General features: G+C 41.9%; 38 protein-coding genes. 35 read left to right on the top strand and 3 right to left on the bottom strand.

The features are described 5' to 3' along the window. Positions 1-64: 64 nt before the first annotated feature. From ACH2DQ_RS09985 to ACH2DQ_RS09900, 18 genes are all read left to right on the top strand, one after another. The gene (locus ACH2DQ_RS09985) at positions 65-1,126 is read left to right on the top strand and encodes a Gfo/Idh/MocA family protein (RefSeq protein WP_394910876.1); all 1,062 of its coding nucleotides are present in this window, start codon (positions 65-67) and stop codon (positions 1,124-1,126) included. 410 nt (positions 1,127-1,536) lie between these two features. Then, a complete protein-coding gene (locus tag ACH2DQ_RS09980) occupies positions 1,537-1,761 on the top strand; it encodes an HPr family phosphocarrier protein (protein WP_394910877.1) in 225 nt (74 codons plus the stop codon). Positions 1,762-2,042: 281 nt separating this feature from the next. Next, entirely contained in the window at positions 2,043-7,145 is a 5,103-nt protein-coding gene (locus tag ACH2DQ_RS09975) for a beta-L-arabinofuranosidase domain-containing protein (protein WP_394910878.1), read from the top strand. A gap of 247 nt (positions 7,146-7,392) precedes the next feature. Beyond that, a complete protein-coding gene (locus tag ACH2DQ_RS09970; protein ID WP_394910879.1) occupies positions 7,393-10,101 on the top strand; it encodes a family 78 glycoside hydrolase catalytic domain in 2,709 nt (902 codons plus the stop codon). 161 nt (positions 10,102-10,262) lie between these two features. Beyond that, complete coding sequence (locus tag ACH2DQ_RS09965; RefSeq protein WP_394910880.1) at positions 10,263-11,663, top strand: ABC transporter substrate-binding protein; 1,401 nt, start codon at positions 10,263-10,265, stop codon at positions 11,661-11,663. A gap of 87 nt (positions 11,664-11,750) precedes the next feature. Then, positions 11,751-12,623, top strand: coding sequence for a carbohydrate ABC transporter permease (locus ACH2DQ_RS09960; RefSeq protein WP_394910881.1), 873 nt, complete (start codon positions 11,751-11,753; stop codon positions 12,621-12,623). Next, positions 12,623-13,444 carry a carbohydrate ABC transporter permease gene (locus ACH2DQ_RS09955; RefSeq protein ID WP_394910882.1) on the top strand — a complete coding sequence of 274 codons (822 nt, stop codon included), beginning with the start codon at positions 12,623-12,625 and terminating at the stop codon, positions 13,442-13,444. Before ACH2DQ_RS09960 ends, ACH2DQ_RS09955 begins: the two co-directional genes overlap by 1 nt. Before the next feature lie 24 nt (positions 13,445-13,468). Further along, positions 13,469-15,217, top strand: coding sequence for a sensor histidine kinase (locus ACH2DQ_RS09950; protein ID WP_394910883.1), 1,749 nt, complete (start codon positions 13,469-13,471; stop codon positions 15,215-15,217). A 31-nt stretch (positions 15,218-15,248) separates the two neighbouring features. Beyond that, the gene (locus ACH2DQ_RS09945) at positions 15,249-16,787 is read left to right on the top strand and encodes a response regulator (protein WP_394910884.1); all 1,539 of its coding nucleotides are present in this window, start codon (positions 15,249-15,251) and stop codon (positions 16,785-16,787) included. Positions 16,788-16,824: 37 nt separating this feature from the next. Next, positions 16,825-18,849 carry a beta-galactosidase gene (locus ACH2DQ_RS09940; protein ID WP_394910885.1) on the top strand — a complete coding sequence of 675 codons (2,025 nt, stop codon included), beginning with the start codon at positions 16,825-16,827 and terminating at the stop codon, positions 18,847-18,849. Further along, positions 18,846-21,452: a glycosyl hydrolase gene (locus tag ACH2DQ_RS09935; protein WP_394910886.1), complete on the top strand. Its 2,607-nt coding sequence runs from the start codon at positions 18,846-18,848 to the stop codon at positions 21,450-21,452. The genes ACH2DQ_RS09940 and ACH2DQ_RS09935 overlap by 4 nt, the downstream gene beginning before the upstream one ends. Before the next feature lie 259 nt (positions 21,453-21,711). After that, complete coding sequence (locus ACH2DQ_RS09930; protein ID WP_394910887.1) at positions 21,712-22,407, top strand: response regulator transcription factor; 696 nt, start codon at positions 21,712-21,714, stop codon at positions 22,405-22,407. Beyond that, positions 22,400-23,719 carry a histidine kinase dimerization/phospho-acceptor domain-containing protein gene (locus tag ACH2DQ_RS09925; protein ID WP_395026599.1) on the top strand — a complete coding sequence of 440 codons (1,320 nt, stop codon included), beginning with the start codon at positions 22,400-22,402 and terminating at the stop codon, positions 23,717-23,719. The genes ACH2DQ_RS09930 and ACH2DQ_RS09925 overlap by 8 nt, the downstream gene beginning before the upstream one ends. 269 nt (positions 23,720-23,988) lie before the next feature. Next, positions 23,989-24,360, top strand: a complete 372-nt coding sequence (locus ACH2DQ_RS09920; RefSeq protein ID WP_394910889.1) for a hypothetical protein — start codon at positions 23,989-23,991, stop codon at positions 24,358-24,360. A gap of 11 nt (positions 24,361-24,371) precedes the next feature. Continuing rightward, positions 24,372-25,907, top strand: coding sequence for an amino acid adenylation domain-containing protein (locus ACH2DQ_RS09915; RefSeq protein ID WP_394910890.1), 1,536 nt, complete (start codon positions 24,372-24,374; stop codon positions 25,905-25,907). Beyond that, on the top strand, positions 25,900-26,133 hold the full coding sequence (locus ACH2DQ_RS09910) for an acyl carrier protein (RefSeq protein WP_394910891.1): 234 nt from the start codon (positions 25,900-25,902) through the stop codon (positions 26,131-26,133). The genes ACH2DQ_RS09915 and ACH2DQ_RS09910 overlap by 8 nt, the downstream gene beginning before the upstream one ends. Positions 26,134-26,145: 12 nt before the next feature. Then, the gene (locus ACH2DQ_RS09905) at positions 26,146-27,735 is read left to right on the top strand and encodes an MBOAT family O-acyltransferase (protein WP_394910892.1); all 1,590 of its coding nucleotides are present in this window, start codon (positions 26,146-26,148) and stop codon (positions 27,733-27,735) included. Positions 27,736-27,818: 83 nt separating this feature from the next. Next, a complete protein-coding gene (locus ACH2DQ_RS09900; protein ID WP_394910893.1) occupies positions 27,819-28,808 on the top strand; it encodes a hypothetical protein in 990 nt (329 codons plus the stop codon). Positions 28,809-28,846: 38 nt separating this feature from the next. Here the strand turns inward: ACH2DQ_RS09900 and ACH2DQ_RS09895 are convergent, their stop codons facing one another. Next, on the bottom strand, positions 28,847-29,977 hold the full coding sequence (locus ACH2DQ_RS09895; RefSeq protein ID WP_394910894.1) for a DUF362 domain-containing protein: 1,131 nt from the start codon (positions 29,975-29,977) through the stop codon (positions 28,847-28,849). Between the two features lie 358 nt (positions 29,978-30,335). Between ACH2DQ_RS09895 and ACH2DQ_RS09890 the strand changes: the two genes are divergently transcribed. The 12 genes from ACH2DQ_RS09890 to yicI all read left to right on the top strand — a co-directional run bounded on the left by ACH2DQ_RS09890 (position 30,336) and on the right by yicI (position 47,926). Next, on the top strand, positions 30,336-31,319 hold the full coding sequence (locus ACH2DQ_RS09890; protein ID WP_394910895.1) for a LacI family DNA-binding transcriptional regulator: 984 nt from the start codon (positions 30,336-30,338) through the stop codon (positions 31,317-31,319). 22 nt (positions 31,320-31,341) lie between these two features. Beyond that, positions 31,342-32,724: a 6-phospho-beta-glucosidase gene (locus ACH2DQ_RS09885; protein WP_394910896.1), complete on the top strand. Its 1,383-nt coding sequence runs from the start codon at positions 31,342-31,344 to the stop codon at positions 32,722-32,724. 1 nt (position 32,725) lies between these two features. Then, positions 32,726-33,634: a carbohydrate kinase family protein gene (locus ACH2DQ_RS09880; RefSeq protein WP_394910897.1), complete on the top strand. Its 909-nt coding sequence runs from the start codon at positions 32,726-32,728 to the stop codon at positions 33,632-33,634. Positions 33,635-33,786: 152 nt separating this feature from the next. Further along, a complete protein-coding gene (locus ACH2DQ_RS09875) occupies positions 33,787-34,878 on the top strand; it encodes a KamA family radical SAM protein (RefSeq protein WP_394910898.1) in 1,092 nt (363 codons plus the stop codon). Between the two features lie 2,003 nt (positions 34,879-36,881). Beyond that, the gene (locus ACH2DQ_RS09870) at positions 36,882-38,738 is read left to right on the top strand and encodes a sensor histidine kinase (protein WP_394910899.1); all 1,857 of its coding nucleotides are present in this window, start codon (positions 36,882-36,884) and stop codon (positions 38,736-38,738) included. Then, entirely contained in the window at positions 38,713-39,453 is a 741-nt protein-coding gene (locus tag ACH2DQ_RS09865; protein ID WP_394910900.1) for a response regulator, read from the top strand. Before ACH2DQ_RS09870 ends, ACH2DQ_RS09865 begins: the two co-directional genes overlap by 26 nt. 158 nt (positions 39,454-39,611) lie before the next feature. After that, positions 39,612-41,021, top strand: coding sequence for an ABC transporter substrate-binding protein (locus tag ACH2DQ_RS09860; protein ID WP_394910901.1), 1,410 nt, complete (start codon positions 39,612-39,614; stop codon positions 41,019-41,021). A gap of 101 nt (positions 41,022-41,122) precedes the next feature. Next, positions 41,123-42,016 (top strand): carbohydrate ABC transporter permease, encoded by an 894-nt coding sequence (locus ACH2DQ_RS09855; protein WP_394910902.1) that lies wholly within the window; start codon positions 41,123-41,125, stop codon positions 42,014-42,016. A 1-nt stretch (position 42,017) separates the two neighbouring features. Next, a complete protein-coding gene (locus ACH2DQ_RS09850) occupies positions 42,018-42,887 on the top strand; it encodes a carbohydrate ABC transporter permease (protein WP_394910903.1) in 870 nt (289 codons plus the stop codon). 108 nt (positions 42,888-42,995) lie between these two features. Beyond that, entirely contained in the window at positions 42,996-44,984 is a 1,989-nt protein-coding gene (locus ACH2DQ_RS09845) for a TIM-barrel domain-containing protein (RefSeq protein WP_394910904.1), read from the top strand. Positions 44,985-45,014: 30 nt separating this feature from the next. Beyond that, positions 45,015-45,626, top strand: coding sequence for a YesL family protein (locus ACH2DQ_RS09840; protein WP_394910905.1), 612 nt, complete (start codon positions 45,015-45,017; stop codon positions 45,624-45,626). Between the two features lie 26 nt (positions 45,627-45,652). Then, positions 45,653-47,926: an alpha-xylosidase gene (yicI, locus tag ACH2DQ_RS09835; protein ID WP_394910906.1), complete on the top strand. Its 2,274-nt coding sequence runs from the start codon at positions 45,653-45,655 to the stop codon at positions 47,924-47,926. 40 nt (positions 47,927-47,966) lie between these two features. Here the strand turns inward: yicI and ACH2DQ_RS09830 are convergent, their stop codons facing one another. Beyond that, a complete protein-coding gene (locus ACH2DQ_RS09830; protein WP_394910907.1) occupies positions 47,967-49,370 on the bottom strand; it encodes an amidophosphoribosyltransferase in 1,404 nt (467 codons plus the stop codon). A 239-nt stretch (positions 49,371-49,609) separates the two neighbouring features. On the opposite strand from ACH2DQ_RS09830, the gene ACH2DQ_RS09825 reads away from it, so the two are divergent. The 5 genes from ACH2DQ_RS09825 (at position 49,610) to ACH2DQ_RS09805 (ending at position 55,703) form a co-directional block, all read left to right on the top strand. Then, positions 49,610-51,664 carry a DHH family phosphoesterase gene (locus tag ACH2DQ_RS09825; protein ID WP_394910908.1) on the top strand — a complete coding sequence of 685 codons (2,055 nt, stop codon included), beginning with the start codon at positions 49,610-49,612 and terminating at the stop codon, positions 51,662-51,664. After that, complete coding sequence (gene rplI, locus ACH2DQ_RS09820; protein WP_394910909.1) at positions 51,665-52,108, top strand: 50S ribosomal protein L9; 444 nt, start codon at positions 51,665-51,667, stop codon at positions 52,106-52,108. A 13-nt stretch (positions 52,109-52,121) separates the two neighbouring features. Continuing rightward, positions 52,122-53,450, top strand: a complete 1,329-nt coding sequence (gene dnaB, locus ACH2DQ_RS09815) for a replicative DNA helicase (RefSeq protein ID WP_394910910.1) — start codon at positions 52,122-52,124, stop codon at positions 53,448-53,450. Between the two features lie 342 nt (positions 53,451-53,792). After that, complete coding sequence (locus ACH2DQ_RS09810) at positions 53,793-54,671, top strand: 3-isopropylmalate dehydrogenase (RefSeq protein ID WP_394910911.1); 879 nt, start codon at positions 53,793-53,795, stop codon at positions 54,669-54,671. Between the two features lie 195 nt (positions 54,672-54,866). Next, entirely contained in the window at positions 54,867-55,703 is an 837-nt protein-coding gene (locus ACH2DQ_RS09805; RefSeq protein WP_394911155.1) for a MerR family transcriptional regulator, read from the top strand. Between the two features lie 106 nt (positions 55,704-55,809). On the opposite strand, the gene ACH2DQ_RS09800 is transcribed toward ACH2DQ_RS09805, so the two are convergent. Continuing rightward, on the bottom strand, positions 55,810-56,810 hold a 1,001-nt coding region (locus ACH2DQ_RS09800), incomplete at its 5' end, for an anti sigma factor C-terminal domain-containing protein (RefSeq protein ID WP_395026589.1).

The following is a 56,810-nucleotide window of genomic DNA, read 5'->3' as shown; positions in this document are numbered from 1 at the left end:
TGGATCACAGACTGACAACAGAGCGGTTTGAAAGCACCGCAAAAATGTATTAGGAGGGACAGTGATGGAAAAAGTAAAAATAGGTATACTGGGACTGGGTGCCATAAGCGGCATTTATTTAAAAAATCTTAGCAGTGTGTTCCGAAATGTAGAGATTCTGGGAATCTATGACCTGATTGAAGAAAAGGCAGAAAAAGTACAGGAAGAGTACCATATTTCCAAGGTTTATAAAAGCATGGAGGAAATGCTGGACGATCCAAAGATCGAGATTGTGCTTAATTTAACCAGACCTCTTGAGCATTATCATGTTACAAAAGCGGCACTTCTGGCAGGAAAACATGTATATAGTGAAAAACCGCTGGCAACTACTTTTGAGGAAGGGCAGGAACTGCTGTCTTTGGCAAAAGAACGGAATTTACTCCTTGGCGGAGCACCGGATACATTTCTGGGCGCCGGAATACAGACCTGCAAGAAGATCATAGATTCCGGATTTATCGGAAGACCCATAGGTGCTGCGGTGTTTATGATCTGCCACGGACATGAGAGCTGGCATCCGGCACCGGAGTTCTACTACCAGACCGGAGGAGGCCCTATGATGGATATGGGACCCTATTACCTGACGGCACTTGTGAACCTTATGGGCAGTGTCAAAGGACTGACCGGAATTGCAAAGAAAAACTTTGAACAACGGTTAATCACCAGTGAACCTTTATATGGAAAGATCATTGATGTAGAAGTTCCGACTCATTATAACGGAATCCTTGATTTTGAAAATGGTGCCACAGCTACGATTACCACTACTTTCGATGTACATTATACGCAGCAGGCACGATTTGAGGTCTACGGAACAGAAGGGACCTTAATTGTACCAGATCCAAATACCTTTGGGGGACCGGTTAAGCTTCTCAGCGGAAAAGAGAATGAATATAAGGAAATGCCTCTATTATTTGACTACAGTGAGAACAGCCGGGGACTTGGATTGTCTAATATGGCTGATGCGCTGAGAGGAATTGGTGATTTCAGGGCAAATGGTGATCAGATGCTTCATGTATTAGAGATTATGACTGGTTTTGAAAAAAGCAGCAATGCCGGCAGTTATTTAGAGCTGGCAACAAGATTATCATAAATTTAAAGTTGAGAAAAACAGGAATTATCCTATGAAGATAGAGTAATTTCTGTTTTTTTATTGAAAAAAATAGAACCTATTAAAATAACCAGACAAATTGAAGAAACGGAAAGAGTGGTTTAGCAAAAGAGAACCGAGCAATTGGTTTTGTTATAGCAGAAAGCTGTCTGGCAGGCACTCTGCTAAGTGGTTTGATCGCATTGTATGCATTACAATATATCGGCTAATTAGACAAGTATAATCATTATAATACAAATAACCCGTATTATTGTACAAATCATAAAAAAATATAAACAAAAGAAAGAAATTTTTTAGTGAAAGTTCTTAAATTGTTCACAAATTCTTACTATTTTGTCCACGATCAAGGTTTATAATGCTATTATAGACTAAGCAGAGAGGAGGATGATTATATGACAAGAATTCCCGTTCATTTTAATACAGTCAATGATTTATTAAAATTTGTGAATATCGTAAGCCGCTACAATTATGATGTAGAGCTTAAATCCGGTGACTGTGTACTGGATGCCAAGTCCATTGTCAGTGCAATCGTGTTAAGCCCATCCAGTGATTTAGAGATGCTCGTTGATACAAATGATTGTCAGGATCTGGTAGCAAACGTTTCAGCATATGCATGAAAACCTGAGAATGGAGAAAAAAATAATGTATAATGGAATGATATAGCCTGAAGATTGGTGAAAACGTCAATCTTCGGGCTATTTTAATGTCTATTGATAAGTTCATAATAAAATGAACATATACTTATAAATACACTTGCCGGATCATCCTATTATTTGCTAGCGAAAGAATAACAAACTATGCTAAAAAATTACAACAAATTCCATGATATTTTTATAGATATTGCCATTATTTTCTATTAATATAAGAATATTATAAAAAATATAATGGAGGCGGAACTATGAGAAAGGTATTGAAAAAGACTATGTCTGTGGTGTTGGCAGCATCGCTTCTGGCAGGATCGGTGGGAGCAGTTGATGCAGCAGAAGTGAAAAGCAAAAGCGTCAGGCGCGGAAATGCCGATTATGTTTCCAATCAGGGGGAATTGATTACCACTCCTTTTGTGCAATTACCGGTGGGGGCGGTGCGTGCAAATGGATGGCTTGAAAACCAGTTGTTGTTACAAAAAGTGAATTTAACAGGAAATATGCATTTGTTTAATGATTATAACGAGGCTACCAGTGCATGGCTTGGGGCAGAAAACGGTGAAAGCTGGGAGAGAGGTCCTTACTATATGAGAGGACTTGTTGCGCTGGCATATGTGCTGGATGATGAGGACCTGAAGTCAGAGGCCCAGATGTGGGTGGAAGCAATTCTGAAAAGCCAGAGGGAGGACGGATCTTTTGGAGCAGGCAGCAAGACTGACTGGTGGGCGAAGATGCCGGTTCTGATGGCAATGCGGGATTATTATGAAGCAACCGAAGCAGCCGGAGAACCGGACGAGCGGGTACTTCCTTTTATGGAAAGCTATTTCCGGTACCAGCAGGCAGCACTGCCGAACAACCACTTAAGCAACTGGGCAGATGCCAGGGGTGGTGACAATATTGACAGTGTTTACTGGCTGTACAACAGAGTTTATGATGAAGCGGATCCCCAGTCATCGGATTGGCTGCTTGATCTGGGTAACATACTGGAAGAACAGACAACAGACTGGACAGGGCAGTATAATGATACCACGGTAAGGCAGCACGTGGTAAATACCAGCCAGGGCATGAAAACTCCCGCAGTATATTATCAGTATTCTAAAAATGAACTGGATAAGAATGCTCTTCAGAACGGGTTGTTAAACATGTCTATCGACCATGGCCGTGTAGACGGACTTCCCAATTCCGATGAAGCAGCAAGAGATAACCGCAGTACCAGAGGTACTGAGAACTGCGGTATTGTGGAAGGCCTGCTTTCCTCAGAGATAGCAGAGAAAGTGCTGGGTGAGGCATGGATTGGTGACCGGATTGAAAAATTGGCATATAATGCACTTCCGGCTGCTTATACACCGGATATGTCCGGACATGTCTACTATGTCCTGCAGAATCAGGTCATGGCAACCCTGGGTAACCATGAATTTGATTGTGATCATGGTGACAGTTCCGCATTCGGAGCTCCGCTGGGATTCGACTGCTGCTATTCCAATACCCATATGGGCTGGCCGAAATTTGTTCAGAATATGTGGATGGCAACCGAGAACAACGGACTTGCACTGACCGCTTACGGACCAAATCAGGTTAAGGCTAAAGTAGCGGACGGAAAGACAGCTGAATTTGTACAGCAGACGGATTATCCGTTTAAAGATGCTGTACACCTGGATTATAAGGGTGAAACGGCTGATTTTGAACTTCAGCTTCGCATTCCGGAATGGGCAGTGGATCCGGTTGTGAAAGTAAATGGTACAGTGGCTCAAGGCGTAGTGAACGGAGAATATTATAAGGTAAACCGGGAATGGAAAAAAGGTGATACCATTGATCTGGTGTTCCCAAGTGAGATTGAAACATCATCCTGGTACAACGATTCTGTTGCTGTAGAAAAAGGGCCGCTTCTGTACGGACTTAAGATAGAAGAGGACTGGCGGGTAGAGGAAAGCAATGATGCCAGAGAATTAAAGGTAGAACATCAGGCACAGTCTCCCCTGCGAGAAGTATATCCGGCATCTCAGTGGAATTATGGATTAGTTGTAGAAGATGGATTTGAAGTTTCATATGCGGATGAGGTGGCGCTGCAGCCATTCAGCACCCAGACGGCACCGGTTACCATCAAAGCTACCGGACAGTTAATTCCTGAGTGGACCTATGATGGAAATATTGCAGGACCTCAGCCATATGGTGCAACACCGGCAGATGAAAGCTTACAGACGGATATAGAATTAATCCCTTATGGCAGCGGCAGACTGCGTATATCCCAGTTCCCCGCAATTGGAGAACCATACACAGATGTTGTGAGAGCAGAAGGCGACAGCAGCAAGATCAATCATTTGGGTAATACTTATCAGGAATTTAAAAATATTATGGTACCGGCTGCGCAGAACTATACATTAACAGTAGAAGGAAGCGGGCAGGGAGAGGTTATTGTAAATAATAAAGCCAGAGAGGCAATTGATTTAAGTTCCGGTTCGGCAACATTGGAAGGACTGAAAAATCTAATATCTGACGGTAACTTCAAATTTACGAACGGTCATTATAATAACCTTCGTTTTACCGATGGACTTCAGGTTGACAGATTGGTTGTTACACCGGTAAACATGGAAATTACGGGTATTAATATTGAAAGCTATAGCCGTACAGATGATTACATTAAGATTAATACCAATTTAAATGCTCAGGAGACACCATATGAACTTCTGTATAAGACAACGGAAGAAGGGGATTTCACCAACAGCATTATCGGATTTGAGTCCCAGACTGCGTATATTACAGGCATTGACCCTGGACAGGACTATTATGTTCAGATCGTTGCAAAGGTTCACGGAGAAGATAAAGCAAGTGATGTAATCGTATTAAAGGCAGAAGAAGTCAACGGTGGCGGATTAAAACCAAATCCAGGTGCGCCCAATGCCCAGTATTCCGGATTCACAACCCTTAATTATATGGAGGATGGATCAGCAGGATGGGTTAAGTATGATCCAGGTAATAATATCAGATATATTCAGGATGAAAATGAGGGCAGAACGGTAGCGAAAATTGGAAAAAATGAAAGAGCTAAGATGACTTATGAGCCGGCTGACGGTTCGGCGCAGAACTGGACGGATTATGTAGTTACCGGAACGGTTTCTGTTGATGAAATGTCAAATAATAATGCAGGTATTATCTTCCGAGGCAGCAATTTCGGCAATGATCCGGATGCTTATGCAGGATATTTTGCTGGTATCGGAAGAGTTGATTACAATGATGGTAACGTCCATGGACTGGGACTTATGATTGGATACGCAGACGGACAATGGCATGACATTAAGGGATTTTCCATGCCGGAACTTCAGACGAATACAAAGTATGATATTAAGGTTGTAGCGTTTGGAGACCAGTTTGCTGTTTATTTAAAAGCTCATAGCGATGCAGATTATGAATTTATTGCAAAATTCAGCGATTCCAGATTCTCAAAAGGAACGATTGGTTTCCGCTCCTACAATGAGGCATTTACCGCTTATGGGGTGGATGTGAGACCGGTTGTGCAAGAAGATCTGGGGGTATTTGAGGAAACTGAGGAAGAACCGGGAGAACAGCCGGGTGAAGTTCTTTTCTCAGATGATTTTAACGATGCACAGAAATCCCAGGAGAATTGGGTAAAGGTACCGGAACAGGCGAATATCCAGTTTGTTGATGAAAAAGTTGTACTTGGATCAAGTTCAGATATGAAGCTGGTAACAGCAGAGCAATATCAGTGGAAAGATTTTGTTTATGAAGCAAATGTTACACTGCGGGGAGAGGGTCAGAATGCAGGTCTTATTTTCCGGTCTTCCAAAGAAGAAAGTGGCGCAGACAGCTATAATGGTTATTACTTTGGTATTGGCTATAGTAAGGGTAAAGGAAGTTTTGAAGTTGGAAAGGCTGCTGATAAAAAATGGAACGGCATAAGCGGAACAGTGGAATCGTCACTGGTAAATCAGGATCAGGCACATCACCTTAAGGTAATTGCCTACGGCTCCAAATTGAATTTCTTCATTGACGATACAAAGGTATACTCTATTGCCGACAGCGCCCATAAGATGGGGCGCGTTGGTCTTCGCGGGTATAACAGGCAGTTTGAAGTAGACGACATCAATGTACGTACCCTGACGGAAGAAGAAAAAGAGTTATATTCAAAGATTGAAGTAGAAGAAATTGCAATTACGGCGGAACCTTTCCAGGATGGATTCCAGATTACATATCCGAAGACAGCTGCAGCTTCTTACAAGGTACAATATGGCACAGAACCCGGTGTGTATACAAACGAGTTTGTAGATGTAAAATTCAATAATTATAAAGGCGGCGGCGTATTTACCAAAGATAAAGTTGCATTTGGGGTACCGTTAGATGGTACCTATTATTTCAGACTGGTAGGCTTATCATCCGGACAAATCGTGGTAGCAGAGTCCAACGAATTAATGATGGAGACCGGATACCGTGAAGATACTTCAGCAAATGCACAGAGACTGGATGAAACAAAAACACTGGTGTCTGGAACAGATACTTCAAAAGCAAGACCGGATGACCTGGCGCGCCTGAAAACAGCCATTGCAGATGCGGAAGCACTTCAGGCTGCAGAGGGAAATCAAATGGATTATGATCTGGCATCCAGCCTGCTGACGATTTCTAAATATGCAATTGACAATCGTGCAGCAGAACCAACGGATCCGGGAGAACCAGAAGAACCGGAAGAAACAGAACCGGAAGAAACAGACAAGCCGCAGGAAACAGACAAGCCACAGGAAACAGACAAGCCGCAGGAAACAGAAAAACCGCAGGAGACCGAAAAACCAGTGGTACCATCCAAACCGGTGAAAAAGAATCAGACAATCAGTGCCAGGAATATTTCAAAAATATATGGAACTAAGCCTTACAAATTAAATGTAAAGACAAATGGCGATGGAAAGCTTTCTTACAAGTCTGATAATAAAAAGGTTGTTACCATCAGTTCTTCCGGTAAAGTTACCGTTAGAAATTACGGAAAAGCTAAGATTACCATTAAAGCCGCTGCTACCAGCAAATACAATGCTGCATCCAAGACAATCATATTCGAGGTACGTCCTAAAAAGGCAGTGATTTCTAAAGTAACAGCAGAAGGCAAGGGCAGAATGCAAGTAACTTGGAGAAAAGATTCCAGGGTAACCGGATATCAGATCGTTTATGCAAAGAACAGTAAATTTACAAAAGGAAAGAAATATTTCAGCGTAAAAAATGCAAAGACCATCACGAAGACGGTATCCAAACTGAAAAAAGGAACGAAATACTATGTAAAAGTGAGATCCTATAAGACTGTGAAAAACCAGAAATACTATAGCAGCTATAGTAAGGTGAAGACGGTTAGAATAAAATAGGTGGAGAAAGAGCAGGAGCTAATGAACGGAGCCTGCTCTTTTTTTGTCAAAAATTATGATCATAGGAAGATTCGATGAGAGAAAAGTTTTATGAAATAATACTTCTGTAAATACTCCATGTATGATATGTAAATGCTGAATTTTAGTTGTAAATACTATATTCTATAATATCAATACGGCAGGCTTAAATTTAAACGGAAAGTGAAATAGGCATAACCAATCGGTTAAGAAAAAAGGAGGTAGAATTATGCTGGAATATCAATTAAGGATCGAGAATCAAACATCACCGGTCGGCCTGGATGTGACCAGACCAATGTTGAGTTGGAAAGTGATTACCCAAGAGACAAACTGGATACAGGAAGCATTTCAGATAGAGGTTTATTTTTGTAAAGATGGGAAAGAGGGAGAAGGGGTTCTGATCTGGGACAGCAAAAAGTGCACCGGCAGCCAAATGAGCGCTTGCTATGAAGGAATAGAATTGCGTTCTGGTATGAAATATTATTTTCGTGTCCGAAGCTGGAAAAAGGGCTGTGAATCAGCAGAGATACCATATAGTAAAGCGGCATTTTGGCGCATGGGAATTTTGCATCAAAATGAGTGGAAAGCAAAATGGCTGGGTGTATCCGGTGATGTGAATTCAAATCCGGTGTATGAAAAGAAGATTCATATAAAAAAGCCGGTGGAAAATGCAATTGTATATCTCTGCGGTCTGGGCCATTATGAGTGGAGTATTGACAGCAAGAAGGTCGGAGATGCGGTTCTTCAACCTGGGTGGACTGATTATAGAAAGACCTGTTTTTACAATACATATGATGTTACAAGAGAGGTGTCAATCAGGTCGGACCATAGAATTAGTGTATGCCTGGGAGATGGCATGTACCACACCGCGGCTGGGCAAAAGGGCAGGTATGTTTATTTTGAACGTTCTTTTGGCAGGATGAAGTTCCTGTTTCAGATGCATATTCAGTATCAGGATGGAGAAAAAGAGCTGATAATCAGTGATGAGAGCTGGGAGCAGAGACCGGGACCCATTACGTTTTCTGGTATTTATGGTGGAGAGGATTATGATGCCAGATTAGAGATGGAAAATGGAGAAGAATTAAATAGCTGTCCGGCTGAAATAGCAACGCCTCCCCAGGGAAAATTAACTGCTCAGAAAAATCCGCCCCTAAAGGTGATGGAGCGTCTAAAGGCCGTGGATGTGAAAAAAACTGCTTCCGGATATCTCTATGATTTTGGGCAAAATTTTTCGGGATTTGTCAGAATGACTGCTTCCGGTGACCCGGGACAGGAAGTCATAATGATTCCCGGAGAGTTACTAAATGAAAATGGAGAACCGGATCAAAGTGTAACCGGAAAAGATTATTACTGGAAATATACCTTTGGAAATAAGCGAGAGGTGAATTGGCAGCCACGTTTTACCTATTATGGGTTTCGGTATGTACTGGTAAAAGGAGCAGCACCTATAAACGATATGATAATAAAGGATAGGGGAAGTGCGGCTAATTTATTGGAGCTGACAGGGGAATATATTTATCCCGATATAAAAAAAACGGGTAATTTTTCCTGCTCCATAAAGTTGTTTAATCAAATCCACCACATCATCCGGCAGGCCATGGTCAGCAATATGAAAAGTGTATTGACAGATTGTCCTCACAGAGAAAAATTCGGGTGGCTGGAGGAAGCACATCTTATAGGGCCTGCACTGCTGTTTAATTATGACCTGAAAAATTTGTATCAAAAAATTCTGGAGGATATGCGGGATGCACAGCATGACAATGGGCTTGTGCCGGACATTGCACCTGAATATATTACCTTTGGGTATCATGAGGGGTATGTGGACTCACCAGAGTGGGGAAGTGCGGCAATTCTGATCCCCTGGTATTTGTATCATAAATATGGTGAACTGCGGATATTAGAAGAGAACTACGGTACCGCTGTCCGCTATATTACATATTTAACTGGCAGGACACATCATTATGTGCTGCATCACGGGCTTGGAGACTGGTGTGATGTGGGCGTCAGGGCACCCTTTACCCAAAATACACCTGTTCCAGTAACCGCTACCTGCATGTATGGAATTGACCTACGGATCATGGAACAGATTTCAAAAATTCTTGGAAAACATCAGCAGAAAGAGTATTATAAGAACTTATATCAACAAGTTAAGGAGGAGTTTAACCTGCAGTTTTTTGATGATCAGACCAGCCATTACGCGACCGGAAGCCAGACAGCACAGGCTATGGCATTAATGGCAGGATTTGTAGATAAATCATATGAAGAAAAAGTACTGGAAGAACTGGTATTAAATATACGTGCAAACCAGAACGGTACAACTTCTGGAGATGTGGGACATCCCTATGTTCTGGCAGCATTAACCAGGTATGGAAGGTCAGATGTGGTGTATGATATGATGAAGGTGACAGACCGACCGGGGTATGGGTATCAGGTTAAATGCGGAGCAACAACCCTGGCGGAAGAATGGGACGGACCGAATGTGCATCATCCTCATGGTTCCCAGAATCACTTTATGTTGGGAAGCGGGGACGAATGGTTCTATACGGGCCTTGGCGGAATCTGTCTGGTCCGTGAGGAAAATCCGGTGGGAAAAATTAAAATACAGCCGTACTTTCCCAAAGATATGGAATGGCTGAAGGTATGGCATGATCATCCTTACGGAAAAATAGAAGTATCCTGGAGACGAATAAATACAAAGATAGAGTTGATGATAACGCTTCCTCCCAACACCTCAGGAGAAATTATACTGCCTGTTTTATCCTCGGATCTGGTCAACAGAAAAAGTATAGAAAATGAAGGAAAGGCAGAGGATTATGGGCAACATTCTAAGATATATGCAGGAAGCGGAAAATGGATCTTTATCTTTGAGGATCAGATATGTACCATCAATCCGATACCTGCTCATAACATCAATGAAAAGTACATGAATAACCTGTAGATTCTGCATGGGAATATAGGCATATATCCGCTATACTGGCTGTACAGACATCATGAAACAAATAATCAAGTAAATTCGTATAACACTTAATTATTTGAACAAATCTGTATGGGGATTGTTAATTAAACACGATCTAAGGAAAAATGTTAGGAGGAAAAAGGATGAAAAGCAGAAAATTTATGGCTCTTTTGCTGGGAGCATCGTTAACCATCGGTACACTTGCTGGCTGCGGGGGAAGTGAGAAAGAAACCGCAAAAACAACAGAACAGGCAGCAACAGAAGCATCTGATAAAGGTGAGGATAAATCTGAAGAAACCAAAACAACGGATGGGACAGAGGGAATATCTCAGGATTCCGGCAAGGCACTGGATTATGAGGGGGTTACGCTCAGCGTGGTACTGGCACAGGGCTGGGATACGCCGGGAAGAGAGGCATTGTTCCAGAAATATACGGATAAGACGGGTGTACAGTTTGATGTTCAGATGCTGCCGGATGATATGGCATCCGAATTAATAAAAACAAAGTTTGCAACAGAGGAATTGCCGGATATTATTTTGAACTCCGGATCCGTGATTGAGCATACTTATATGCTGCCTGATGAGCGTCTGGTGGACCTTACAGAAGAGGCCTGGACAGATCAGCTGATCAGTAAGGATTCATTTATGGTTGACGGAAAAATCTGGGGAATCCCACTTGGCGGCCAAGGATTTTTCGCTTTTGCAGTAAATAAAAAGGTGTTTGCAGATAATGGGCTGGATATTCCAACATCCAAAGAAGAACTGGAACAATGTTTTGAAACGTTAAAGAAAAATGGAGTACAGCCGATGTATCTGGCTTCCAAAGACCCCTGGGTAGTGGGAAATATGACCAGCGGAGGCATTCAAAAAGCATTGGATAAAGATCCGCAGCTCATTGAAAAATTAAATAAAAATGAGGTGAAGTATCAGGACATACCTGGAATGGTAGAAGTGCTTGAAGACCTGAGAAGATGGAATGAAGCCGGATATCTGGGTGACAATACTATGGCAGATTCCTGGGATGGGGAGTATCAGGCATTTGGAGAAAATAAATGCGGGGTAACAATTGGATTGACAACCTGGGATGTCACAATGGAAGAAAAATATCCTGGTTCCGCGGAAAATATGGAGCTGATCCCATTTTATATTGGAGACTCAGACACTTATTTTGCAGGTACTACCGCACAGTGGTATATACCCAAATCCGGAAAATACGTAGACATTGTAAAGGATTTCTTTCAATTTGCAGCAGAGCAGGAAAATCTAAATGCGTTTTATGGTGCCATGGGTGAAGCTTCAACACCATGGAAAGATGTAGAGGTAGACTGCCTGGCACCTACCAAACAATTAATAGAGAAATTAAACAGCGGTGAATACAGCTATCATTTTGGTCATAATTCACTCGTTCAGGGACAGGACTTTGACGGACTCTGTAAACTCGCACAAGAGGTGCTGATAGGTAACAAGACTGCACAAGAGGGAGTAAAGGAGTACGATCAGATGAGAGCCCAGATAGCAAAAGCGCTCGGACTGTCTGGTTTCTGACAGGTCAGGTGTAAGAATCTGAAAGCTGGGGGAGGAGGCGTAAAGCTTTTGCCCTCAGTTTTCTTTCAAAGAAAGAGGGGGTTACATATGAATGCCAAGAAAGTGTATCCGAATTACTTTTGGTTTATTCCATTGCTGATTTATACAATGATATTTATTATTCCCAGTATTCTGGGGCTGCTATATTCTTTTACAAACTGGACCATCTATTCTTCTACTAAGACCTTTTGCGGACTTGACAACTATAAAAATCTGCTGGGGGACAGCTTGTTCCGCATGGGATTTAAAAACACAATTATATTTACCTTATTTACCACTGCTGCTAAAGCAATAATAGGTTTTGCATTGGCACTGGCACTGAATGCCAGGATACCGACTAAAAATACTTTAAGGACAATTTATTATCTGCCAGCTATTTTCAGCAGCCTGATTGTAGGCGTAGTATTCCGTTCCATATTAATGCCCAAGACGGGGCTTTTAAATACATTTTTAGGGATGTTTAGCCTGGGACTGTCAGCCAATGACTGGCTGGGACAACCCTCTACAGCAATGGCTGCGGTTATATTTGTAGAGATCTGGAGAGGAGCTGGATACTGTATGGTACTTTTTCTGGCTGGTCTGCAGGGAATCTCCAGTGAATATTACGAAGCAGCTACTATTGACGGGGCGGGCGCCTGGCAGAAATTTAAGTCTATAACTGCACCACTTATGATGCCTACTTTAAATACGGTTATTTCCCTGAGCATTATCGGAGGATTAAAGGTTTTTGATATTGTCATTGCGTTGACAAAAGGCGGACCGGGGCTGTCGACAGAGGTATTGAGTACCACAGTTTATAAATATCTGGGAAATGGAGCTATGGGAACCGGAAGCGCCGCCAATATGTGTTTGACCGTGTTTGTCGTTCTTGTATTTGCCGTGGTTAATTATGGGCTGGGAAGAATGGAGGTTGATCAGTAATGAGACGTATAAAGATTAACAGAATGATTCTAACCGTTATACTTTGGATTTGCAGTCTGTCTATTATCTTTCCACTGCTTCTTGTGGTGATTAATTCTGTAAAAACAGCTGCGGAGTCCGACATCATGAGACTGACCCTGCCAGAAAGCCTGATATTTGAAAATTTTTCCATTGTACTCAGTGAGGGAAGGGTATTCTCATCTTTTTTAAATAGTGTTATCATTACGGTATTAAGCGTGGGATTATCAGCAGTTCTGGGAGTGATGGCAGCATTTGTACTGGCCAGGAACACAAGCAGACTGAACAGAGCGGTGCGAAAGTATTTTCTTCTGGGGCTGATTGTACCTATGCAGTTGATTTCGTTGATTGAGGTATTAAAAATATATCATCTTTATAACAACTATTTGGGTCTGATTCTTGTTTATACAGCCATATTTCTCCCAATGACCATTATGCTTTCTTATGGGGCTGCCAAAGCTCTTCCAAAGGAGATGGATGAAGCAGCAGTGACAGACGGATGCGGACCGTTAAGGTTATTTTTCTCTGTAATCATGCCGCTGTTAAAACCGGTAGTGACTACAGTATGCGTGACTCAGTTTATGTTTATCTGGAATGACTTCCAGTTTCCGCTTTACTTAATTACGGACTCTAATAAATGGACATTGGTTTTAGGTGTTTATGGCTTTTTGGGGAAATTCTCATCCCAGTGGAATCTGGTTTGCGCCCATATTTTAATTTCAAGTCTGCCGGTTGTGTTTGTTTATCTGTTTGGACAGAAATATATTGTGGACGGCATGGTTGCGGGAGCTATTAAAGGATAATTTTATCAGGATGGGGGAAGCAGTTTGTTTCGGAAAATAAGTTACCAGAAAAAGACGTTGTTTATTTACACTGCATTGGTCATTACAATATTTGTAGTATTCATTGTCATATATGGTTTCGCACAAACCAAGAATATGAAAGATATTACTGACAGCTCAATTGAGCAGTTGTCGGTAAAGGCGGCTTCCCAGTTTGAAAGTATTTTAAATGATATGAGTGATATTACACTGGGATTAGCTGCCAATGAAACGGTCCATGAAATATTGGAAATGGTAAACCGGTCCAGTGACGAGGGTAACTATTTTCAAAATCATCCCGAAGAAAAAAGAAAGATACAGCGTGAGATAGCCGGTGTGAGCGGAATGCGGTTTGAACATAAAAGCTTTGATGTAATGTCTGCTAATTTTGATCTGTTAAGCCTTAATATCTATCCGGAACAACTGCCGGAGAAAAGCAGGATTCGGGAAATAGACTGGGTTAAGTATATGACGGAGAATCGGCAGAGTAAATTAATCCTCCCTGTGGGCAGAGATGAGTATGGTCGTACACAGAATGAGGTGTTTTCATTTGTAAGAGTGATACAGGATGAATTTGAACGTTATGGAATGGTAGATGTACAGTATGAAAAGAAACTGCTGGATGACATTTTTAAGGTAAAGCTGCAGGAAAATGAGATGCAGGTAATTGTTCTTTATAATAATGAATTGTTTTACGCTACCGAGGGCGCACCTTTACAGGAACTGGAAAATCTGGACGATACAGCATATACCATAAGCAGCCAATTCCTGAATAACTATGAAATGAAAATTTTTATGCTGGCAAGAACTTCAGATTATATGAAACCCGTCTATGACACAGTAAGAACAATTATTGTTTTAGGCGTCATTGTACTTAGCTTTATTATTTTTGTCGTTTATATTATTTCCTATAATCTGAACAAACCCATAAGGGAATTGAGAAATTATATAGATCATATGGACTACTTAAGCCTTTCATTGGATTTTAATGCGGACAGTTCCAATGATGAAATAAAATTGCTGGCAAATGCTTTTGAGAATATGTTCGAAGGTATTAAACGTACAAGAGACGAACTGATCGAAGCGCATACCCGGGAAATAAAAGCAAATTACGATGTCCTTCAGGCACAGATTAACCCTCATTTTATACATAATATACTGTCGGTCATCGGAATGATCGGTTATGAGAAGAATGCACCTGAGATTATGGATATGTGTGCGGCGTTAACCAGGATGCTTCAATACACTACCCAGACCGGGCAGAGAACAACGGTAGTCGGTTTAGAGTTTGAACATGCAAGAACATATCTGCAGCTAATGAAATACCGTTATCTGGACATTTTAGATTTTCAAATTGAATTGGATGAGGAAATGGAGCAGGTTGAGATTCCCAAGTTTGTATTGCAGCCGGTGGTGGAAAATTGTTTTCAGCATAGTTTTGTAGATTCTGAAAAACCAGTTTACCGCATCTGTGTAAAAGGAGCCATAACAAAGGATGGATGGGAAATCTCGGTAGATGATAATGGATCCGGATTTACAGAGGAGTCTGTCCGGGAACTAAATAAACAGTTTCGGGGAATAGAGGAGAGAATTAAAAGCAGAAGTAAGATTCCTGATATGCAGATAGGAGGATTGGCGTTGAATAACACTTATGCCAGACTCTTTATTTACTCCGGTGGAGAAATAACATTAAGGGTAGGAAGCAGTTTTATGGGAGGCTCCTGTGTGGTGATTGCAAAGAGTCATAAGTCATAATAAACTGAAGGATGATGGAGAGAATTAGCGGATGATGAAAGTTATCGTTGTAGAAGATGAGCCGGCGATTCTTGCAGGAATTGTGCGGATGATAAAGAACCTGGAACTGGATATGGAAGTCAGAGGGAGCTTTCGAAACGGAGAGCAGGCACTTGCCGGAGCGGAAAAAGATCTTCCTGATATTGTTATCACCGATATCAGGATGCCTGTTATGAATGGGCTGGAGCTGATTGAAGAAGCGCAAAAAAGATACGAGGGTATAGAGTACGTGGTATTAAGCGGTTTCAGTGAATTTGCCTACGCCAGGGAAGCAATCCGATTCGGGGTGGACAGTTACATTCTCAAGCCGCCGGTGCAGAGTGAACTGCAGGATACACTGAAAAGACTTTCAGATAATATCGAAAAGAGAAAACAGAAAGTGATTTGTGAGGAATTGCAAAATGTCATTTTTAACGGTGTGTATGAGAAGGATGTTTTAGAAAAAAGATTTGAAGGCTATAACTGCTGTTATCTTCTGTTGGTGTGTGTGGGTGCATTTTCCATGCGTGCAGAAACTTTGATCCGGCCTCTGAGTGAAATATGGAATTCCGGCTCTATTGGAACGAAGCTGAAAGGAAGGGCAGATAAGGACTGGAAATACTATGTGTTTGATTCTAAGGCCGGAAATGAAAAGCTGGTTTTTCTGGCATCAAAAGATGATAGTATTGTACCGGTAAAACATCTAGTCAATCAGTTGGCGGGTTATGAAAAGCTGCTGGAAATGCCTGTAAATATTGTTCTGAGTGAAGCATTTTCAGATACAAAGGAGCTTGGAAAAAAGTATCGTGATATCCGTTTCTGCATGAGCAACCAGGCGTTGATTGGAAGAAGCCATATGACGATTATGGGAGAAGAAGTGTTGCCGGAAGCTTATATTGCAATTGGAAATCAGGAAAAAAACCGTTTGTCATCACTTCTGGAAAAGGATGATTTTAAAGGAATTATAAAATGTTTTGAACAGCTGTGCAGTCAGTGGAAGAAAAATAAAATTACTCAGATTAACTGTGAATTCAGTATGAAATACTTTATGTCTGAAATTTACAGGCATTATCCGGGGTTGCAGCAGGAATATACGATGGAACAGCTGTTATACGAGATTGAAGCTATTATAGGGGGGACATTATCCTATGACGGACTGCAGGAGAGTATGGAGTCATTAATTGAAAAGATAGGAGAAAAAGCAAGAAAGTCTATGCAGAATAAGACCCTTGAGGATGTTGTGGAGCTGATGTATGAGTACATCTGTACACAATATGCCCAGGGATTGACGGTGGAAGAATTTGCTTCTAAATACGGCTATAATGCAACCTATGTAGCCAATCAGTTTACGGCAATTAAAAAAATATCCCCGAACAGGCTGGTTACAAATGTTCGTATGAACAAAGCGAAAGAATTGCTGAAAAGTTCGGATTACCGTTTAAAGGATATTGCAGAGATGATCGGCTATCATGATGTATCCTATTTTAGCAGGATATTTAAGGAGTCAGTGGGGATAAGTCCCAGACAATACAGAGATGATGTGGATAAGTAGTATGGCAATGTAGAATGCTGTATGGAGGAGGTATAGGATGTCTGTTTATTTTGGTGTTGATTATTACCCGGAGCATTGGCCCTGGGACCGTCTGGAGACAGATGCACAACTTATGGAGAAACTGGGAATACAGGTAGTACGTATGGGGGAATTTTCCTGGGCAAAATTTGAACCTAAAAAGGGAGAGTTTCATTTTGAGTGGCTGGATAATGCGGTGAACCTGTTGGCGGGGTATGGAATAAAAAGTGTAATCGGTACGCCTACCGCGGCACCTCCTGCATGGATCATAGAGGGTGACCCGCAGATATTGCCGGTAGATGAAGCAGGTGAAGTGAAGGGATTTGGAGGACGGCATCATGACTGTCAGAGCAGCCCGGTTTACCGGGAGCACATCAGGCGGCTTGTAACAGCAATGGCAGAGCACTATAAGAATAACACCAATGTAATTGGCTGGCAGATTGATAATGAACTGGGCAACAGCCATGAGAAGCTTTGTATGTGTGATTCCTGTAAGGAAGCTTTTCACAGATTTCTCCAGAAGAAGTATGGATCTGTGGAACGGCTGAATCAGGAGTGGGGAACTGTGTTCTGGAGTCAGAACTACACCCATTTTGGGCAGATTCCGGTGCCCAGGACTACGCCTACGGTGCACAGTCCGTCTCTGCTGCTGGACTGGAAGCGTTTTTGTTCACATCTGATCGTTGATTTTCAGAACTTTCAGGTAAACATCATAAGAGAAATATGCCCCCATCAGCAGATTACCCATAATCTGATGGGGCTTTATGACAAGACAGACTATTTTGAACTGGCAGCAGAACTGGACTTTGCATCAAATGACCAATATCCTACAGGTTATTACTTTGACCCGCCAGGCCAGCCTGACTTTGAAATTTCTGCGTGTCTGGATTTTATAAGAAGCGTGAAAAAGAAAAACTTTTGGATGATGGAACTGGAATCCGGTCCTACCGGAGGTGCATTGGTTGGAAGAATGCCAAGACCCGGACAGTTGAAGCTTTGGACCAGCCATTGTGTTGCGCATGGAGCGGATACGATTGTGTATTTCAGATGGAGGACCTGTCTGTTTGGAGCGGAGCAGTTTTGGCATGGAATTCTGCCCCACAATGGGATTCCGGAGCGAAGATATTTTGAGATTCAGGAGACGATCGGGGGACTGCTGCCGGTGATGAGAGATATCAGCGAGATAACCGTTAAACCCAAAGCTGCAATTCTGTTTTCCTATGATCAGGACTGGGCTTTTCAGATTCAGCCCCACCATCCAGAGCTGAATTATGTGGATCAGGTTAAGAAATATTATCGTGCTTTTTACCAAAATAATGTTCCGCTGGATTTTATCAGCGAAAAAGAGAACATGGAAGATTATAAGGTGGTAATTGCTCCCTTACAGTTTCTGATGGATTCTGTATTGGAAGAAAAGTTCAGAACCTATGTAAAAAATGGCGGGCATCTGGTTTTAACAATGCGCACCGGGGTGAAAAACCGAAATAATGTATGCGGGGGAACACAGGCACTTCCAGGCGGATTAAAGGATGTGCTTGGAATTACAGTACTGGAGTACGACTGCCTGCTTGGCGTAGAGGCAGAGACAGAATGGATTTTGGATAAGACCCTGGGTCATGCAAAAAAGTGGTGTGACGTGTTGGAAACAAATGGGGCAGAGCCCCTGGCGTTTTACCGGAGTGAGTTTTACAGAGATACCCCGGCGGTAACGGTCAATTCCTATGGCAGAGGAAAGGCATATTATGTAGCAACGGAGCCGGATGACAGAACGCTGGATATGATTGTGGATAAAATCATAAAGGAGTGTAGCCTGGAAGCAGTGGGAAGTTCACCGGATGGAGTAGAAATGAGGGTAAGGGACGGCAGAGAAAAAGACTATTTATTTGTCTTAAACCATACGGCTGGGTGGCAGCCCATACAGGTATCAGATGAATGGAAACCATCTGTCTGGTGCAGTGATTTCCTGTCTGGAAAGCTGCCGCCATATGCTGTTGCAATATATGAAAGAGATTCCCATACGAGTATGATGATGGAGGTGAAATGATGGATAGATTAGATCAAATCAGGAATCACAAAGAAGGGAATTACATTTATCCATTTCTCTGGATGCATGGGGAGCCGCATAATATACTTATACGGGAGCTGGACAGGATCAGAAAAGCAAATATAGGAGCCGTATGTATAGAGGCCAGGCCCCATCCGGACTTCGGAGGAAAAAAGTGGTGGGAAGACATGGATGTGGTTATGAACTACACCAGATCCCATGGCATGAAGGTCTGGCTATTGGATGATGACCGGTTTCCCACCGGGCATGCCAATGGAATATTTACGGAAGGTAGTCATGAACTGGCAAATGAATTTCTGACGGTATGGTGTACCGACACAATTGGACCTCTGGCAAATGGTTCTATGTTAATTCAGCCGATACTGAGACCGGACAGCAGATTGGTACGGGTTACAGCTTGTAAACGAAGCAGCGGTGGTAACACAGATATAGAGCCTGAGATCTGGATGGACCTTACCGGACAGGTTAAAAATGGATGGCTGCGGTTCGATGTGCCGGATGGATTATGGAGAATTATGGTATTTTATACTACCCATCAGGGAGATGGAAAGCTGGACTATTTTAACATCATTAATTCCCGGTCTGTAAAACTTCTGATAGACCGTGTTTATCAGCCTCATTTTGAACGCTATGGAGATGATTTCGGCAAGACATTTACCGGATTCTTCTCGGACGAGCCGGAATTTGCAAATCTTGCCGGATATGATTTTCAGGCTCGGCTTGGAAAAGATATGAAGTTTATTCCTTGGAGTGAGGAATTGGAAACACGGCTGATAGACAGATGGGGAGAGCATTTTGCAAGAAATCTGCCGGCTATGTGGTATCGCTGCGGGGATATGACCGGTCACGTAAGGTATGAATATATGGATGAGGTCACCACTCAGTTAAAGATATCATTTTCCGATCAGATAGGGCAGTGGTGCAAGGATCATGGAGTAATGCATGTGGGGCATATTATTGAGGATGATAATTCTCATGGAAGGCTTGGCTGCAGTACCGGGCATTATTTTCGAAGTTTATCCCAGATGGGAATGTCCGGAATAGATGTGGTTCTGCTCCAGGTGATGCCTGGAATGTACCAGACGGTTCACCAGTGGGTTGCCTCAGACAGGGATGGAGAATTTTTTCATTATGGACTGGGAAAAATGGGAAGCTCTCTGGCACATATTGATGAAAAGAAAAAAGGAAATGCTATGTGTGAAATCTTTGGTGCCTTTGGCTGGCAGGAAGGCATCACGCTGATGAAGTGGCTGGCTGACCATATGTTGAGCCGGGGGATTAATCACTTTGTTCCGCATGCATTTTCACCCAAAAACTTTCCGGATGCAGACTGCCCGCCTCATTTTTATGCAGGAGGGAGACAGCCCCAATATGTTTATTTTGGAGATTTGATGAAGTATATGAATCGTTTATCCCATCTGTTTTCAGAAGGCAGATATGTATCACAGGCAGCAGTCTTATATCATGCAGATGCGGAATGGGCTGGTAAAGCAATGCTGTTTCAGAAGCCGGTCCGGAAACTGCTGGAGAATCAGATTGATTGTGACATTATAAGCGCAGATGAATTAATCAATCATCATATAATAGCAAACGACAGATCATTTAAGATCGGACCGCAGAGCTATCAGGTACTGGTAATTCCCTATAGCCAATATCTGCCGGCAAAGGCAGTGGATACAGTGAAATCACTGCTGAAAGCAGAGATTCCTGTTTATTTTATAGATGGCCTGCCTGAGGGGATATGTGAAGAAGCGGACTTGGATATACGCCCCCGGCTTTTGGGCGCAGAGGTGGTATCCTTATACAATCTGGCATCTGCAATAGAAGAAAAGACAGGTTTTTCCGTTCACACGGATGTAAACTTACCTGATTTAAGAACCTACCGGTATCAATATGACCGGGGAACGGCATTATATTGTTTTAATGAGAGCACAGGGGAGACAATTAACTCTGAAATAAAGATAAACATAGAAACCAGTCAAGTACAGTATTGTTACCGCTACCATGCATATGATAATCAACTGTACAGAATTCCATTTAAGCAGATGGATGGTATTATATATACGAGACTACAGCTGGAACCTGGAGAAGCGGCAGTTTACATCATAAAAGAAGAGAAGGAAAATCTGCCTTATTATGTTCCTTATGAACAGTCCGGCAGAAAATTAGGGGGTGAATGGAAATTATCATATGCCGATATAGGTGATGATCCTGATTTCATAGAACTATATGATGGAGGTCAGGTTTTTCAGGATCTGACTGACTGGGCAGCAGAGAAAAAGTTCAACGGATATCTTCGATATGAGACAGAGGTGTATTTGAACCAGGATAAGAGGGAGTGCCTGAGAATATCAAATGCTGTGAATGGCATGGAGATTTTTGTAAATGGTATAGTATCGGGCAGAAAAATTGGCCCGCCTTATTATCAGGAACTCCTGCTTAAAAAAGGGAAAAATCATATATGCATCGAAATTGGAACTACTCCTGTATATGCGGCAGGGGATGACTGGTCCGCTCTTACGGTACTTCCTCCGCTGGGTCTGATTAATGAACCTGAGTTCTGTGACCCTTTATGGGAATAATACGTCACACCTTTTATCGCAAGCATAAATTAAGAGAATAATAAAAAAAAATTCATCCCGGCTAAATGTTTATCCTGCAAAAGATGTTATACTAATAACATGTCTAATTGTGATATAAATGTGTGCCATTGGAAGTGAAGCTGTACTGCGCTTTCAAACTTAAACTTAGAAGTATATCATAAAATATAAAGAGACCCATAATTTCTATCATGATCTATTGATGAAATTATGGGTTTTCTAAATAAAAATTCCGGGAGGTATGGCAATGAATATTTTAATGATCGAAGATAACGCAGAGATAAGGGAAGGTGTCAGGATTCTTTTAGAAGGAGAGGACTACTCCGTGACCGAGGCCGGGAATGGGACCGAGGGGCTGAAACTCCTGGACAGCGATACGGATCTGGTTATTCTGGATGTTATGATGCCTGGGATCTCAGGATTTCGAACCTGTGAAGAGATTCGAAAAGTATCTAATGTACCGGTTCTTTTTCTGACTGCTAAATCCCAGGATTCGGATAAATTAATGGGTCTGATGGCAGGGGGCGACGATTATTTATCCAAGCCGTTTTCTTATTCGGAACTATTGGCGAGAGTAAAGGCGCTGGTAAGAAGATATTGTGTCTATAAGGGAAAAGAAGAAGAGGTGAACGAAGACCGCTATGTAAACGGCATGGGAATTCGTATTAATGAAAATTATAATGAGGTTTGGAAAGGGGATAAAGAACTGGCGTTAACAGACATTGAATATAAGATATTGCTTCTTTTAATGAAACATCCAAAGAGAATATTTACTATACAGAATATTTACGAAAGTGTGTGGAATGAACCGTATTTTTATGTTTCAAATGGTACGGTTATGGTACATATCCGTAAACTGCGGCTGAAAATTGAGGATGATCCGCAGGAGCCGAAGTGCATTCGCACAGTATGGGGCAGGGGGTATCGGTTTGGATAAAAAGATGAAGTTTCAGAAAAGGGGACTGAGAAGAAAGCTGATTCAGCTGATGATCTTTGCATTTATTATAAGCGGAGGCCTGTACTATTTTCTGCATACGACAGTGGATCGAAAACTGAATAATTATTTTGAAACGTCAGATTATGCGGAAAAGACGGAGTCTAAATATGCCCAGAAATTTCAGGATTACATACTGAAGAATAATATATCCACATCTGATACAGGGCAGATCACAAAATGGGTCAGAGATCAGGATGTAGTGCATATCAGCATTTATAAGGATTCGGTGCTGATCTATGATTCCTACTATCCTGATAATGATAGCATTGCTGAAAATGATGTGGAGGCGGAATATTACGGCTGGCAGGCGTATTATCCCATGAAATTTGCAGATGCCCAGGCAGATGTTTTTCTGGACGGATTTTATGATTATCGGATTTTTAACTGTGCAACTATTGCAGAAATTCTTCTTTCCTGCCTTGTATTTATTGGGATTGTTATGCTTGGAATAAAGAGAACAGTTGATTATATTGGAAAGCTGGAGCAGGAGGTGGAGATTCTGGAAGGCGGGCAGCTTGACTGTCCCATTACTCTGAAAGGAAATGATGAGCTCTCTGCTCTGGCACATGGTCTGGATGAAATGAGGAAATCCTTTAAACTGCGGGTGGAAAGGGATGAAAAATTGGCAAAAGCAAATAAAGAGCTGGTCACGGAGATGTCTCACGATCTGCGCACACCTCTTACCACCCTTCTTCTCTACACACAGATTTTAAAGAGCAGGAAGTATCATGGCACGGAACAGATGGAGGATTACATAAATAAAATTGATGAAAAGGCAAATCAGATCAAGAACCTGTCGGACAATATGTTTGAATTTTTCCTGATTTTAAGAGAAGAGGAAATTGAACTTATGGCCCCCCAGTCTTTTCAGGATATTTTTTACGATATCATGTCAGAAATGGTTTTGTCTCTGCAAAAACGTGGTTTCCGGGTAAACCAGAATATCGAGTTCCGTGAGGTTAAAGTAGAAGTTTCTATAGATTATGTACTCAGGATCATGAATAATATTGTCTCTAATATAATCAAGTATGCAGATTCCAGGGAAGAAATTGTGATTTCTACTATGTATGAAAAAGAACAGGTATTCCTATTATTTTCTAACCACAAGTTAAAGAAAATAGAAAAGGTAGAGAGTACCGGGATTGGAATCCGTAACATTAAGGGACTGATGGATAAGATGGAAGGAAGCTGTGAAGTAGCGGAAACCGGGGATTTGTATCGGATCAAATTACAATTTAAAATTGTTGTTTAGATTTCATCATGAACCTTTAAGGATTGGTTAAGAATTAGGTGTTATGATAAATTTTGTAGTTAAATACAAATGGTTAGGCATGCAGCTGAGCGTGTCCGAAAATGAAAATCCTGTCTGACCGCCCCACATCTGCCGGGTGCAGCCGTATATTTCCGAAACAAAGCCCCACTACACCCCCTGGAATTACATGGCGTATCCCACAGATGAGTGTCAGGCAAAATAATTTTAAGGCACGCTCTGATTTGCACCGGAAAGTGAGGACGAATAATATGAGAAAAATACTTATAAAAGGAACAATAATCGCTGCGTTAGGAGCATTATCTATTACCATGGCGGCGTGTGGAGCAAAGCCAAAGTCTAACGAAAGTACTTCTAAAACGGAATCTTCAATCGTGACCAGAGAAAGCGGATCCAGACAAAAAGAAACTCAGGTCAGTGAGAAGCAGGCTGGAAGTCAGAAAAGTGAGATGCAGACAAGCGGTAAGGAGTCCAATGATAAGCAGACCGGCGGAAGCCAAAAAAATGATATGCAGAGTGAGTCCGTAGCGGGCGGCATGTCTGAGCGTAATGAAAACGGACAGGCAGAGATGCAGACGGATGCCGGAACAGGAAACACACAAAGCAGTGAACTGATGAAATAGGAGAATTATTTGTGAGAGAAAAAAATATATTACAGCTTTTTGAGGCGTCAGTGGAAAAGTATTTTGCAAAAGAAGTTTTTGCAGATGAAGACAGAAGCATTTCTTACAGCGAATTAAAAGACCGGGCAAGGAGAATTGGGAGTTGTCTTGGCAACTCCCATCTTCGGAATGCGCCTGTGGCAATTTATCTGGATAGAAGTGTTAAGAGCATGGAAGCACTTCTGGGAGTTGCGTACAGTGGGAATTTTTATACTATGATGGATATTCAGATGCCAAAGGACAGGCTAAAGGTGATTTTAGAGAACCTGCAACCCTTTGCCATATTAACGGACAGGGAGCATGAAGAAGCAGCCAGAGAACTTTTACCCCAGGGAGCTGTTATCATTTATGAAACGGCGGTGGAACAGGAAGAAAGCAGCTGGCTGTTAAAAGACATCAGAAGGGCTATGATCGAAACGGACCCGTTGTATGTGCTCTATACATCAGGATCTACCGGTGAGCCAAAGGGTGTGGTGGTAAGCCACGACAGCGTGATTGCCTATACAGATTGGGTAGTGGAGACTTTTGGAATCAACCAGGACACCGTTTTCGGCAGTCAGACGCCTTTTTATTTTAGTATGTCAGTGCTGGATATATTCAGTACGATCAGAAGCGGTGCAGCCATGCAGATTATACCGCGTAAACTTTTTTCGTTTCCCATGCAGCTGCTGGAATATTTAAGAGACAGAAAGGTAAATACCATTTACTGGGTACCATCTGCCCTTTGCCTTGTGGCAAACTGGAAAGCACTGGATTATATGCAGCTGCCGGATTTAAAGAAGGTGCTCTTTGCAGGAGAAGTAATGCCTATGAAGCAGTTAAATATCTGGAGGGCGCACATGCCGGATTTGTTATATGCCAATTTGTACGGACCTACGGAAATAACCGATATCTGTACGTATTATATGATAGACCGGGATTTTGATGACGAGGAAGTGCTGCCCATTGGCAAGGCATGTAATAACTGTGATATCCTGATTCTGAACGAAAAAGGAGAAAAAGTGCCTTATGGTGAGGAAGGAGAACTTTGCGTCAGAGGACCTTTTCTGGCAAAAGGTTATTACCGCAGCCCTGAAAAAACAAACAGCGTATTTGTGCAGAACCCGTGTAATAGCAGTTACCCCGAGCTGATTTACAAAACAGGGGATATTGTTAAATATAATGAACTGGGAGAATTGATGTATGTATCCCGCAAAGATTTTCAGATTAAACACATGGGGTGCCGCATAGAACTTGGAGAAATTGAAGCTGCGGCAGGCTCCCTGGAACATATCGACAACTGCGTATGCATCTATGACGAATGTGAAAAGAAAATAGTACTGGTTTATAAAGGAAAAAATGTGGACCAGAACATGATAATCAAAAAAATAAAAAATAAAGTTCCTTCCTATATGTATCCAGGACGATATATTTTGACTGAGAAGATGCCGGTAAACACGAATGGAAAGATTGACCGGAAGTGGCTGCAGAGAAATTATAAAAAATTAGGAGGCATGTACAATGGATGAAATACTAAAAATACTGGAAAAGATAAAACCCGGAGTGGATTTTAGAAAAGAAAAAAATCTGATTGAGGATCATATAATAGATTCCTTTGAAATGATTCAGCTGGTGTCTGAAATCAGTGATATTTACCAGATAGATATAACTCCGGCAGACATTTCCCCGGATAACTTCCGCTCTGTTGATAATATTTATGCATTTATCTCTTCATATCATCCAGCAAGGGTGTAGTGAGGGGATTCTATGGCTTACAACACCTATACATACATGCTGCTGTTTCTGACTGGGACCGGTATTCTTTATTATATGTTTCCCAAAAAAATCAGATGGACTGTTTTATTGGCAGCCAGTTATCTGTTTTACTATCTGTCCAGTGCAAAATTAATGGGTTTTCTAATGCTGTCTACGGTGGTTGTATATGGTACAGGCATGATACTCACCATATTGCAGGACGAATACCAGGATAAAATAGCGGATGCAGGACAGGCTGAACAGGAGGTTTGGCGCTTGCAGTTACAGAAAAGGAAACGTCTGGCTGCTGCGTGTGCCATTTTGTTCAACCTGGGTATTCTGGCATTTCTAAAATATTATAATTTTTTTGCATTAAATGTGAATCATATCCTGCAGGGGTTACATATAGAAGAAAGAATGACAGAACTGCGGGTTCTTCTACCGCTTGGAATCTCCTTTTATACCCTGTCGGCTATTGGTTATATCATTGATGTATACCGGGGCAAATACAGAGCAGATAAAAATCTGGGTCATCTGGCGCTTTTTCTGAGCTTTTTTGGGCAGATCGTGGAAGGGCCTATTGTCCGCTATGACCAAATGTCAGACGAACTTCTGAAAGGGCATTCCTTTCAGCCGAAAAATATATCATTTGGTGTACAGCGGATCGTATGGGGGCTATTTAAAAAAATTGTAATTGCAGACCGGCTGAATCTACTGGTAAATACTGTTTTTACTGCCTATCCCGATTATACCGGGCTTACAATTGCCACAGCAGTTCTGTGTTACACGATACAAATCTATTGTGAATTTTCCGGGTGTATGGATATGGTAATCGGCAGTGCCCAGCTTTTTGGCGTTCGGCTGCCGGAAAATTTTGAAAGGCCGTTTTTTTCTAAAAATGTATCTGAATTTTGGAGGAGATGGCATATTACACTTGGAGCCTGGTTCCGGGATTACATTTTCTATTCGGTATCTTTGTCCAAACGGGTGATGCGGCTGGGTAAATGGGGCAGGAAGCATCTTACTCCACATCTTGCCAAGCTGCTGCCTCCTGCCTGTGCTCTGTTTCCAGTGTGGCTGTGCAACGGATTTTGGCATGGTTCCAGCTGGAAATATGTATTTTACGGCATGTATTATTTTATGATTATTATGCTGGGGATGCTGGCGGAACCTCTGTTTCAGAAGCTTTGTACCTATATGCATCTAAATCGGAAAAGCCGGGGATTTCAATTTTGGCAGATTTTAAGAACATTCTTATTGGTTAATATTGGAATGCTGTTCTTCCGGGCAGTGAGTTTGAAGGTAGGGATTAAAATGTTCCTATCCATGTTCCGGGGATTTTCCCTGGCACCCTTAAGAGAGGGGGTCTTGCTGAATCTGGGAATGGATAAGATGGATTATGCAGCAGTGGGTTTTGGAATTTTAGTAGTGTTTGCTGTAAGTATTGCCCAGGAAAAAGGAGTACATATCAGAGAATGGATTTCCAGAAGGCACATAGCAGTCCGGTTTGCAATCTATTATGCAGCCGCCTTTTCGGTGCTTCTGCTGGGGGCTTACGGAATGGGGTATATTCCGGTTGACTTTATCTATGCCCAGTTTTAAAGAAGCATAGAACATAATTACTTTTACTAATTTAAATAGAAATAGAGCATTTTAATCATGCTCTAGCAGCAGGAGGAAACAAAATGGACATTAATAAACAGACACTACCGAAATGCGGTCTTCTTTTCCTGCTGAAACTGGCTGTATTTCTGGGAATTGCGGTGGTGCTGCTCACCGGTGCGTCCCAGGTCGTGAAGCCAAAGGATAATACCCCTGCCAGCGGAATCAAGGAACCGGAGACACGGGCAGTTTTTACGGAAAAGGAGAATTCCCTGGATGTAATAGCAATCGGCAACAGCGATATATATGCAGCTTACACACCCATGCAGTTGTGGAAGGATTATGGGCTTGCATCTTATGTCTGTGGAGAGCCGGGACAGCGTGTGTATGAGGCATATTATCTGCTGAAATCTGTACTGGAACACCAGACGCCCAGGGTAGTTGTATATGAAACCGACGAAATTTTTCAGAATGCAAGTCCGGCAAAGGAACGGGAAAAGGTAATTTTTGCAGGTCTGGCAGATAAATTCCCGGTGTTCCAATACCATAACCGATGGAAAATGTTAAAGGCTGAGGATTTCACGGGAAAAGTAAAGTATACGTTTGATAATTTCTGGAAGGGTTTCCGATATACCGATCACGTGGATGCGTATCTTGGCAAACGTTATATGCGCAAACGTAAGAAAATCACAACAATAGATCCCATTCCCCGGTATTATCTGGATAAGATTGTTGCCCTGTGCAGAGAGAAAGGAATTGAACTTTTATTTGTAGAAGTTCCTTCTGCAAATTCCTGGAATTTTAAGAGGCATCGTACAGTCGCCCAGTATGCCAAGGAAAATAAAATCCCCTTCCTGGACCTGAACAAGCCGGGAAAGGAGTATCAGGTGGACTGGATATCCGATACAAGGGACAAGGGTGATCACATGAACTACAACGGTGCCCGCAAGGTTACCGCTTATCTGGGAAAATATATGAAGGAAAATTATACGTTACCGGACAGACGGGAGGATCCTGCGTATGCAGACTGGAATGCAGATCTGCAAAAGTATGAAAAGGCGATACAGCAGTAAAATCCTAATCCTATCCTATAAAATTCTATTGCTATATCCTATCGTATAAACCCCTTGCGTATATCAATAGCTTTTACCGGGCACATTTCATGGCAGCAGTAACAGCGGATACAATTCCGGTATTGGATTTTTGCTTTCTTTGATTTAATCTGAATCGTCTTTTGGGGGCAGCTTTCCGCACATTTGCCGCAGCCAATGCACTTGGCAATTAAGATTACCGGTTTGGCTGAAAGGTAATGGAATACGAAAGAACGGACCGGACGGCGGATCATCGGAGGTAAAAACGTTGTAAAATCCAGGGATGACTCCCTGGGAACCCGAAAAGGTTTCAGATTGGGCAGCGCACCTATCAGGTTAAGCCGGTCAAAATCACCGCTGCACAGTCCCCGGGAAATGGATTCCTTTACGGTAAGTATGCTTTCCGGGGCAACACCGATGATTTTACACAGGCAGTAGTCCAGTTCATAGGGATTGTCGGATGCCAGAATAAGTCCCGTTTCTCTCAAAGTGCCGCCGGAGGGACCGTTTCCTTCCATTGCCTGTATGGCATCCACCAGAACAAAGCCGGGGCGGATGGTTTCACAGAGATCCACCAGCATGGAACAAAAAGGGGCCTTTTCCGGGAATCTGGCATGAAAGCCGGGCTTTGTAAGTCCGGGAATTGTACCAAACAAATTTTTGACAGCTCCGCTTAAACCGGTCATTGCGTGGGTTTTTAGTTTACAGATATCAATAATAAAGTCTGCATCGCAGACAGGTGTAATTATGGGAAACTGTTTTACCAGTTTTCCTTTTTTGTTGTCTAAATTCCGGGAAGAAGTATCCATATTCAGGGTAACGTTATGCCGTTGGCATACATCAGCCATGCCGGATGCGTGATAGATTCCTTTTAAGGCGGAAACCGTATAGGGTCCGCCAGGGCTGTCAGCCACTGTAATTTTCGTGATACCATTCGCTCTCAGCCATATAATAACGGCTTCTACGATGGAGGGATGAGTAGTGGTAAATTCGCCGGGAGTCCTTTTCATTAGAAGGTTTGGTTTTATCAGTACTTTGGTATCCGGTGAGAGTTTGGCAAGAAGGTTAAAACGTTCCAGATGTTCCTGTACCGCTTTATTTACGAGAGGCTGGTCATAAGAAGGGGTCTGTGTAATACTTATTTTGGTCATGAGGTGTTCCTTTCATCCATTGCCGCGAAGCTGATTTTGTCAGCAGGATGAGACATTGGAGTGTGATGGGCTGTTTTTTTATTATTATCGCTATTATATAGGAAAGTACGGAAAATGAAAAGGGTTTTTAAAAAGGGGTGCTTCACTGGATGACATTGGTAATGAATGAAAAATGGGAAACAAATAGGAAACAAATGAAACAAGATTGACTTTTGATTCAACTGGAATATAATAAATTTAACAGTAAAATGAATAAAAGCTGTTTATATAAGGAAACAGCAAACAGAACAATTAAACTAAAGGACACATGTTCGAAGTAGTTTTGAAGTAACAAAAGGAAACAAAAGGAGGGATATAAATGGCATTCACAGCAAGAGATGTAGCAAAAAAGGCAGGTGTTTCCCTTGCTACTGTATCCAGATATTTCAGCGGGGGAAAAGTGGTGAGTACGGAGCTGGCAAGAAAGATTGAAGATGCTGCTGAACAGCTTGGATATGAACATAAAGGGAGGCGTCATCGCAATTACGGTGTAATTGCTGTTTTAATCCCGGAGTTTCCACTTGAGTTTTTTTCGGAAGTGATGCGGGAGATTGTGGATCAGATGCCGAGATACGATTATCGAGTGGTTTTTATTCCGATCTTAGAGGGAAAAGACGATTACAAACAGTATTTTAATGAAATGAATATAGAAGGTGTTATTTATCTGGATGAAAATATCAGCGAAGATATCCTGAATTACATTGCATCTAAGAATATCAGGACCGTAATGTGCGGCGGCGCAACTCTTGACAGGCGCCTGGGAATGGTACATATTAATGATCTTGCGGCTGGATATGAAGGAACCCGCTATTTGCTGGAATTGGGGCACGAAAAACTTTTGTTCCTGTCTGACCGCAACAGGTCTATCAGCTCTGTCTTTCAGCGCCTGACCGGTGCAAAGCGGGCGATGGAAGAGAAAAATATACCTTTTGATGAGAGTAGTATGGTGCTGTTTGGTTCAGTGACCTATGATATGGGGTACCGCCTTGCCAAACAGGCGGTTGAATCAGGAAGGGAATTCACAGCAATTTTTGCATTCAGCGATGAGATGGCAGTGGGGGCAATGGCTGCGCTAAAGGCATGCGGTGTGGATGTTCCAAAGGATGTGTCGGTATTGGGATTTGATGATATCACAGCAGCGGGAAGGGCAGTGCCGCCCCTTACCACCATCCATCAGCCCATCCGGCAGTTTGTAACCAAATCACTGAATATGTTCTTGAATCTCTATGGAGAAGAAGAAAATATGGATATCACGCTGCCCTTTGATATTGTACAGAGAAATACCTGCCAAAAGAGGCAGTAATTATAAAATGGAGGATACGAAGATGAGCAAATCAGGAGCGAAAAAAATTACGGTTATAGGAGGAGGCGGTGTACGGTCGATGTTTCTGGCGAAAAGCCTGGTACAGCAAGCCAAAAAACTGGGATTTACAGAGATTGTATTTATGGACAACAATGAAAGAAAATTAAATATCTATGGAAAAATGGCAGCTCAGGTTGCCAGGCGGATTGATGATACGGTAAACTTTTCTCTGACATCAGACCCGGTGGAAGCGGTCAAAGATGCGGACTATATCATTACCACCATACGTGTGGGTGAAGATGAAATGCGGATTCAGGATGAGCGGACGGCACTGGCACTTGGAATTCTGGGACAGGAGACAACAGGAGCTGCAGGATTTTCTTTTGCTATGCGTTCCATTCCGGCACTGGTTCAGTATTGTGAGCTGGCGAAAAAATATGCAAGTCCCCAGGTGAAGATTTTTAATTTTACAAATCCAGCCGGGGTTGTGTCACAGACACTGCGGGATATGGGATTTGATTTTACTTACGGAATCTGCGATGCACCCAGCAGTCTGCTTCATTCCTTTGCACAGATGTACGGTGTAAGCACAGACCTGATCACGGGAGAATGCTATGGCTTAAATCATCTTTCCTTTTTTAAAAGCATTAAGCTGGATGGAAAAGAAATTATGCCGGAACTGCTTCAGAAAGACGAGATTTACGAAAATACAGAAATGCGGTTTTTCCATAAGGAACTGGTAGAACACGTGGGATGTATTCTAAATGAATACCTCTACTACTTCTATTACCGGGAAGAGGCGGTTCAGAATATTTTAAATGCAAAAGTAACAAGAGGAGAAGTAATCCGGGATGTGAATATCCATATGACGGAAGAGCTTTCCAGGATGGATATCGAAAATAATTTTGACGAATGCCTGAAGGTATTTGAAAAGTGGTACGGCAAAAGGGAAGCGGCATATATGGCAAATGAGACAGGGATAGACAGTAAAAAGCCTCCTTATCATTTTGATATTTATACAAAGGACAGCGGCGGATATGCAGGTGTTGCGCTGAAATTTATTGAATCGGAACTGGGACAGGAGGAGAAAGAAATGATTCTCTGTGTGCCAAATAATGGGGCAATCAAAGGACTTGAGGATACCGACGTGGTAGAAATCAGCTGTACGATCAAAGACGGAAATTATTACCCCCATGAGATTGAACCGGAGCGCATTCCCATGGAAATGATACGCAGAGTCAAGATGTATGAACGGCTGGCATCCGAGGCAATCAGGGAAAAGAGTATTGAAAAAGCGATCGATTGCCTGATGGTGCACCCACTGGTCAACTCTTATACCTTTGCAAGGAAGTTAGCATATGAATATATGAAAATAAATGAAGCATATATGAAAGGATGGAGCTGATATGGAATTTGCAGCAGGTGTGGGATATGTAAATCTGGATCTACTGTATCTGGGAGTGGGACATCTTCCAAAAGAGGGAGAAGAGGTTTATGCAAAAAGCCTGGATATTCAGCTGGGCGGTGGTGTTCCCGCAACCATGATTACACTGTCCAGACTGGGCGTTGCTTCTAAGATTGCAACTTTTCTGGGAGAAGATGTATTTTCCGGGTATGCAGCAAAGCTGCTGGATGCCTGCGGTGTCTCCTATGCAAATCTCTACCGTGGAAACGGCATTCCGGTAGCAGTAACATCTGTTATGATCACGGAAGGTGACCGGACTTTTATGTCAGCACTGGACCGGGTGGAAATCACACGCGATATTCAGGAAGAAACGTACCAACAGCTGCGGGGAGCAAAAGTCATCGACATGCACGCAGGATTCCTGGATGCCTATAAACGTCTGAAAGCGGAAGGGGCTGTTCTGGTATTTGATGTGGGCTGGGATGAAGGACTTTCCATAGAGAAATACAGAGAGTATCTGGAGCTTGCTGACTTTTTCACACCGAACCAGAAAGAGGCATTAAAAATTACGGGAAAAGACAATGTAGAAGAAGCAGCGGTGGAACTGGGCAGATTTTTTCCGGAGGTTATAATCAAACTGGACAGCGCAGGCTGCCTGTACTGGAAAAACGGGGAAAGCACGGTCATTCCACCCATGGAAAATGTAAATAAAATAGACTCCACAGGTGCCGGTGATGCATTTATGGCAGGTTTTATCTATGGGCTTTATCATGACTGCAGTGCAACAGACAGCATCATATATGGTAACGTAACAGGCGGAACCTGTGTGGAAGGAGTGGGATGTCTTACAAAATATGTCACTGAAAAGGAGCTGCTGGAGAAAGCAGAAGAGATCAAAAAACGCCTTTAACGGCTGATTATCATACAAATTCCGGGGCATTAAAATTGTGTTAAGACTTTTTATGCAAAAAAAATGGATAAAAAATGGGATTTTTTGTAGGAAAATCCCAAAAAGTCTGTTATAATAGTTTACATAAAAATCTAAACATGGGGGTGCACAAAATGAACAATTGGAAGAAACTGTTAAAGAACAACATCACCACTGCAAAGGAGTTAAAAGAGGTCCTTAAATTGTCAAAGGAAGAAGTAATCAAAATGGAGGAAATACTGGAGCACTATCCAATGTCTGTGCCATTGTATTACTTTTCTCTTATCAATGCAGATGATCCGGATGACCCAATTCGAAAGATGTGCATCCCCAATATCCGTGAAACGGATCTGGGAGGGAGTTTTGATACCAGCGGGGAAGCAAGCAATACCGTAATCGTAGGTATGCAGCATAAATACAGGGAAACAGCATTGATTCTATCCACGAACCAATGTGCCATGTATTGCAGGCATTGTTTCCGGAAACGGCTGGTGGGTCTGTCAGATGAAGAAATCGCCAGTCACTTTGACGAAATGATGCAGTACATACAGGAACATTCTCAGATCAGCAATGTCTTGATCTCCGGTGGAGATGCCTTTTTAAACGACGATGAAGTAATCAAAAAATATCTGCACAGCCTGAGCAAAATCGAACATCTTGACTGTATCCGCTTTGGAACCAGAACGCCGGTAACATTTCCGGACAGGATTCTGGAAGATCCTGATTTAATTAATATCTTGCGCACTTATAGTGTAAAAAAACAAATCTATGTGGTGACACATTTCAATCATCCCAATGAAATTACTGAGAAATCAAAAGCAGCAGTCAGAAGTTTAATTGCTGCGGGAATTATTGTCCGGAATCAAACCGTTTTAATCAGGGGAGTAAACGATGATCCAATGACCCTTGGAACTCTTTTAAAATATCTGACACGTATCGGCATAGTGCCCTATTACGTATTCCAATGCCGTCCGGTGACCGGAGTGAAGTCTCAGTTTCAGGTACCTTTAAAACGGGGCTGTGAAATTGTAGATCAGGCAAAAAATATGCAGAGTGGACTTGGAAAATGTATTCGTTACGTTTTATCCCATGAAACTGGAAAAATTGAGATTCTGGGCAGTCTGAACGACGGGGAAATGCTGTTTAAATATCATCAGGCAAAGGATGAAGAGGATTCTGAACGAATCTTTATCAAAAAACTGGATGATGGGCAGTGCTGGCTGTAAGAAGCAGTTCAGAGTAATAATGAAGGCAGGAAGGAAAACGGGAATTGTCAGTTCGTTTTCCTTCCTGCCTTAAAAAATGCTACCTTGGTCAGAAAATAATGCCTTATTTAAATGCTGCTATTTTATATATAAGTCATTTTCTGAAAATCATATGGAGAACGAGGATACTAGAACTACTTTTATCCGGGAGTTTATGCAACAGAAGAAAATCCGTCTCCTCCAATTTGAAGACTTTAGTGTGGCCACATCTGCGTTGGCATAAAAAACATTATCTTTATGGCAAACGAATACAAATAGAATTTATGCTGAAAAGGATCGACAGATTGTCAATAACAATAGCAGGTGTCAGGATATCTACATTTGCCCAACATTAATCATTTGTATGGGTGGGAGCGCATAAATGCACCAAGTATCAGAGATATCAATTCCAGTTTGATTTCGTCCTACTACATTATGTGGTTTATCTCCCGGCTCTTTTTAGACGGCTCACGTCGGGGAGGCGCTAACAAGTTGTGTACATAGTTATCTAATTAATTTATTTCTATATAATAGATTCATTATGTCATCTTTTAAAATACCCTCATTTGACCATTCTAATTTATCTATTACTTGCTTATTTTTTATTATAAGTAAAACTGGCGTTTGACTAAAATTATAAATACCTTTAAATTTCTCATCTTTTTAAATCTTCTGATCTATATTTCTTAACATTTATATATTTAAATGTAGCGTTTAATTGATATTTATTTAATACACTATAAAACAATGGTTCGAAAAAATTGCAATCATTACAATCAGGTCTTCCAATATATTATCAATTTTTTTTCATTGCATATTCACCTTATATTTGTAGTATATGATTGCGGTAGATATTTAGATTCCCTACCGCAATCATTATGTAGAGTATTATGATATATATTTTTACAACTTTTTTCTAAAAAGATAAATGAGTGAACATAATATTAAGTCAAGAATTATTATCATAACTTTATACTGTAATTTTATACCTGAAGGGATAAAATTTAAAAGCACAATTATAATTAGACAGCTTAATGTTAAATACTCAAATGATTTTTTGTTTTTCACTAGCTACCGTTCCTTATTTTTTTATTAATAGGTAAAACTAACAGGGTCTATTACATAATCATACATCGGGTCTCCACCTACATAGCCTCTATTTACACAATGAGTTTGATAAGTTATATATGCGGTGCTTGCACTTGAGTCAAGGAAATTTTTGAGATATCTTTTATAATTAGAATCTCCACAATTAAAAATTGTTTTTAGATGCCGATATGATAACAGTTATAAATAAAGAATTCAATAGATTTTGATTACTTGGTTAATAATCATGTCTAGATGGTTAATTATTCTAATATATTGTGATAAAAAACAAAAAAATATTAATCAAAATACATGTCGTTTATTAAAGTTTGTGATAACTTAAAAGTATATGTTTTACAAAGTAAAAGAAGTAGATTCTATATTTTGTTTCTATTTTTATTTTTAAAACCGCTGTATGAATTATTGCTATGTCGAAATTTTCCACAATTATCTTAAAAAAAGACAATCAGTCTTCAGAAACTGTTTGAAGTTTACGATTTAAAGATTAGACAAAAAAATAGTATTATCTTTTTGCATTTTCTTCAAGAACTAATTGGCTGGTTTTATTATTAATTTTATCAATTGTAACTGCGGTATGCTTTTGTCTTATGTTATAGTCCTATAATGGCCTGTATAATTGTAAACTATATTTGAAAATTGAATTAGAAACAAGACACACTACCGTTTTTAGTGTATACTGATTCTTGTAGGTATTCGTTTAAAAAAGGATACTTTTATTTGCAGAAATGGATTCAAGAAGAACGAGCTAAAATTTGGTTTCAAAGTGTTATTAATTCTGTTATGTTAGAGGAAGTTATAAGATCTAGTGGGATATCTGTGTGCGATTTTATGTATTTATTAATCTATAATTTGGGAAGTACCGAAAGGAGATTTCTGTTATGAAACTACGAAATATCTGTAAACGGGTTCGGGTATATTGCCGCTCCCATATGTGGTGTTCTTTTGCCGCAGCCATCTGCTTTGCAGTTATGCTGGTGGTGGTTGTCATGCAGTATTATCTGAAAAATGAATATGTGAAGTATCTGGTTGACAGCACCTACGATACAGAAAAAATGTTATTGACCTCCGTTAACCAGAATATCAAGAATCAGATGGATGATTTTATTAAGATTGGTTCGGAAATTGCTGTGGATGATACAAATGCGAATTTGATCAACGAGTACAGCACGAATCCTGAAAATATTGCACGCAACACCAAAGATCTGAAGAATCTCCTTGCCAATTATGCCAGATACTCCCAGTACATAGCGGCTATCGCCATTGCGTCGAAGGATGGGCTTGTCTACCAGTATGAACGCAATGAAAATACAATTAATGTGGTGAATATCTGGAATAAGGACAATAACAACATACTGGTTGATACTTTCATAGAGGTTAATGAAATATCAAAAAGCATGGTTCTGCCCAGATATCAGGTAATCACCACCCCAAGTGAACATCCGGGAGATGCATCAAAGCAGTTTATACATATTGCTTATCCGGTAAGAGGAAAACACTTTTACCAGGATATAGAATACATCATGATTGTTACGTTTAAAAGGGATGTATTGGACAACCTGATCGGTCAGCTGAGCGGAAGCAAGGATGATGTGGCGCAGGGGTTTATCTCTGCTAAGTCAGGAGAAATATTGTATCATACTAACAGTCAGCACAATGGAATGAAAATGGATGAGTATATAAATGAACAGCATCTGACACACTTAAGTACACCGGTCGGTGTATTTGACTGGAATTTGAACATTGCCATTAATAAAAATGCATTGCAGGCAAAGGTGAACGAAATGTATACCAAAGCAATTGTCCTTTATGCCCTGGTGATTATAGGCATTCTACTGATCCTGTTCTGGGTGACCCAAAGAATATTAAAGCCGGTGGATACCATTAACCGTTCCATTAAAAATGTAAAGCAGGGAAATATGCAGGAGCGCATAGAGATTAAGGGCACCCATGAGATCTGGCAGCTTGCCAATGAATACAATGAAATGATGCATGCCATCAGGAAGATGAACCGTCAGGTGGAAGGACAGCATCTGGAAGTGGTGGAATCTCTGAAAATGAAACAGAGGGCGGAGCGGGAAGCACTGGAGTCCCAGATCAATGCACATTTTATCTGCAATACCTTGAATGCCATTAATTATGAGGCAATCGAAAGCGGGAACTATAAGGTCTCCACGCTGCTGAAAAAGCTGTCTAATATTTTACGTTATACCTTTGATCAAAAGCATCAGAATGTCTATATGTATCAGGAGATTACCTGGATTGAGCAATATCTGTATCTGCAGAAGGAACGGCTGGAAAATGTATTTGATTACACCATAGAGTTTGATCATGAATATGACCAGTGGCCGTGCAGGAAGCTGATGCTTCAGCCCTTTGTGGAAAATTCCATACTGCATGGATTCGAGGGCCGGGAAGAAGGAGGATTTATCCATATAACAGGTACCGGAATGGGTGAGTACCTCTGCTTATCTATTGAAGATAATGGCATAGGAATGACAAGAGAAAGGGAGCAGATCATACAGGAGGTGCTGGCTAACCCGGTGGTATCTAAAGAAAAAGAGGTGGGTATTGGAATATCCAATGTGGTGACACGCATGAAAATGTACTATGGAAATAAGCTTCGGGTTTCCCTTGAGACATCTTACCAAAAGGGATGCAGATTTACGTTTTACATTCCAAAACCACATAGCATACAGGAGGAGGTAACATATGAGAATTATGATTGTCGAGGATGAGCAAAGGGCAAGAAGAGGACTGCGGTATCTTATTACCACGATTTCGGATGAATATGAGATTGTAGCGGAAGCATCCGACGGAAAGCAGGCGCTGGAGCTGATACACATTCTAAAGCCTGAAATCGTGTTTACCGATCTTAAAATGCCCTATATGGATGGACTATCTCTGATCAGAGCCGTACATGCAATGGAGATTTCTACGCAGTTTGTTATTATAAGTGCCTATGAAGAATTTGATGTGGCAAGGCAGGCAATTTCACTGGAAGTACAGGATTATCTGATCAAACCTGTTACCTATGAGGATGTGGAAGATCTGCTGGCGCGTCTTTCTAAAAAGGACAAGCTGTATCTGGAAGATGGAATCAAGGATCTCCAGGAAAAATATCCCGGTGCTCATCCCCTGGTTATTAAAGCATTAAATATAATAGAAAAGAGCTATGCTGCCAAAATAAGCCAAAAGGATCTGGCGGAAGACCTGGGAATGACCCAGGAGTATTTCTGCTATCTCTTCAATAAAGAAATCGGAGTGACATTTTCAAAATTTCTGAAGCACTACCGGATAGAGGTGGCAAAAGGACTGCTGGTAAATAAGGGAATGCCAAAGGAAGAAGTACCCTATCACGTAGGCTTTTCAGATCCGAAATATTTCAATAAAGTATTTCGCGAGGTGGAAGGCGCCAGTGTTGCTGAGTTTCTGAAATCCCGTGCCAAATAGAAATATACGGATACTGCTGCCTGTTTCTTAAAATTTTCCTCCAATCTTAAAATTGTATCTTAAAATCGTATCCCAATTCTTAAAATATTAAGTTTATCATTTAAACTAATATTATTATAATTAGAACATCTTAAATACGATAAAGGAGGAAACAAACTATGAAAAAGAGGTATCAGAGATTGGCTGCGGCAGCATTAGCAGGAATGATGATTACGGGGCTTGTGAGTGGCTGCGGCAGTTCTTCAGCAGAAAATCCTGCTGGGGAAAAAGGCACAGATGCAGCGTCAACTGCCCGGACCACAGAAGCAGCGGCTGGCACAACGGCACAGGATACAGGGACACAGGATACAGAGCCGCAGGATGCGGCTGCCAGTGCAAGGAAACCGGCATCTAACGGGGGTAAAGAGGTTACCCTATGGCATTACTTTGAACATGAGGCGCCGATACTGGAAAAAATGGTGGAAGAGTATAACTCCATGCAGAGTGACATCAATATTGTGTGTACGTATATATCACGTGAAGAACTGATGAAACAATACACAATAGGTGCTGTTTCCGGTGAGCTTCCGGATATTGGAATGGTGGATTCACCGGATATGGCTTCCTACATATCATTGGGTGTATTTGAGGATATTACCGGTCAAATGAAAGACTGGAAGGATTTGGAGCAGTTTTATCCAGGTCCTCTTAGCAGCTGTAAGGATGCGGATGGTAATATTTATGGAATCCCCAATAACTCCAACTGTCTGGCAATTGCTTATAATGTGGATCTGTTAAAAGCAGCAGGATTTGATAAAGCGCCGGAGACCTGGGACGAGTTTGAAGAGGTCTGTGCCAAAACTACAAACGCGGCAGATGGGGTATATGGTTTTGCAATGTCTGCAATCGGTACGGAGGAGGGAACTTTCCAGTTTATCCCCTGGCTGTATTCGGCTGGTGCTGATGTGGGTTCCACTGATTCGCCGGAAGCCGCAAGGGCACTTGACTATCTGGCTGGTCTGGTAAACAAAGGTTACATGAGTAAGGAAGTGGTGAACTGGTCCCAGTCGGATTCTTATAACGCATTTTGTGCCGGAAAAGCAGCTATGCTGGAATCCGGAACCTGGCAGCTCGCCCAGTTTGACGAAGGAATTAAGGGCGCATTTGAGTATAAGATTGCTTTGCTGCCAAAGGATAAGAAGTTTGCTTCCGTTATCGGCGGTGAGAACTTCGGTGTATGTGCCGGAAGTGAAGAAAAAGAAGCCTGCGTTGAATTTTTAAAATGGATGACCAGCGCACAGAATAATGCAGCCTGGTGTGAAGGTGCAGGAAAGTTCCCGGTACGTGAGGATTCCGTGGCACTGAATACCACCTGGTCAGATGACGAAAGATTTGCAGTGTTCAGCGATGAAATGAATTATGCGGTAGCAAGAGGCCCTCACGAGTCCTGGCCTACTATTTCCGAAGCATTATATACGGCTGAACAATCAGCCCTCCTTGGAAATAAGACCGGCGAAGAAGCCATGAAAGAAGCAGCAGCAGTCATTAATCCAATCCTTCAGGAGACACCAATCGCCGCACAGGAATAGTCAGGCGGCTGGATATTGGGAAAGGACGGGATAAGGGCGTGTCTGAAATTCAAACACGCTCTGAATCGCCCGCTCTGACGTAGAAAGGAAGTGGATGATTTATGAAAATGAACATGGCTAAGAAGAAACGCTTTGAGGGTTATACCTTTATAATGCCTGGATTTCTCTATATGATTCTCATTTTGGGATATCCCTTAATCTATAACTTTATACTCAGCTTTAAGAATACGAATATTAAAAATTTTAAGTCCGGTGCTTCTGTATTTGTGGGACTGGAGAATTATATGCAGCTATTTAAGGATCCTACATTCCAGCTGGTAATCAGGAATACTTTTATTTTCACCATCGCCTGTCTGGTGGTACAGTTTACCATTGGTTTTCTGTTTGCAATGTTCTTTTCTAAAAAGTTTACTTTTGCGGGACCGATCCGCGGACTCGTATTAATTGGCTATATGATGCCGATGTCTGTCACTGCACTGCTGGGTAAAAATATGTTTGGCGTGACAGAGGGAGTCATCAATAACCTGTTGATGAAGCTGGGTGTAATACATACTCCGGTAGAGTGGCTGGTTAGCACCAGTACGGCATTGATTGCAGTGATTGCAGTGAACTGCTGGGTTGGTATTCCATTTAATATGCTTCTTCTAACCTCCGGTTTGACGGGAATATCGGATGATATCTATGAAAGTGCTTCAATGGACGGAGCCAATAAATTACAGCGGTTTCTGCATATTACACTGCCGCTTATGAAACCGGCTATTTTATCCGTCCTGATGCTGGGATTTATCTATACATTTAAAGCCTTTGACTTAATGTTTGTTATGACGGCGGGAGGACCTTTAAATTCCACCGATGTACTGGGCACCTATTCCTATACCCAGTCATTTACACAGTATGAATTTTCAAAAGGGGCGGCATCGGCGATGATCCTGTTTGGCTGTTTATTTATTATCGGTTTGATCTACCTGAGACTTACTGCAAAGGAGGACGATTAGTATGAATGAAAAGTCAAAAACCTCTGGTTTTCATATGTTCCGGTATAAATCTGTTCGGGTTAATGTCATTTACTGTATCATTTCTGTGCTGATTGCAATTGTTTTTCTATTCCCCATTTACTGGCTGATCAGTATGTCCTTTAAGACAGACATGGAGTCTTTTGGAAAGCTGGTGACCTATTATCCCCATCAGTTTACCTTCGATCCGTGGCTTCAGAATTTACAGGATAAGGATTTTCTGGCATCCCTGAAAAACAGTGCATGTATCGCTGTCTGTGCCATGTGTATATCATTGGTGTTCGGTGTTCCGGCAGCATATGGAATGGGCAGGTATAAGGTGCCGGGGCAGAAAGGGTTCTTATTAACCTTTTTAGTGACCCAGATGCTTCCGGCATCTCTGATGCTGACGCCCATGTACCTGATATTCAATAAGATCGGCTTACTGGGAACCTATATCGGTCCGGCGCTAGCCATAGCATCCGGTACGGTTCCATTTATAATTGTTACGTTAAGACCCTATTTTAAATCCATCCCTGCCTCTCTGGATGATGCGGCGCGTATAGACGGATGCGGAGTGTACAAATCCTTCTTTAAGATTATGCTGCCTGCAATCAAGACCGGAGTCATCACAGTTGTGGTTATCTCCTTCTTAAACGGGTGGAATGATCTGGCATACTCCATGACCTTTAATGTAAAACCTGAGATGAGGCCTCTGACTGCGAACATATATAAATTCCAGAGTAAATACGGAACAAAATGGAACTGTATTATGGCATACGGGGCGATACTCGTTCTGCCGGTAGTGATTATATTTGTATTTTTACAGAAGTATATCGTTGGCGGTCTGACTGCAGGGGCTGTGAAGGAATAGGTGCAGCCGCATGGTAAAAGCAGTGGCAGCTAAAGCAATAAAAATTATAGATAAATCCTATAGGGGAAATAATTCTGGTAAAAAAAACAGATAAAAAAGGAGAATTCAATGATTAAATGCGAGGGAAATAAAATATGGAGGCGTTTTGATAAAGAATTGTTGTGTGTGGAACCATGGGGGAAAAACAGTCTCCGTATTCGTGCCACTCAGAGGCACGAGTTATTGGCAGAAGATCATGGGGCATTACTGGAGCCGGATGAATGTGAAAGCAAGATATACCAGGAAAATGGAGAAACCGTTCTTGTGAATGGAAAAATCCGTTGTGAAATAACGCCCACCGGTAAGCTTCGTTTTAAAAATGACAAAGGGGAACTTTTGCTGGAAGAATATGAACGTATCCGGGAAGAAATCCAGGGACGCAAGGAGTTCAACAGTGCCCTTGAAATTGTGCCGAGAACTTTTGAACCTCATCCGAATACCGACAATTATCGCCTGATGGTGCGGTTTGAGCCAAACGAAGGAGAGAAGCTGTATGGATGTGGACAGTATCAGCAGCCTTATCTGGATGTGAAAGGCTGTACGCTGGAACTGGCACACCGTAATTCCCAGGCAAGCATCCCCTTTGTACTTTCCAATAAAGGATATGGAATGCTGTGGAACAATCCGGCAATCGGTTATGTTACCTTTGGAAAGAATGTGACGGAATGGACGGCGCACTCCACCAAGCAGATGGATTACTGGATCACAGCCGGGGATACACCAGCGGAAATAGAGGAAGCTTATGCAGATGCAACGGGGAAGGTACCGATGATGCCGGAATACGGGATGGGCTTCTGGCAGTGCAAACTGCGGTACCAGACTCAGGATGAAATAATGGAAACAGCAAGGGAGTACAAGAGGAGGGGGCTGCCGATTTCGGTAATTGTAGTAGACTTTTTCCACTGGACGAACCAGGGAGACTGGAAGTTCGACCTGGATTATTGGCCGGACCCGGAGAAGATGGTGGATGAGCTAAAAGAAATGGGTATAGAGCTGATGGTTTCCATCTGGCCCACGGTTGATGCACAGAGTGAAAATTATAAAGAGATGGAAGAGCTGGGATATCTGACCCGCTCGGAACATGGCAAACGGATTGGGCAATTAGGAGATGCCTGTATCATCGATCCGACAAACCCGGAAGCAAGGGCTTACGTATGGAATAAAATCCGCCAGAACTATTACGATCTGGGCATTAAAATATTCTGGCTGGATGAGGCAGAACCGGAATTTACCGGGTATGAGTACAGCCATTACCGCTATTTTAAGGGGGCGGATATGGAAGTGGGCAATATTTATCCCAGGGAATATGCCAGAATGGCATATGAGGGAATGGAAGCAGCCGGACAGGAAAATATCGTGAATCTGCTGCGCTGCGCCTGGGCAGGATCTCAGAAATACGGAACCCTGGTGTGGTCAGGAGATATTGATTCTTCCTTTCGCTCTATGCGTAACCAGCTGGCAGCGGGACTGAATATGGGGCTGTCCGGAATCCCCTGGTGGACAACCGATATCGGAGGATTCCATGGGGGTAATATTGAAGATGATACTTTCAGGGAATGTCTTGTCCGTTGGTTTGAATTTGGTACATTTTGTCCGGTATTCCGGCTGCATGGTTTTCGTGAGCCTTTTAAGGAGGCACTTGGTACTACCGGAGGAGGAAAGCATATCAGCGGTGCGGATAATGAAGTCTGGTCCTATGGGGAAGAGGTTCTGGCAATCTGTACAAAGTATATGGAATTGAGAGAGAAGATGAAGCCCTATATTACTGAGATTATGAAAGAAGCCCATGAAAAAGGAACGCCTGTGATGCGCCCGTTATTTTATGATTTCCCAGAGGACAAAATATGCTGGGAAACAGAGGATGCATATATGTTTGGACCAAACCTTCTGGTAGCGCCCATCTTCCATGAAAAGGAACGGCAGCGCAGGGTATATCTGCCGGAGGGAATGTGGCACAGCATACATGATAACAGGGAGTTTCGGGGCGGTCAGGTAATAGACGTGCAGGCTCCCCTGGATGAGATACCGGTATTTGCCCGCAACGGAAAGCTCTGGTAAGCACAGCTTGCGCTATTCAGGAGGAAAAATATGGATAATCAGCGGTTATTTGACTTTGGAGGCAGCTACACAGGAATAATGGGAAAGATTTTTGATCTGCTGCTGGTGGGAATACTCTGGATCATATGCTGCCTTCCCGTTATTACGATTGGAGCATCTACCACAGCGCTTTACTACAGTGTTGTAAAGTCGGTAAAAAGAGGGAACGGCTATGCATTTCGGGAATTCTGCCATGCATTCCGGATAAATTTTGTGCCGGCAACGGGGATTTGGGCGGCAGTTGCCGGTGTGACCTTTCTTGTCCAGCTGAACATGGGAATCCTGATGCAGAAAACCAGCGGTAATACCGGACTTTTCTTTATCTGCTTTTACTATCTGGTCTCTGTCTATGTATGTGCAGCAGCATGTTATGCATTCCCGGCATTGTCAAGGTTTGATATGAGCGCCGTGTGGATATGGAAACTTGGAATGTATATGGCAGTCCGGTACATTTTGACTACGCTGGCAGTATTTTTGGTAATTGGCTGTGTTCTGGCTTTGTTTTGGGCGCTGCCAATGAGTATATTCTTTACTCCCGGTGCTGCGGTATTTATTATTTCTGATTTTATGGAGCGTGTTTTGGAAAAACATATGCCGGAATAAGTTTGGCATGCAGGAAGGGTGAAAATATGAAATTTACAAATGGATACTGGAGGCTGAGAGATGAGATGACTCCGGCATACGCAGTAGAATATGCAAGACATATAATAGATGGAAACGCACTTCAGATTTTAGTACCGGGAAATCATATTTCAGGAAGAGGGGACAGCCTGAACCTGCCGGTGCTCACCGTATCTTTAACCAGCCCGATGGAAGGTGTGATTAAGGTATCGGCAGTGCATCACATGGGAGCTGTCTGCCGGGGGCCTTTTGCAGAAATTGCAGAGACAAATCCCGGGGTAACTATTTGGGAAGAAGAGAATGCTCTGATTTATCAGAGCGGAAGTCTGAAGGCCGTAATTGACAAGTCTCCCAATGGGTGGAAAATGTCATTTTACGAAGGAGATCGGTTTCTCACAGAGACCGGGTTTCGCAATCTTGCCCACATGAAAAATAATAAGACCGGAAAAGGATATATGCTGGAACAGTTTGCTATTGATGTGGATGAATATATCTATGGTCTGGGAGAACGGTTTACACCTTTTGTAAAAAACGGACAGATTGTAGAGATGTGGAATGAGGATGGCGGAACCGCAAGTGAGATTGCTTATAAAAATATTCCCTTTTATGTTACTAATAAAGGATATGGCGTTCTGGTAGACCATGAAGGCGATGTATCCTACGAAATAGCAAGTGAAAAAGTGGAACGGGTACAGTTTTCAGTGGAAGGCGAACGCCTGGATTATTACGTGATAGGCGGAGGGAGCCCCAAAGGGGCAATCAGTAAATATACGGAGCTGACCGGAAGACCGGCGCTGCCTCCGGCATGGTCCTTCGGTCTGTGGCTTACCACGTCATTTACTACAGATTATGATGAGGCGACAACTTCCGGTTTTATACAGGGGATGGCTGATCGGGATATTCCGCTTCATGTATTCCACTTTGACTGTTACTGGATGGATGCATACGAATGGTGCAATTTTATCTGGGACGCGAAAGTATTTCCGGATCCAAAAGGAATGCTGCAGCGGTATCATGACAGAGGGTTAAAGATCTGCGTATGGATTAACCCATACATAGCGCAGCAGTCCTGCCTGTTTCGGGAGGGGATGGAAAAAGGATATCTGGTTAAAAAACAGGATGGAGGTGTCTGGCAGACAGACCTGTGGCAGCCGGGTATGGGACTTGTGGATTTTACGAACCCGGAAGCTGCAAAATGGTATCAAAGCAAGTTAAAAACCCTGCTGGATATGGGGGTTGACTGTTTTAAGACCGATTTTGGCGAGCGCATTCCGGTAAGGGATATTGTGTACTCTGATAATTCTGATCCGGTTAAAATGCACAATTATTATACCTATTTGTATAATCAGACCGTGTTTGAATTGCTGGAAAGAGAGCGTGGACAGGGAGAGGCAGTCTTATTTGCACGTTCTGCAACCGTGGGAGGTCAAAAATTTCCGGCACATTGGGGAGGAGACTGTTCCGCTACCTACCCTTCCATGGCAGAGACGCTGCGGGGAGGACTGTCCCTGGCGCTTGGCGGATTTGGTTTTTGGAGTCATGATATCAGTGGGTTTGAACAGACTGCGCCAGCAGATATCTACAAACGCTGGTGTCAGTTTGGCCTGCTGACTTCCCACAGCCGGCTTCATGGATCTTCTTCATACCGGGTTCCCTGGCTGTTTGATGAGGAAGCATGTGAAGTGCTGAAGAAGTTTGTGAATATAAAATGCAGTCTGATGCCCTATCTGTACCGGCAGGCAGTTACGGCTCATGAACAGGGAATACCGATGCACCGTCCAATGTTTATAGAATATCCAAATGACCGTGCCTGTGATACTCTGGACAAACAATATTTTCTGGGTGATTCTCTTCTGGTAGCGCCTGTATTTAAAGAATCAGGGGAAGTGGATTACTATCTGCCAAAAGGAACCTGGATCAACTTGATCAGCGGGGAAGAAATAAAGGGGGGATCATGGAAGAAAGAGAGACATGATTATTTTTCACTGCCCCTCCTGGTAAAAGAAAACACCATTCTGCCGGTTGGAAATAATGGGGTAGAAGTATCCTATAATTATGCGGATGGCGTTACACTCTATCTCTCAGAATTTACGGATGGTGCATCAGCATCGGTGGAAATACCGGACACAAAAGGTAAGATAGTGATGACTGCATCTGCAAGAAGAGAGGGCAGTCAGATCATTCTCACAGTGGAAGGCGGGTATCAAAACTGGAAAGCGGGATTACTTGGTACAGACAGGCTCATAGAGGGAACCGGTAATCAGATGATAATAGAGTGTTAAAAACAGCCCGGGAGAAATTTCTTCCCGGGCTGCCGTTATTTTATTCTTTGCCATTCCAGCAATACGTACATAGTTTACATGGTTCAATTCCGATGGAAGCCAGCATATCATCCAGACGGTGATAACGCAGGGTTGTGAAATTGAGCTGTTTTCTGATCTCATCTATCATTTCGATATAATTCTGACTGTCCGGATTCGTATAATCATCCAACATATTAATATCGTTTTCTCCTTCTCTTTCACGGATAATACGTCTTGTAATCAAATCCATCTCAGAATTTGAACGTGAGAAATTCAGATATTTGCATCCGAACATCAGAGGCGGGCATGCAGGACGGATATGTACTTCTTTTGCACCCTCCTGATAGAGAAACTCGGTAGTTTCCCGAAGCTGGGTACCGCGTACGATTGAATCGTCAATCAATAACAGTTTTTTGTCACGGATTAAAGCTTCCACCGGAACTAACTTCATTTTCGCGATCATATTACGCTGGCTCTGTTTCGGGGGCATAAAGGAACGGGGCCAGGTTGGTGTATATTTAATGAAAGGACGGGAATAAGGAATCCCGGTTGCATTTGCATAACCGATGGCATGGGCAACGCCGGAATCGGGAACACCGGCAACAACGTCCGGCTTAACGGTATCACGGTTAGCCAGAAGACGTCCGCAATTGTAACGCATCTGTTCCACATTGACACCTTCATAAGAAGATGTTGGATATCCATAGTAAACCCAGAGGAAAGAACAGATTTTCATTTTCTCTCTTGGCTTGCTCAGAGTTTCTACACATTCCGGTGTGATTTTTACGATCTCGCCGGGACCCAGTTCTTTATAATCCACATAGCCCAGGTTGACGTATGCAAAACATTCAAAAGATACGCAGTAAGAGTCCTCTTTTTTTCCAATGGCAAGAGGGGTTCTGCCCATGCGGTCTCTGGATGCATAAATCTCATTTGGTGTCATGACCAGCATGGTCATGGAGCCTTCCACCATTTCCTGAACATATAACATTCCTTCTAATATAGAACTTTTTTGATTGATCAGAGAAGCCACTAGCTCTGTAGCGTTTATATGGCCTCCGCTCATTTCCAGAAAATGAGTACAGCCATTGTCGTATGCATTTTGGACCAGTTGGTCGATATTGTTGATTTTACCTACAGTTGTTATGGCAAAGCTGCCAAGATGGGACTGCACCAATAAAGGCTGAGGTTCATTGTCAGAGATGCAGCCGATTCCCAGATTTCCTTCTAATTCTTCAATATCCCGTTCGAATTTAGTACGAAAAGGGGAATTTTCAATATTATGGATTGCCCTGTTAAATCCGTCTTTACCATATACTGCCATACCGCCTCGTCTGGTGCCCAAATGTGAATGATAGTCAATTCCAAAGAATAAATCCTGTACACAGCTCGTCTTTGAAGCTACGCCGAATATTCCACCCATGTATTCCACTCCTTCATGTTTGCGTTTTTTTGATACAGCTACATTCTAACATAAGATGACAGGAAATAACAAGGGAATTTGTAGAATCACAGTGACTGGCACGGTCAGACAGGAAGGTCCAGTAACTAATCACATTTTGTCTGAAAGTAGACTACATAAAAAGGTCTTTCCCACTAATAGATTTTGTGATAGAATAGAGTAGTTAATACTATCCTTTTTTAAGTATGGGAGTACAATCTATGAAAAAGATAAATAGAAAGATAAAATATAGCGGGAAATTAAAGTCATATATGCAATGGCCGCTGGCTCTGGCAGTGTTTTTACTGTTGATGAATATTGCTGTATTTTCAGTAAATACCAAGGCCGGAATAGTAGCAGCGCTGTTCAGTGTGGTATATATCGTTATGATTATCGGCGTATTTGTATTGTACAAACCCCGTATTATGACTGAACTGGTGTCATTTGCCACGCAGTATGGGCAGATACAGAAGAAGATGCTTCAAAAATTTACCATACCATATGGTTTGCTGGACACAGAGGGTAAAATCATCTGGATGAATGAAGCGTTTTGTAATGCGGTGGGAAAAGATCCGAAATATCATAAAAATATATTAAACCTGTTTCCCGAGATCAGTGTCAATGTCCTGCCTAAAAATGAGGAGATACAGACTATAGAAGTTCATTTTGAAGGTGAAGATTACCGTGCACAGATGCAGAAGGTATCCATTGAGGAGCTGACGGACTCCGTTAATATCGTGGATGTGCCTGAAGACCAGAATTATTTGATCGCAGTATACCTGTTTGATACAACAGAATTAAACCAGTATATCAGAGAGAATAAAGAACAGAAATTGGTAGCAGGCCTTATTTATATTGATAACTATGATGAAGCTTTAGAGAGCGTGGAAGAAGTCCGCAGGTCTCTTTTGATGGCACTCATAGATCGTAAAATTAATAAATACATGGCCAGCCTTGACGGGATTGTGAAGAAGATTGAAAAAGACAAGTATTTTGTTGTAATCAAGCAGAGATCGTTAACAACTCTGGAATCTAACCGTTTTTCCTTATTGGAGGAAGTAAAGTCTGTTAACATCGGCAATGATATGAGCGTTACCCTGAGTATAGGTATTGGTATGAATGGAAATGGATATGTACAGAATTATGATTTTTCACGTATTGCAATAGAGCTGGCACTAGGCCGGGGCGGCGATCAGGCAGTCGTTAAGGATAATGAGAAAATTTCTTATTATGGTGGAAAATCACAGCAGATGGAGAAGAGTACCCGTGTGAAAGCAAGGGTAAAAGCACATGCCCTGCGGGAATTTATTGACAGCAAGGAAGATGTGGTGGTCATGGGCCACAAGATTACGGATATTGATTCTTTTGGAGCGTCTATCGGTGTATACCGTGCGGCAAGACTCATGAATAAAAAGGCTCATATTGTAATCGAAGATGGAAACAGTTCGATCCGTCCCTGGATGAATATGTTCCTGAATAACAAAGATTATGAGAGTGATATGTTTGTAAACCATGCCCAGGCGGAAGAAATAGTAGATAACAATACAGTTGTGGTAGTAGTGGACACCAACCGTCCAAGTATGGCTGAATGTTCCTCTATACTGGATCAGACGAAGACTATTGTTGTTCTGGATCATCACCGTCAGAGCAGTGAAGTTATTAAAAATGCAGTTCTGTCTTATATTGAGCCATATGCTTCTTCTACCTGTGAGATGGTTGCGGAAATCCTGCAGTATTTTGTAGATGGCATTAAGCTTAAGAATATTGAAGCAGATTGTATCTATGCAGGTATTATTATTGATACAAATAATTTTGTGGCGAAGACAGGAGTCCGTACTTTTGAAGCAGCAGCTTTTCTAAGACGCTGCGGAGCGGATGTAACAAGAGTCCGTAAAATGCTGAGAAATGATATGGCTGCATATAAAGCAAGAGCAGAAGCGGTCCGGCATGCGGAGCTGTTCTTAAACTGCTATGCCTTTAGCATCTGTCCGAGTGAAAATATTGAAAGTCCTACGGTAGTAGGTGCTCAGGCAGCAAATGAATTATTGAATATTATCGGTGTGAAGGCATCCTTTGTGTTTACGCCGTTTAATAAACAGGTATATATCAGCGCCCGTTCCATCGATGAGGTCAATGTACAGATCATTACAGAGCGCATGGGCGGTGGAGGCCATCTGAATATAGCCGGTGCACAGTTGAAGAATACAACGGTAGAAGAGGCTATCAGGAAATTAAAAGATGTCATTATTAAAATGACAGAAGAAGGAGCGATTTAAATGAAAGTTATATTATTGGAAGATGTAAAATCACTTGGAAACAAAGGCACCATTGTAAATGTCAGCGATGGTTATGCAAGAAATTTATTTACGAAAAAATTAGGCATTGAAGCAACGCCGAAGAATATCAATGACCTGAAGCTTCAGAAGGCACATGAGGAAAAAGTGGCACAGCAGATTCTGGACGAAGCAAAGGCATTTGCGGCTGAAATTGCAGAAAAGCAGGTTACGGTGTCCATCAAGGTTGGAGAGGGCGGAAGAACGTTTGGTTCTGTTTCATCCAAAGAAATTGCAGAAGCAGCGAAAGCGCAGCTGGGATATGACATTGATAAGAAAAAAATGCTTCTTACAAATCCCATTAAGGCGCTTGGTACTACAATTGTGCCGATTAAGCTGCATCCGAAAGTAACAGCGGAATTAAAGGTTGTAGTAAAGGAAGCTTAGGAGGAAGCCTGACATGGAAGAAGCACTCATAAAACGAGTATTGCCACATAGCGTCGAGGCAGAACAGTCTGTAATTGGCTCTATGATCATGGATAGAGAAGCGATTATGACTGCTTCCGAGATTATCAGCAGCGAAGATTTCTATCAGCACCAGTATGGGGTTTTATTTGAATCCATGCTGGAATTGTACAATGAAGGTAAACCGGTAGATCTGATTACATTACAGGACAGGCTAAAGGAAAAGGAAGTACCTCCGGAAATCAGCAGCCTGGAATTTGTAAGAGATCTGCTGAATGCAGTACCGACTTCAGCTAATGTAAAATATTATGCTAACATCGTTCAGGAAAAGTCAATGCTCCGGAAACTGATCCGGACGACGGAAGATATTGCAAATACCTGTTATGTGGCAAAGGACAGGCTGGAGGATATTCTGGGTGATACCGAGAAGAAAATATTTGATATCGTGCAGTGCAATACTTCCGGTGATTATGTCCCGATTAAGGAAGTTGTGCTGAATGCATTGGATAAAATAGAGCAGGCTGCCAAAAATAAAGGGAGTGTTACCGGAATACCTACCGGCTTTATTGATCTGGATTATAAGACATCAGGATTCCAGCCTTCCGACCTTATTCTGATAGCAGCCCGTCCTTCTATGGGTAAAACGGCATTTGTATTAAACGTTGCACAGAATATGGCATTCAAGGAAAATAAAACAGTAGCGATATTCAGTTTGGAAATGTCAAAAGAGCAGCTGGTTAACCGTCTGCTCTCCCTGGAATCTAAAGTTGATTCCCAATCCATACGAACCGGTAATCTGTCGGACGAAGATTGGTCCAAACTGATTGAAGGCGCAGGGATTATTGGAAAATCCCATTTGATTATTGATGATACACCGGGTATCTCTATCAACGATTTACGTTCCAAATGCCGAAAGTACAAACTGGAACAGGATCTGGGAATCATTATTATTGACTACCTTCAGTTGATGACCGGAAGTAAAAAAACAGATTCCAGGCAGCAGGAAATCTCCGATATTTCAAGATCTCTGAAAGAAGTTGCGAGGGAACTGCATGTACCTGTGGTTGCACTGTCTCAGTTGAGCCGTGCAGTAGAACAGCGTCCGGAACACCGGCCTATGTTGTCTGACCTTCGTGAATCCGGAGCGATAGAGCAGGATGCCGATGTGGTTATGTTCCTGTATCGTGATGATTATTATAACAAAGATACCGACCGGCCCAACATTGCCGAAGTAATTATAGCAAAACAGAGAAATGGTCCCATTGGTACGGTAGAGCTTGTATGGCTGCCGAATTATACAAAATTTGCAAACATGCAGAAGTAGCAGGAAGAGCGTTCATCTTGATTAAGGTGGGCGCTTTTTTATAAAATATAGATTGTGCTAAAATAATATGTTGCTAATATAAAGAAAAAAATATAAAGTTAATATTTATGTTGACTTCATAAACGCTTTGTCCTATAATAAAATATATATTTCTAATGAAGCAGATCTGCTTTAACTTCCCATTATAAGAATATTTAAGTGAAATTTTATAGAATATCCATGGCAAGGAATTTATCTGGTTGTTAAAGAGTTGCTAATCTTTATTTTTATCAAGGATCTTTCGCTTCTGATCTTGAGGCATTCAATACCTGAGGGAATGGATCCATAGAAGGGAGTGGATTCATGCCAAAGGAGATGTTACAATGGCATCCGGCTTTTTATGCTGTACTTCAGATAGAACTGCAGGACGAATTTAAACATCTGGACTTTGAGAATGAACATATGCTGGGGACGAAACCAAAGCAAATTGATGTATTGGTAATTAAGAATAAGGAGAATATCCGGATTAAAAAGAACATTGGACGGATTTTTCGAAAATATAATATCATTGAATATAAAAATCCAAAAGATTATTTAAGTATAGATGACTTTTACAAATGCTATGCTTACGCCTGTCTGTTCAAACAGGAAGGAAGCGGTCATGCCCCAATTGATATCAGAGATATCACCCTTACTTTTGTAAGCAGGCGTTTTCCTTTAAAATTAATCAATCATTGGAAGCGGGTAAGGGGATTTCAGATAGTAAAACAAGAAGAAGGGATTTTTTATATTTTGGGGGATATTATGCCAATACAATTACTCATAACCAGAATGCTTACAAAAGAAGAAAATCTATGGTTAAGAGGATTAGATGAAGGCATAAATGACAGAAGACTGATGGAACATTTATCCAGGGAGTATGAAAAGAATCAGAAAAACAAGCTTTATCAGTCTGCAATGGATATGATAATAAGAACCAATAAGAAAGAGTTTCAGGAGGCGAAGAACGATATGTGTGAAGCGATCAGAGAATTATTTAAGACCGAACTGGAAGAAGCAGTAGGAGAAGCAGTAAATAAGGCTGTTGCCCAGGCAGTGACCCATGCTACCGGTAAAGCCAGATGTGATATGCTGAATGCCTTAGAAGACATTCATAATAATATACCCCTTAAAAAGGTGCAGGAAAAGTATATTTTAACAAAAGAGGAAATAACCCGTCTGAAGAAATTAGCAATGTATTAATGCGTTAGACGGGAATTTCGTCGAAGCCTGAATTTTCCTGATGAAACGGGTGTTTTCCTGACATTATTTGCGATATCTCCATGTTTGAATCTAAGAATCAATATGATATAATAGCCATGTGCAGATTTACGTTTTGCTTAGAGCCAAAATGCCTGTATAGATTCTATTTTATAATGGAGGGGACGTATGGAAATAATGGACGAGACGAGATATATGATCTCCGATGCGGCTAAGAAGGTCGCAGTAGAAGCGCATGTTCTGCGTTACTGGGAAGAGGAACTGGAACTGCCCATAGCGCGGACTGAACTGGGTCACCGATACTATACAGAAGAAAATATTCGTATATTTCAGAATATTAAAGAACTGAAAGAGAGAGGATTTCAATTAAAGGCAATCAAAGTTTTAATACCGGAGATTGCAAAAAGGGAAATCAAAAATACAGATAACATTATTCACCTGGAAGAGAAACTGAACAGGAAATCACTTGATAAAGATCATGAAGCAGATAAACAGGTACAGGCTGCCGCTTCAGAACAAGAGAGAGACAAACAGAAAGAACAGACAGCAGAAGGTATGCAGAAGCCTCAGAAAGAGACTTTGACTGAAAGCGCTAAGGACAAGCCGCATCAGAATGGAAACAGTCAGGATAGACCAGTTAAGGACGGTAAAAGAGAAACCGTATCAGATAAAAAAGATTCCGAAAAGTGCGTTGCGGATGTATTGGAAACAACGTTATCGGAACTGGAATTTGATGTGGATAAACTCCTTCAATTTGAAAAAATTGTGGGTAACATCGTCACAACTGCTTTAAAAGAAAATAACAAAGAGCTGAACGATCAGATCAGCGAAAGTGTTTCCAAAGAAATTGATTATCTGCTGAAGCTGCGTGAGGAAAAAGAGGAAGACAGATACAGACGTTTGGATGAGACAATCCGGGCGCATCAGAACCAGGGTTCTAAACGTCTTGTAGCAGCTACCCAGTCCGAAGATGTGAAACCGCAGAAAAAAGGATTCTTTTTTTGGAGGCATTGATTATAAGTCACAATTTTCCTCTATATACCTATGCTTCTTTCATGTCTGGTATTACAAAAGTTCTCACCTAACAATTCCAGGTGAGAACTTTTGTTAATACGGTGAGTCAAGATTCAAAATACACAGATCTAATCATATCTGAATTCTGTATTTTTTCTAAATCTTCTTTACTAAGCCAGCTTACAAAACCGTAGATAGATAAACCATTTTCTTCTATATAAGTACAACTGGATGCTATGGTTTCTCTTTCAATTCCAACCATTTTACAAAAACTATTCTGATGGGAAAGATAGCGCAGCATACTTACCATATGGCTTTCCATAGTAGTCTCATCATTTGTTAATGCATCCAGTTCATTCATTGTCAGATCGGTGGAATCCAGCTTTAAATATGGATACCGGTCAGGATATGGGTTGTGGAGAATGAGCCCTTCCGGCTGCGTCTGGAAACCGGTAACGTAGTCTGAATAGGAAGCTGTTTCACTGGTTTTGCATGCTGCCCATGACAGGTTTATAAGATGTTCCTTTTCAAATGATTTGTAATCTGAGAAGGATTGATAGTCTTTGAAAGAGACATAGGCCCGATACATTTGGTCATCCTGCAAAGTTGAGATTTTTTGCTCGATGTCTTCTTTGGGGATTCCGCTCCAGGTCCACTGTGCATAATGGTCTTCCGGCTTGAGAAGCAGATTGCCCACGGGTAAGTTTAATATATTGGCGTCATACATCGTTAAATGATTGCGTGTTATTTTGCCGGCGTAAAGAGAAGGATAAGAATTTCCCCTGGTAATGGAAGGCTGCAGGAAAATATCATAGGACCCGTATTCTGTTGAGGATACGGCGACGGAGTCCTGAATATCCAGCGGCATCATCAGCTCTGTAAATACGCTCATATCCAGGGTTATTTGATTCATGTGCTCATCCAAAGTTTTTGCAGGATTATAAAAAAAGCTTTCCATAAGCGGTGAAAGACCAAATTGTATAAAGAGAATGAGAATCAATGATATGGCAGTAAACACCGCACCCATTTTTAAGAATGCCTTTCGAATGGCTTTTTGGATCAGTGCGGAATCCGTGTCTTTATGAGCATGTGTTTTATCATTTTTGG

The organism is Robinsoniella sp., assembly GCF_034124845.1.
The sequence above is the reverse complement of the archived record's forward strand: the minus strand, read 5'-3'. Positions and strand labels throughout refer to the sequence as shown.

What these genes read in the sequence shown, in the direction of transcription:
- ACH2DQ_RS09985 (WP_394910876.1), top strand. Translation starts at nt 65, where the DNA reads ATGGAAAAAGTAAAAATAGGTATACTGGGACTGGGTGCCATAAGCGGC.
- ACH2DQ_RS09980 (WP_394910877.1), top strand. Translation starts at nt 1,537, where the DNA reads ATGACAAGAATTCCCGTTCATTTTAATACAGTCAATGATTTATTAAAA.
- ACH2DQ_RS09975 (WP_394910878.1), top strand. Translation starts at nt 2,043, where the DNA reads ATGAGAAAGGTATTGAAAAAGACTATGTCTGTGGTGTTGGCAGCATCG.
- ACH2DQ_RS09970 (WP_394910879.1), top strand. Translation starts at nt 7,393, where the DNA reads ATGCTGGAATATCAATTAAGGATCGAGAATCAAACATCACCGGTCGGC.
- ACH2DQ_RS09965 (WP_394910880.1), top strand. Translation starts at nt 10,263, where the DNA reads ATGAAAAGCAGAAAATTTATGGCTCTTTTGCTGGGAGCATCGTTAACC.
- ACH2DQ_RS09960 (WP_394910881.1), top strand. Translation starts at nt 11,751, where the DNA reads ATGAATGCCAAGAAAGTGTATCCGAATTACTTTTGGTTTATTCCATTG.
- ACH2DQ_RS09955 (WP_394910882.1), top strand. Translation starts at nt 12,623, where the DNA reads ATGAGACGTATAAAGATTAACAGAATGATTCTAACCGTTATACTTTGG.
- ACH2DQ_RS09945 (WP_394910884.1), top strand. Translation starts at nt 15,249, where the DNA reads ATGATGAAAGTTATCGTTGTAGAAGATGAGCCGGCGATTCTTGCAGGA.
- ACH2DQ_RS09940 (WP_394910885.1), top strand. Translation starts at nt 16,825, where the DNA reads ATGTCTGTTTATTTTGGTGTTGATTATTACCCGGAGCATTGGCCCTGG.
- ACH2DQ_RS09935 (WP_394910886.1), top strand. Translation starts at nt 18,846, where the DNA reads ATGATGGATAGATTAGATCAAATCAGGAATCACAAAGAAGGGAATTAC.
- ACH2DQ_RS09930 (WP_394910887.1), top strand. Translation starts at nt 21,712, where the DNA reads ATGGCAATGAATATTTTAATGATCGAAGATAACGCAGAGATAAGGGAA.
- ACH2DQ_RS09920 (WP_394910889.1), top strand. Translation starts at nt 23,989, where the DNA reads ATGAGAAAAATACTTATAAAAGGAACAATAATCGCTGCGTTAGGAGCA.
- ACH2DQ_RS09910 (WP_394910891.1), top strand. Translation starts at nt 25,900, where the DNA reads ATGGATGAAATACTAAAAATACTGGAAAAGATAAAACCCGGAGTGGAT.
- ACH2DQ_RS09905 (WP_394910892.1), top strand. Translation starts at nt 26,146, where the DNA reads ATGGCTTACAACACCTATACATACATGCTGCTGTTTCTGACTGGGACC.
- ACH2DQ_RS09900 (WP_394910893.1), top strand. Translation starts at nt 27,819, where the DNA reads ATGGACATTAATAAACAGACACTACCGAAATGCGGTCTTCTTTTCCTG.
- ACH2DQ_RS09895 (WP_394910894.1), bottom strand. Translation starts at nt 29,977, where the DNA reads ATGACCAAAATAAGTATTACACAGACCCCTTCTTATGACCAGCCTCTC.
- ACH2DQ_RS09890 (WP_394910895.1), top strand. Translation starts at nt 30,336, where the DNA reads ATGGCATTCACAGCAAGAGATGTAGCAAAAAAGGCAGGTGTTTCCCTT.
- ACH2DQ_RS09885 (WP_394910896.1), top strand. Translation starts at nt 31,342, where the DNA reads ATGAGCAAATCAGGAGCGAAAAAAATTACGGTTATAGGAGGAGGCGGT.
- ACH2DQ_RS09880 (WP_394910897.1), top strand. Translation starts at nt 32,726, where the DNA reads ATGGAATTTGCAGCAGGTGTGGGATATGTAAATCTGGATCTACTGTAT.
- ACH2DQ_RS09875 (WP_394910898.1), top strand. Translation starts at nt 33,787, where the DNA reads ATGAACAATTGGAAGAAACTGTTAAAGAACAACATCACCACTGCAAAG.
- ACH2DQ_RS09870 (WP_394910899.1), top strand. Translation starts at nt 36,882, where the DNA reads ATGAAACTACGAAATATCTGTAAACGGGTTCGGGTATATTGCCGCTCC.
- ACH2DQ_RS09865 (WP_394910900.1), top strand. Translation starts at nt 38,713, where the DNA reads ATGAGAATTATGATTGTCGAGGATGAGCAAAGGGCAAGAAGAGGACTG.
- ACH2DQ_RS09860 (WP_394910901.1), top strand. Translation starts at nt 39,612, where the DNA reads ATGAAAAAGAGGTATCAGAGATTGGCTGCGGCAGCATTAGCAGGAATG.
- ACH2DQ_RS09855 (WP_394910902.1), top strand. Translation starts at nt 41,123, where the DNA reads ATGAAAATGAACATGGCTAAGAAGAAACGCTTTGAGGGTTATACCTTT.
- ACH2DQ_RS09850 (WP_394910903.1), top strand. Translation starts at nt 42,018, where the DNA reads ATGAATGAAAAGTCAAAAACCTCTGGTTTTCATATGTTCCGGTATAAA.
- ACH2DQ_RS09845 (WP_394910904.1), top strand. Translation starts at nt 42,996, where the DNA reads ATGATTAAATGCGAGGGAAATAAAATATGGAGGCGTTTTGATAAAGAA.
- ACH2DQ_RS09840 (WP_394910905.1), top strand. Translation starts at nt 45,015, where the DNA reads ATGGATAATCAGCGGTTATTTGACTTTGGAGGCAGCTACACAGGAATA.
- yicI (WP_394910906.1), top strand. Translation starts at nt 45,653, where the DNA reads ATGAAATTTACAAATGGATACTGGAGGCTGAGAGATGAGATGACTCCG.
- ACH2DQ_RS09830 (WP_394910907.1), bottom strand. Translation starts at nt 49,370, where the DNA reads ATGGGTGGAATATTCGGCGTAGCTTCAAAGACGAGCTGTGTACAGGAT.
- ACH2DQ_RS09825 (WP_394910908.1), top strand. Translation starts at nt 49,610, where the DNA reads ATGAAAAAGATAAATAGAAAGATAAAATATAGCGGGAAATTAAAGTCA.
- rplI (WP_394910909.1), top strand. Translation starts at nt 51,665, where the DNA reads ATGAAAGTTATATTATTGGAAGATGTAAAATCACTTGGAAACAAAGGC.
- dnaB (WP_394910910.1), top strand. Translation starts at nt 52,122, where the DNA reads ATGGAAGAAGCACTCATAAAACGAGTATTGCCACATAGCGTCGAGGCA.
- ACH2DQ_RS09810 (WP_394910911.1), top strand. Translation starts at nt 53,793, where the DNA reads ATGCCAAAGGAGATGTTACAATGGCATCCGGCTTTTTATGCTGTACTT.
- ACH2DQ_RS09805 (WP_394911155.1), top strand. Translation starts at nt 54,867, where the DNA reads ATGGACGAGACGAGATATATGATCTCCGATGCGGCTAAGAAGGTCGCA.